At 68.2% G+C, this 56,343-nt stretch carries 50 protein-coding genes, 1 tRNA gene and 1 pseudogene; 29 read left to right on the forward strand and 23 right to left on the reverse strand.

Annotation, left to right across the window (positions count from 1 at the left end; translation table 11 throughout):
• Positions 1–66 precede the first annotated feature (66 nt).
• Together V5F48_RS07460 and V5F48_RS07465 are read left to right on the forward strand one after the other, a co-directional pair.
• A complete protein-coding gene (locus tag V5F48_RS07460) occupies positions 67–489 on the forward strand; it encodes a CidA/LrgA family protein (RefSeq protein WP_394258190.1) in 423 nt (140 codons plus the stop codon).
• Positions 479–1,174: an LrgB family protein gene (locus tag V5F48_RS07465; protein ID WP_394110720.1), complete on the forward strand. Its 696-nt coding sequence runs from the start codon at positions 479–481 to the stop codon at positions 1,172–1,174. The genes V5F48_RS07460 and V5F48_RS07465 overlap by 11 nt, the downstream gene beginning before the upstream one ends.
• 83 nt (positions 1,175–1,257) lie before the next feature.
• On the opposite strand, the gene V5F48_RS07470 is transcribed toward V5F48_RS07465, so the two are convergent.
• Positions 1,258–2,352 (reverse strand): COX15/CtaA family protein, encoded by a 1,095-nt coding sequence (locus V5F48_RS07470; RefSeq protein ID WP_394258191.1) that lies wholly within the window; start codon positions 2,350–2,352, stop codon positions 1,258–1,260.
• A 254-nt stretch (positions 2,353–2,606) separates the two neighbouring features.
• On the opposite strand from V5F48_RS07470, the gene V5F48_RS07475 reads away from it, so the two are divergent.
• Positions 2,607–2,819, forward strand: coding sequence for a DUF2842 domain-containing protein (locus tag V5F48_RS07475; protein WP_394258192.1), 213 nt, complete (start codon positions 2,607–2,609; stop codon positions 2,817–2,819).
• A gap of 168 nt (positions 2,820–2,987) precedes the next feature.
• On the opposite strand, the gene V5F48_RS07480 is transcribed toward V5F48_RS07475, so the two are convergent.
• The 3 genes from V5F48_RS07480 to V5F48_RS07490 all read right to left on the reverse strand — a co-directional run bounded on the left by V5F48_RS07480 (position 2,988) and on the right by V5F48_RS07490 (position 6,612).
• A complete protein-coding gene (locus V5F48_RS07480) occupies positions 2,988–4,460 on the reverse strand; it encodes a hypothetical protein (protein ID WP_394258193.1) in 1,473 nt (490 codons plus the stop codon).
• A 197-nt stretch (positions 4,461–4,657) separates the two neighbouring features.
• The gene (locus V5F48_RS07485; protein WP_394258194.1) at positions 4,658–5,734 is read right to left on the reverse strand and encodes a rhomboid family intramembrane serine protease; all 1,077 of its coding nucleotides are present in this window, start codon (positions 5,732–5,734) and stop codon (positions 4,658–4,660) included.
• 47 nt (positions 5,735–5,781) lie between these two features.
• Positions 5,782–6,612 carry an enoyl-CoA hydratase gene (locus tag V5F48_RS07490; protein ID WP_394258195.1) on the reverse strand — a complete coding sequence of 277 codons (831 nt, stop codon included), beginning with the start codon at positions 6,610–6,612 and terminating at the stop codon, positions 5,782–5,784.
• Positions 6,613–6,717: 105 nt separating this feature from the next.
• Between V5F48_RS07490 and V5F48_RS07495 the strand changes: the two genes are divergently transcribed.
• From V5F48_RS07495 to rpsI, 4 genes are all read left to right on the forward strand, one after another.
• Complete coding sequence (locus V5F48_RS07495) at positions 6,718–7,164, forward strand: PaaI family thioesterase (protein ID WP_394258196.1); 447 nt, start codon at positions 6,718–6,720, stop codon at positions 7,162–7,164.
• Between the two features lie 112 nt (positions 7,165–7,276).
• Positions 7,277–7,858, forward strand: coding sequence for an NAD(P)H-dependent oxidoreductase (locus V5F48_RS07500; protein WP_394258197.1), 582 nt, complete (start codon positions 7,277–7,279; stop codon positions 7,856–7,858).
• Between the two features lie 206 nt (positions 7,859–8,064).
• The gene (rplM, locus tag V5F48_RS07505; protein ID WP_012116314.1) at positions 8,065–8,526 is read left to right on the forward strand and encodes a 50S ribosomal protein L13; all 462 of its coding nucleotides are present in this window, start codon (positions 8,065–8,067) and stop codon (positions 8,524–8,526) included.
• A gap of 1 nt (position 8,527) precedes the next feature.
• On the forward strand, positions 8,528–9,010 hold the full coding sequence (gene rpsI / locus V5F48_RS07510; protein WP_394258198.1) for a 30S ribosomal protein S9: 483 nt from the start codon (positions 8,528–8,530) through the stop codon (positions 9,008–9,010).
• Between the two features lie 224 nt (positions 9,011–9,234).
• On the opposite strand, the gene V5F48_RS07515 is transcribed toward rpsI, so the two are convergent.
• Entirely contained in the window at positions 9,235–9,573 is a 339-nt protein-coding gene (locus V5F48_RS07515) for a hypothetical protein (protein WP_012116316.1), read from the reverse strand.
• 76 nt (positions 9,574–9,649) lie between these two features.
• On the opposite strand from V5F48_RS07515, the gene V5F48_RS07520 reads away from it, so the two are divergent.
• Positions 9,650–10,588 carry a histidine phosphatase family protein gene (locus V5F48_RS07520; RefSeq protein ID WP_394258199.1) on the forward strand — a complete coding sequence of 313 codons (939 nt, stop codon included), beginning with the start codon at positions 9,650–9,652 and terminating at the stop codon, positions 10,586–10,588.
• Positions 10,589–10,778: 190 nt separating this feature from the next.
• On the opposite strand, the gene V5F48_RS07525 is transcribed toward V5F48_RS07520, so the two are convergent.
• Complete coding sequence (locus V5F48_RS07525) at positions 10,779–10,970, reverse strand: hypothetical protein (protein WP_282639591.1); 192 nt, start codon at positions 10,968–10,970, stop codon at positions 10,779–10,781.
• A gap of 172 nt (positions 10,971–11,142) precedes the next feature.
• Between V5F48_RS07525 and V5F48_RS07530 the strand changes: the two genes are divergently transcribed.
• On the forward strand, positions 11,143–12,252 hold the full coding sequence (locus tag V5F48_RS07530) for an AI-2E family transporter (RefSeq protein WP_394258200.1): 1,110 nt from the start codon (positions 11,143–11,145) through the stop codon (positions 12,250–12,252).
• 188 nt (positions 12,253–12,440) lie between these two features.
• Here V5F48_RS07530 and V5F48_RS07535 read toward each other — a convergent pair whose 3' ends face one another.
• Entirely contained in the window at positions 12,441–14,126 is a 1,686-nt protein-coding gene (locus tag V5F48_RS07535; protein ID WP_394258201.1) for an L-lactate permease, read from the reverse strand.
• Between the two features lie 314 nt (positions 14,127–14,440).
• On the opposite strand from V5F48_RS07535, the gene V5F48_RS07540 reads away from it, so the two are divergent.
• The 3 genes from V5F48_RS07540 (at position 14,441) to V5F48_RS07550 (ending at position 19,866) form a co-directional block, all read left to right on the forward strand.
• Positions 14,441–15,238: an FCD domain-containing protein gene (locus V5F48_RS07540; RefSeq protein ID WP_394258202.1), complete on the forward strand. Its 798-nt coding sequence runs from the start codon at positions 14,441–14,443 to the stop codon at positions 15,236–15,238.
• A 341-nt stretch (positions 15,239–15,579) separates the two neighbouring features.
• The gene (locus V5F48_RS07545) at positions 15,580–16,689 is read left to right on the forward strand and encodes an efflux RND transporter periplasmic adaptor subunit (RefSeq protein WP_394258203.1); all 1,110 of its coding nucleotides are present in this window, start codon (positions 15,580–15,582) and stop codon (positions 16,687–16,689) included.
• 3 nt (positions 16,690–16,692) lie between these two features.
• Complete coding sequence (locus V5F48_RS07550) at positions 16,693–19,866, forward strand: efflux RND transporter permease subunit (RefSeq protein ID WP_394258204.1); 3,174 nt, start codon at positions 16,693–16,695, stop codon at positions 19,864–19,866.
• A 33-nt stretch (positions 19,867–19,899) separates the two neighbouring features.
• Here the strand turns inward: V5F48_RS07550 and V5F48_RS07555 are convergent, their stop codons facing one another.
• On the reverse strand, positions 19,900–22,038 hold the full coding sequence (locus tag V5F48_RS07555) for a TonB-dependent siderophore receptor (RefSeq protein ID WP_394258205.1): 2,139 nt from the start codon (positions 22,036–22,038) through the stop codon (positions 19,900–19,902).
• A gap of 628 nt (positions 22,039–22,666) precedes the next feature.
• Between V5F48_RS07555 and V5F48_RS07560 the strand changes: the two genes are divergently transcribed.
• The 5 genes from V5F48_RS07560 to V5F48_RS07580 are packed head-to-tail and all read left to right on the forward strand — an operon-like array spanning position 22,667 to position 27,598.
• Positions 22,667–23,512 carry an ABC transporter ATP-binding protein gene (locus V5F48_RS07560; RefSeq protein ID WP_394258278.1) on the forward strand — a complete coding sequence of 282 codons (846 nt, stop codon included), beginning with the start codon at positions 22,667–22,669 and terminating at the stop codon, positions 23,510–23,512.
• Entirely contained in the window at positions 23,509–24,582 is a 1,074-nt protein-coding gene (locus tag V5F48_RS07565; protein ID WP_394258206.1) for a FecCD family ABC transporter permease, read from the forward strand. The genes V5F48_RS07560 and V5F48_RS07565 overlap by 4 nt, the downstream gene beginning before the upstream one ends.
• Positions 24,579–25,628, forward strand: a complete 1,050-nt coding sequence (locus tag V5F48_RS07570; RefSeq protein ID WP_394258207.1) for a FecCD family ABC transporter permease — start codon at positions 24,579–24,581, stop codon at positions 25,626–25,628. Before V5F48_RS07565 ends, V5F48_RS07570 begins: the two co-directional genes overlap by 4 nt.
• Before the next feature lie 32 nt (positions 25,629–25,660).
• Positions 25,661–26,626: an ABC transporter substrate-binding protein gene (locus V5F48_RS07575; RefSeq protein WP_394258208.1), complete on the forward strand. Its 966-nt coding sequence runs from the start codon at positions 25,661–25,663 to the stop codon at positions 26,624–26,626.
• Positions 26,627–26,680: 54 nt separating this feature from the next.
• A complete protein-coding gene (locus tag V5F48_RS07580) occupies positions 26,681–27,598 on the forward strand; it encodes a MurR/RpiR family transcriptional regulator (RefSeq protein ID WP_394258209.1) in 918 nt (305 codons plus the stop codon).
• 84 nt (positions 27,599–27,682) lie between these two features.
• Here the strand turns inward: V5F48_RS07580 and V5F48_RS07585 are convergent, their stop codons facing one another.
• On the reverse strand, positions 27,683–29,110 hold the full coding sequence (locus V5F48_RS07585) for an aminotransferase-like domain-containing protein (RefSeq protein ID WP_394258210.1): 1,428 nt from the start codon (positions 29,108–29,110) through the stop codon (positions 27,683–27,685).
• A gap of 249 nt (positions 29,111–29,359) precedes the next feature.
• Here V5F48_RS07585 and V5F48_RS07590 point away from each other — a divergent pair, with 249 nt between their 5' ends.
• Positions 29,360–30,643 carry a hydroxymethylglutaryl-CoA reductase, degradative gene (locus V5F48_RS07590; protein ID WP_394258279.1) on the forward strand — a complete coding sequence of 428 codons (1,284 nt, stop codon included), beginning with the start codon at positions 29,360–29,362 and terminating at the stop codon, positions 30,641–30,643.
• A gap of 43 nt (positions 30,644–30,686) precedes the next feature.
• Positions 30,687–31,910 (forward strand): ABC transporter substrate-binding protein, encoded by a 1,224-nt coding sequence (locus V5F48_RS07595; RefSeq protein WP_394258211.1) that lies wholly within the window; start codon positions 30,687–30,689, stop codon positions 31,908–31,910.
• A gap of 193 nt (positions 31,911–32,103) precedes the next feature.
• On the opposite strand, the gene V5F48_RS07600 is transcribed toward V5F48_RS07595, so the two are convergent.
• Complete coding sequence (locus V5F48_RS07600) at positions 32,104–32,394, reverse strand: hypothetical protein (RefSeq protein ID WP_394110699.1); 291 nt, start codon at positions 32,392–32,394, stop codon at positions 32,104–32,106.
• A gap of 257 nt (positions 32,395–32,651) precedes the next feature.
• Between V5F48_RS07600 and V5F48_RS07605 the strand changes: the two genes are divergently transcribed.
• Positions 32,652–33,212, forward strand: coding sequence for a hypothetical protein (locus V5F48_RS07605; protein WP_394258212.1), 561 nt, complete (start codon positions 32,652–32,654; stop codon positions 33,210–33,212).
• Positions 33,213–33,343: 131 nt separating this feature from the next.
• Here the strand turns inward: V5F48_RS07605 and V5F48_RS07610 are convergent.
• Positions 33,344–33,419 (reverse strand) — tRNA-Lys (locus V5F48_RS07610).
• A 165-nt stretch (positions 33,420–33,584) separates the two neighbouring features.
• Here V5F48_RS07610 and V5F48_RS07615 point away from each other — a divergent pair.
• Complete coding sequence (locus V5F48_RS07615; protein ID WP_394258213.1) at positions 33,585–34,751, forward strand: M20 aminoacylase family protein; 1,167 nt, start codon at positions 33,585–33,587, stop codon at positions 34,749–34,751.
• A 72-nt stretch (positions 34,752–34,823) separates the two neighbouring features.
• On the opposite strand, the gene V5F48_RS07620 is transcribed toward V5F48_RS07615, so the two are convergent.
• A complete protein-coding gene (locus V5F48_RS07620) occupies positions 34,824–35,066 on the reverse strand; it encodes a sulfurtransferase TusA family protein (RefSeq protein ID WP_394258214.1) in 243 nt (80 codons plus the stop codon).
• Positions 35,063–36,478 (reverse strand): glutamate--tRNA ligase, encoded by a 1,416-nt coding sequence (gene gltX, locus V5F48_RS07625; protein WP_394258215.1) that lies wholly within the window; start codon positions 36,476–36,478, stop codon positions 35,063–35,065. The genes V5F48_RS07620 and gltX overlap by 4 nt, the downstream gene beginning before the upstream one ends.
• A 293-nt stretch (positions 36,479–36,771) precedes the next feature.
• Here gltX and V5F48_RS07630 point away from each other — a divergent pair, with 293 nt between their 5' ends.
• Complete coding sequence (locus tag V5F48_RS07630; RefSeq protein WP_394258216.1) at positions 36,772–39,015, forward strand: ComEC/Rec2 family competence protein; 2,244 nt, start codon at positions 36,772–36,774, stop codon at positions 39,013–39,015.
• Positions 39,016–39,183: 168 nt separating this feature from the next.
• On the opposite strand, the gene lexA is transcribed toward V5F48_RS07630, so the two are convergent.
• From lexA to V5F48_RS07675, 9 genes are all read right to left on the reverse strand, one after another.
• Positions 39,184–39,897 (reverse strand): transcriptional repressor LexA, encoded by a 714-nt coding sequence (lexA, locus tag V5F48_RS07635; protein ID WP_394258217.1) that lies wholly within the window; start codon positions 39,895–39,897, stop codon positions 39,184–39,186.
• A gap of 106 nt (positions 39,898–40,003) precedes the next feature.
• The gene (locus tag V5F48_RS07640; RefSeq protein WP_394258218.1) at positions 40,004–41,266 is read right to left on the reverse strand and encodes a molybdopterin molybdotransferase MoeA; all 1,263 of its coding nucleotides are present in this window, start codon (positions 41,264–41,266) and stop codon (positions 40,004–40,006) included.
• Between the two features lie 118 nt (positions 41,267–41,384).
• The gene (gene moaC, locus V5F48_RS07645; RefSeq protein ID WP_394258219.1) at positions 41,385–41,873 is read right to left on the reverse strand and encodes a cyclic pyranopterin monophosphate synthase MoaC; all 489 of its coding nucleotides are present in this window, start codon (positions 41,871–41,873) and stop codon (positions 41,385–41,387) included.
• A 126-nt stretch (positions 41,874–41,999) separates the two neighbouring features.
• The gene (locus V5F48_RS07650; protein ID WP_394258220.1) at positions 42,000–42,419 is read right to left on the reverse strand and encodes a DUF2147 domain-containing protein; all 420 of its coding nucleotides are present in this window, start codon (positions 42,417–42,419) and stop codon (positions 42,000–42,002) included.
• A gap of 78 nt (positions 42,420–42,497) precedes the next feature.
• On the reverse strand, positions 42,498–43,289 hold the full coding sequence (trpC, locus tag V5F48_RS07655; RefSeq protein ID WP_394258221.1) for an indole-3-glycerol phosphate synthase TrpC: 792 nt from the start codon (positions 43,287–43,289) through the stop codon (positions 42,498–42,500).
• Positions 43,286–44,320 (reverse strand): anthranilate phosphoribosyltransferase, encoded by a 1,035-nt coding sequence (gene trpD, locus V5F48_RS07660; protein ID WP_394258222.1) that lies wholly within the window; start codon positions 44,318–44,320, stop codon positions 43,286–43,288. The genes trpC and trpD overlap by 4 nt, the downstream gene beginning before the upstream one ends.
• Before the next feature lie 398 nt (positions 44,321–44,718).
• Positions 44,719–45,342, reverse strand: a complete 624-nt coding sequence (locus V5F48_RS07665) for an anthranilate synthase component II (RefSeq protein ID WP_394108750.1) — start codon at positions 45,340–45,342, stop codon at positions 44,719–44,721.
• 175 nt (positions 45,343–45,517) lie between these two features.
• Positions 45,518–47,029 (reverse strand): anthranilate synthase component I, encoded by a 1,512-nt coding sequence (trpE, locus tag V5F48_RS07670; protein WP_394258223.1) that lies wholly within the window; start codon positions 47,027–47,029, stop codon positions 45,518–45,520.
• Between the two features lie 14 nt (positions 47,030–47,043).
• Positions 47,044–48,936 (reverse strand): peptidylprolyl isomerase, encoded by a 1,893-nt coding sequence (locus V5F48_RS07675; protein ID WP_394258224.1) that lies wholly within the window; start codon positions 48,934–48,936, stop codon positions 47,044–47,046.
• Between the two features lie 153 nt (positions 48,937–49,089).
• Between V5F48_RS07675 and tpiA the strand changes: the two genes are divergently transcribed.
• Positions 49,090–49,854 (forward strand): triose-phosphate isomerase, encoded by a 765-nt coding sequence (tpiA, locus tag V5F48_RS07680; RefSeq protein WP_394258225.1) that lies wholly within the window; start codon positions 49,090–49,092, stop codon positions 49,852–49,854.
• A gap of 173 nt (positions 49,855–50,027) precedes the next feature.
• Here tpiA and V5F48_RS07685 read toward each other — a convergent pair whose 3' ends face one another.
• Positions 50,028–50,507: an outer membrane protein assembly factor BamE gene (locus V5F48_RS07685; protein WP_394108754.1), complete on the reverse strand. Its 480-nt coding sequence runs from the start codon at positions 50,505–50,507 to the stop codon at positions 50,028–50,030.
• 197 nt (positions 50,508–50,704) lie between these two features.
• Here V5F48_RS07685 and V5F48_RS07690 point away from each other — a divergent pair, with 197 nt between their 5' ends.
• The 6 genes and pseudogenes from V5F48_RS07690 to V5F48_RS07715 all read left to right on the forward strand — a co-directional run.
• On the forward strand, positions 50,705–51,268 hold the full coding sequence (locus V5F48_RS07690; RefSeq protein WP_394258226.1) for a ubiquinol-cytochrome C chaperone family protein: 564 nt from the start codon (positions 50,705–50,707) through the stop codon (positions 51,266–51,268).
• Complete coding sequence (locus V5F48_RS07695; protein WP_394258227.1) at positions 51,265–51,771, forward strand: YceD family protein; 507 nt, start codon at positions 51,265–51,267, stop codon at positions 51,769–51,771. Before V5F48_RS07690 ends, V5F48_RS07695 begins: the two co-directional genes overlap by 4 nt.
• A 167-nt stretch (positions 51,772–51,938) precedes the next feature.
• Positions 51,939–53,009 (forward strand): phosphate acyltransferase PlsX, encoded by a 1,071-nt coding sequence (gene plsX / locus V5F48_RS07700; protein WP_394258228.1) that lies wholly within the window; start codon positions 51,939–51,941, stop codon positions 53,007–53,009.
• Entirely contained in the window at positions 53,006–53,980 is a 975-nt protein-coding gene (locus V5F48_RS07705) for a beta-ketoacyl-ACP synthase III (RefSeq protein WP_394108758.1), read from the forward strand. Before plsX ends, V5F48_RS07705 begins: the two co-directional genes overlap by 4 nt.
• Positions 53,981–54,186: 206 nt before the next feature.
• Positions 54,187–54,504: an integration host factor subunit alpha gene (locus V5F48_RS07710; protein ID WP_394108759.1), complete on the forward strand. Its 318-nt coding sequence runs from the start codon at positions 54,187–54,189 to the stop codon at positions 54,502–54,504.
• Positions 54,505–54,668: 164 nt separating this feature from the next.
• Positions 54,669–54,944, forward strand: a pseudogene (locus V5F48_RS07715) (MerR family transcriptional regulator); the annotation flags it as partial.
• Between the last annotated feature and the right edge of the window lie 1,399 nt (positions 54,945–56,343).

Genomic DNA, 56,343 nt, shown 5'->3' on the forward strand with positions numbered 1-56,343 from the left:
CGGTGCCGAACGGTGTCTGCTCCCATGTTTGCCCCCATATCTTCACATTCCTTGTCCCGTTGGCCCATGTTGCGCAACATGCTGCGCAGCATGGGTGTTACGCTGCATCGCAGCATGATCCTTCAGATCGCGGTTCTCGCCGGCTTCTGGGCGGTCGGGGAAGCGACCGTGCGGCTCACCCACCTGCCTCTGCCTGGCGGCATCGTCGGCATGGTGGTGGTGTTGACCCTGCTCGGCACCGGCCACATCCGGCCCGCCGTGGTGCGGCGCGGCGCCGGCTGGTTGTTGGCCGAAATGCTGCTGTTCTTCGTGCCGGCGGTGATGGCAATCCTCGACCATGGCGAACTGATGGGCCTTGTGGGCCTCAAGATCGCCGCGGTGATCCTCGCCGGCACCGTCACGGTCATGGGCGGCACTGCCCTGGCGGTGGACCTGTGCTACCGCTGGCGTATGCGCTTGGCGGCGCCGGAGGCGGGCCATGCTGCGTGATCCGCTGTTCGCCGCGCTGTTCTGGTCGGCGGTTACCATCGGCTGCTATGCGGCGGCCCGGCTCGTCGCCCGGCGCTGGCGCTTCTGGTGGACCTCGCCGCTGCTGCTCACCCCGGTGGCGGTGGGCATCGTCGCCCTCAGCCTTCACACCGGCTATGCGGACTATATCCGCGGCACCCACTGGCTGGTGCTGATGATGGGGCCGGCGACGGTGGCCTTCGCCATTCCCATCTATGAGCAGCGCGCGCTTATTCGCCGCCAGTGGCCGGTGCTGCTGGTGGGCGTGCTGGTGGGCTCCACGCTGGCCATGTCCACGGCCTTCCTGCTGGCGGACCTGCTGGGCCTGTCGCACACTCTCCAGCTCAGCCTGATGCCGCGCTCCACCTCCACGCCCTTCGCCATGAGCGTGTCCAGCGACATCGGCGGATTGCCGGACCTCACGGCGGTGTTCGTCATCGTCACCGGCATCTGCGGCGCGGCGCTCGGGGAGCTGGTGATGAAGCTGATGCCGCTGCGCTCGTCGCTGGCGCGCGGCGCCCTGTTCGGCATGGGTGCCCACGGCGCCGGCGTTGCCCGCGCCCACCAGATCGGCGGGGAAGAGGGGTCCATAGCCGGCTTGGTGATGGTGCTGGCGGGGTTGTTCAACGTGCTCATGGCCCCGGTGGTCGCCGCCTTGATGGCCTGAGGCTTGGCGCCAAGTCCTCACAGGACGAATCAACTTGAATGGATTCGGCTAAAGCCCTGAAATAAATCAGAACCTTCCCGATCCTATCCCTTCACCAGCCGAAGCTTCGGCGCTGCGGCCTCGGTCCGCCCGGAGGACAGCCCGCCCAGATGCAGCGTGGCCACCACCAGCACCAGGGTGGCACCGAATTGGTGGGCCAGCGCGAGATCGATGGGCACCTGATGGATCAGCGTCAGGACACCCAGCATCGCCTGCGCGGTGACGAGGGCGAACAGCACCCACGCCCGTTGTGCCGCCGCACCTCCCGCTCGCCGTGCGTCGAGGGCATGGAGCAGTGCCAGCGTCCATAGGGCATAGGCGATCATGCGGTGGTTGAACTGCACCGTCAGCGCATTCTCGAACAGGTTGCGCCAGAACGGCTCCGCCGCCGCCAACTGGGCCGCGGGGGGAATGAGATGGCCATCCATGAGCGGCCAGGTATTGAAGGCCATGCCGGCATCGAGCCCGGCCACCAGCCCGCCAGCGAAGATCTGCACCAGCACCAGCACGACCAGCGCCCACGCGGTGGCCCGCATGCGCCCACTCACCACCTGACGCGGTTCGGGCGACAAAGAGCGCGCGACCGCGACGATGGCGGACAGGATGATGCAGGCCAACGTCAGGTGCACGGCGAGGCGGTATTGGCTCACCGAGACCCGCGCGGTCAGCCCCGACGCCACCATCCACCAGCCGACCGCGCCCTGAAGGCCACCCAGGACGAACAGGACGAGGCATTTGGCCAACAGCTTTCCGCGCAGCACGCCGCGCCAGGCGAACCAGAGGAAGGGCAGCAGGAAGGCGAAGCCGATGACGCGGCCGAGCAGGCGGTGGCCCCATTCCCACCAGTAGATCTGCTTGAAGGCTTCCAGCCCCATCCCCTTGTTGAGGATCTCGTATTGGGGAATGGTTTGGTACTTGTCGAACTCGGCCTGCCAGTCCGCCTGCGAGAGCGGGGGCAGGGCGCCGGTGACGGGCTTCCACTCGGTGATGGAGAGGCCCGATTCGGTGAGACGCGTCGCGCCGCCCACCACCACCATGGCGATGACGAGCGCGGCGACGGCATAAAGCCACAGGCGCACGCCGGCCAGACCGGGGCCGCGGCGGTCGCGGGGGAGCGTGATGGCCTCGACGTGCGGCATGTGTCCCTCAGCTTCTGTGCCATCGCGGGGGCTGGAGCAGGGCTCGGCCAGGCCGATCCGTCGGCGATCCCGCGATGCGCGCAAGACCAATGATCGCATATTCCGCCGGCAGGACAGGCGCCTTGGCGGGAACGTGCTCTGGCCCCTTGGGTCCGATCCGTTATAGAGGGCGCATATGGCGCGCAAGGGCGCGGGTGCCGCATGCCCATGGGCGCGCACCGCCCTGCGGCGGCGAGACGAGGGAGACGAGGTCCATGCCCCAACGCATCCGCAAGCTCATCGGCACGGTGCTCTTGCTCCTGCTGGTGGTGTTCTGGGCGCTGTCCGCCATGGCCCTCGCCCAGGGGCGGGTAACCCAGCTTGGCTGGTTCCTGCAGTTGATCTCCTACACCCTGCTGGGTGCGCTCTGGGTCATCCCCGCCGGCCTGTTGATCCGCTGGATGGAGCGACCGGACCGAAAGGTCTGAAATTAAAATAGCATTTTATCTCAATACATTATTGCACTTTGCTTAAGTGATCTGTGAATCTCATCCCGCCAATATGCTGCATAGCAGCATTAGGGGCGTGGGTGCTTGAGGTTAGATGATTAGCTGGCTTAATAAAATTATTCGCCGGCTATGGTTATGGTTGCAGCCTTACGCGGCGCCGGCATAGCGCAGCGGCGCGTCGCGGTGGCGCAGGGGCGCGGCCAGGGCGTCGAGGGTCGGCAACGGCGACGCGTCGCCTTCGGTCTCGTCGCCTCCATCCTGCGGCACGGCAAGGCACAGCATCACCACCCGGGCGAAGCGCTGCTGTGCCAGCGCGTCGAAGCTTTCCACCGCCGCGGTGGAGGGGGCGGTGTCCGCCGTCAGGCACACCACCAGCGGATCGAGGGCGGCCAGCCTGGCGCCGCCGTCAGCGCCGGACAGGCTCGGCGCAGCGACCACCACATAGTCATAGGTGCGCTTCAGCGCCCCCAGCACCAAAGCGAGGCGCTCGGCCCCCACCACGAACGATCCGGCGCGCGCATCGCGTCCGGGCGGGATCACATGGGCGCGGGAGCGGGCATCACGATGGATGGTCTCGCCGAAGCCGGCGACACCGAACAGCAATTCGGACATACCCGGAGCGAAGGAATCGGGAACCAGCGAGGCCAGGCACCTGGAGCCGCCGTCGAGTGCCACCAGCGCCACGCGCGCCTCCTCCGACAGTCGCCGGGCGAGGGCGATGGCGATGGCGGCCGAGGCCTCCGGCAGGTCGTCGGAGCTGAGAATGACGAGGGGCGATGCGCCGGACCGCGTCAGCTGGACGGCGAGGCGGGCCACCGCCGGCTCGATCTGAAGCCCGCCCTCCGGCCCGCCAAGCCAGGCGATGCGATGGCTGCCCTTGAGTTCCAGCGGCAGGTCGGTGCCGTTCAGCGGACCTTGGGCTTCGGGTGCGGCGGCGGCATTGCGCTGGGCGATCAGCAATGTCAGGGCGGCCGCCAGCAGCAGCCCGAGCGCCAGCGGCCGCGGCGGATCGGGCAGGAACGCGACGCGCGCCGGCTCCCCCCGCCGCACGGCGGGCAAGACAGTGGGCAAGACAGTAGGCAGGACCGCGAGATCGTCGGTGGCAACGCGCGTCGTCGCGTCCAGGGCGAGGAAGGCGGCCACGTAGGCCTCCGCCGCGCGCAGGGCCAGCCCCGGCGTCGGCGCCGACAGGGACAGGCTCAGGCCGCGCCCGCCGTTGATGGTGGTGACGGCAAGATCGTCGAGCAGCCGCCAGGCCGCGCGCACCTCTTCCGGACGCTCCTGCGCCTCCGCGCGGGCGCCGCCGAGCTGGCGCCAGAGGCCGACGGCCAGCCGCGCGCGGTCATCGGGGGCCAGGCGGCGGGCGGCGTCATAGGCAAGCTCGCGGGAGGCGAGCACCTGGGCCACGCCCCGCGCGGCGGCGGCGGGCGGCTGGGTGCCCACATCGAAGGCGATGGTGGTGGTGGCGGTGAACTGGAGCGGGAAGAAGCTTGCGACAACGGCCAGGAGAAACGCGAGCCACGCCACCTGCCAGAGGCCGGGGCGCCATGCGCGAGCGTCCGCCCACCCTGCGGCGCGGGCCTCAGCCACATCCGTGTGCGCCACGTCCGTGTGCACCATTGGGCCGCTCTCCCCGGAGCCGGACCCGTCGCAGCCCACAAGCCGCCCCGGACCGTCCCGAACCTTCGAGGCAGGGACCGTTTCTCCGGCCGGAGGTGTGAGCACCCCGGCCGGAACGGCCCCACGCTGGCGGCGCGAGTCGCACCAGCCTGCATCAAGTTGAGCGGATTATGGTTGATGGTTGGTAAACGAGACTGTCAAAGCCCCGCCTTGCGGCTTCGTTCGCCCCTCATGGCAGCGGCCTGAAAACCGAGGTCTCGAATCCCCCTCTCAATGGTCTTGCGGGAGAACGCGAGAGAGCCGAACAGGACGATGAGGGCCGCCACCACCGCTGCCAGACCACGATGGCCGCATACCGCATCCAGCGCGGACGGGCTGACAGAAAGTGCGGGGCAAATCGCATCGACCCGAAGGTCGACCAGAGCAAGCACGACGACAGCATTCAACAGGGCAAGACCGAATGGAGCGATGGCGAGGCCATGACGCATGCTGAGCAGCACGTCCACCCCCTTGATCACAAGGGCGAAGACGAGAACGCCGGCAACCACCTCCGCCACTCTCGGACCGGTCTCGGAAAGAGCTGGCAGAGCGGGGGCGAGCGCCACTGAGGCGAAAACCAGCACCAACAGATTGAGCTTCACCGGCTCGGGGAACTTGCAACGCAGCCATTGCCCATTGGCCCGCTCCACAAGATCGATAACGGCGCAGGCGACAAGGCCGGCGGTGAAGCCGCCCAGATGCGCGCCCCAGTCAATCTGCCGAGCACTCACGGCCAGCAGAATATTAAGGCCGATATTGGCGACGAAGAAGCTCGCGGACAGCTCGATCTTGCCGAGAATCCAGAGGCAGAACAATGCTCCGAGAATGCCCGAGGTCGCCCCCGAGGCCCCCACTGTGAGGACTTTCGCGCCCTGATGCGAAGCCCCGCTCACAAGGCCGCCGACCACGATGGATAGCGCATAGATGATCAGGAAATAGGTTGCCCCCATGCGCTTTTCGAGGTGGCCACCCCACAAGGCAAGGCACAGCATGTTGGCGGCAAGGTGCAAAACTCCGGCATGCAGGAAGCCGTAGGTCACAAGGCGCCAGTACTCTCCCCGAGCGACGACCAGGGGATCAAGCGCGCCCGCTTTCCAGAATTCGACAGGCGGTGGCACGACGCCGCCGTTGCGGGAGAGCATGAGGGCGAACACCAAAACGTTCGCCGCGATCAGAAGATAGGTGAAGGCATGAGGTTGCTCGAAAAACCCCTGCCCTTGCCAGCGCAGTTTCATGATCCGCCCCCTGCGGCGCCCGGTGGTGCTGAAGCACCGGGTTTTTCTTAGCAGTCCTCCCAGCTGGGTGCACGCTTTGCGAGTACCGCGGAGATGCCTTCGTCGGCGTCGCGGGCCAGCATGTTCTCGGCCATCACGCGGGAGGCATGGGCATAGGCGTCGTCGAGACCCATCTCCAACTGGGCGTAGAAGGCGGCCTTGCCGAGCTTCACCGGCACCTGGGACTTTTCGGCGATGCGGCGGGCGAGGGCCTGCGCCGCGGACAGCGCCTCGCCGGCCGGCACCACGCGGTTGACGAGGCCCATGCGGCGCGCCTCCTCCGCCTCCACCCATTCGCCCAGCAGCAGCATTTCCATGGCGTGCTTGCGCATCAGGTTGCGCGAGAGCGCCACCATGGGGGTGTGGCAGAACAGGCCGATGTTCACGCCCGGCGTGCAGAAGCGCGCCTTCTCCCCGGCCACGGCGAGGTCGCAGCTGGCCACCAGCTGGCAGCCGGCGGCGGTCGCCATGCCTTCCACGGCGGCGATGACCGGCTGGGGCAGGCGGACGATGGCCGTCATCAGCGTGGCGCAGCGCTTCAGCACATCCTCGAAATAGGCCCGGCCCCGATCGGCGTCGCCGCGATGGGCCTGGATCTCCTTCAAATCGTGGCCGGCGGAATAGACCGGACCTTCCGCGGCCAGCACCACGGCCCGCACGGAAGCATCAACCGCGACGGCGGCAAGGGCGGAGGTGAGCGCCGCCATCATCGCCTCGGAGAGGCTGTTGCGTGCGTCCGGCCGCGCCAGCGTCAGCGTCGCGACCCCGTTCTCACAGCTTGTCTTCACGACCGCAGACGCCGCGCCGGCGACGGGGTGGGCCGATGGTTCAGCCAACATGGGTTTGCGCTCTCTTCTGTTTGACCTTCAAGGTCCTATCCTATTCACAGGAACCGAGCGGCGCGAGCCGGTCACAAACGCATTCCCGGACAGGAGATGAATGGCATGGACGCGGCGCGCGGTGCGGTGATGTCGGTGAAGGAGTTGCAAGCCTTCCTCACGCTGGAGTTTCCCCAGGCATTCGGCCCGGGCAAGCCGCACCATGTGGAAAGCGTGGGCCGCAACGTCGCCACCGTCCGCCTTGATGCGGACGAGAGCCACCTGCGCCCCGGCGGCACGGTTTCCGGCCCGGCCATGATGGCGCTGGCGGACGTGGCCATCTATGTGGCCCTGCTGGGCCAGATCGGGCCGGTGGGACTTGCCGTGACCACCAACCTCTCCATCAATTTCCTGCGCAAGCCGGCGCCGGGGCCCATGTTCGCCGACGCGAAGCTGATCAAGCTCGGCAAGCGCCTTGCCGTCGGCGAGGTGGGGCTGAGGGGGCCGGGCAGCGACGACCTCGTCGCCCATTGCGTCGCCACCTATTCCATCCCCGATCGGCCGGAAGCCTGATCCCGGTCAAGGACGCCGCGGTCCCGACCCGCTAGAGACGGACGTTCCGATCGGATTGCGACGCAATCTCGCTGGAACCTGCTCCAGGGGTGGCTCAAAGGAAGAGGCGGCCATGGCGACCATCCTGATCATTCAGGGGCATCCCGACCCCGGCGGCGGCCATCTGTGCCACGCGCTGGCGGACGCCTACGCGGCCGGCGCTGAGGCGGCCGGCCACACGGTGCTGCGGGTGGAGGTGGGTGGGCTCGATGTGCCGCTGCTGCGCAGCCAGCACGATTTCCGCCATGCCCCGCCGCTCCATGCCCTGTCCCCCGCCCGCGCGGCGCTGGTGGAGGCCGAGCACGTGGCCGTCTTCTTCCCGCTCTGGCTCGGTGGCATGCCGGCGGTGCTCAAGGGTTTTCTGGAACAGCTGCTGCGGCCCGGCTTCGCCTTCGATTATCTGGAGGATGGCGGCACGCGCATGCTGCTGGAGGGCCGATCCGCCCGGGTGGTGGTGACCATGGGCATGCCGGGGCTCATCTTCCGGCTGTGGTATCTGGAAGCTGGCCTCGCGGCGCTGACACGCAACATCCTGGGCTTTGTGGGCTTTTCGCCGGTGCGGGCCACGGTGCTCGGCGGCGTCGAGGCGGCGGGGGAGGCAAAGCGCCGGCGCTGGCTCAGCCGAATGGATGCCCTGGGCCGCGCCGCGAGATAGGGGCGCAAGAGCGGGCAAGGCCATGGGATTATAGGTCGTTTTTTGATGGTGTTATCGCACCATTTTTATAACTTATTGTTTTTCATCATGTTTTAACGCCTCCGAAACATTGACGGATGCGCGGGGCTCCACTAGAAGCCGTTCATCGCCGGATCGCGATTGGCCGCAAGGCCGTCGCGACCGGCCTTCTTATTCGGAAGCATCCCATGAAGACGTATTCGGCCAAGCCTGCCGAAATCGAAAAAAAGTGGGTGGTGATTGACGCCAGTGGCCTCGTCGTAGGCCGGCTCGCGACCATCATTGCCATGCGCCTGAAGGGCAAGCATCTGCCCATCTACACCCCCCACGTGGATTGCGGCGACAACATCGTCGTAGTGAACGCGGAGAAGGCGGTGTTCACCGGCCGCAAGAAGGACCAGAAGGTCTATTACCATCATACCGGCTTCCCGGGCGGCATCAAGGAACGCACCGCGAAGTTCGTGCTCGAAGGCCGCTTCCCGGAGCGCGTCATCGAGAAGGCGGTGGAGCGCATGCTCGCCCGCGGCCCGCTGGGTCGCAAGATCATGGGCAACCTGCGTGTCTACAAGGGCCCGTCCCACCCGCACGAGGCCCAGCAGCCGGTCGCCCTCGACGTGGCGGCGCTCAACCGCAAGAACGTGAGGAACTGACATGGCCGAGGTTCTCCAGTCCCTCGACGCTCTCGGCGCGGCCAGCGTTGCCGCCGTCCAGCCCGAAGCCCCCGTGCATGTCCAGAAGCTGGACAAGTTCGGCCGCGCCTATGCCACCGGCAAGCGCAAGAACGCGGTGGCCCGCGTGTGGGTTCGCCCCGGCACCGGCAAGGTCACCGTCAACGACCGGGACATCGAGGTGTATTTCGCCCGTCCCGTGCTGCGCCTCATGATCAACCAGCCCTTCCAGGCGGCTGCGCGTGAAGGCCAGTACGACGTGGTGTGCACCGTCTCCGGCGGCGGCCTCTCCGGCCAGGCCGGCGCAGTGCGCCACGGCATCTCCAAGGCGCTCACCTATTACGAGCCCGAGCTGCGCACTCCCCTCAAGAAGGGTGGCTTCATCACCCGCGACAGCCGCGTGGTCGAGCGCAAGAAGTACGGCCGCGCCAAGGCCCGTCGTTCGTTCCAGTTCTCCAAGCGCTGATCGCGCGCGGAACGTTTCGATCTCGATGCGAACGGCGGGGCCAGGCCCCGCCGTTTTCTTTTGTGCGCCTTATGGTGTCGGGGTACGCCAGGCGACCGCTCCGGCCAAACGCAAATGGCCGGGACGAGCCCGGCCATGCGCACCCAACAGGAAATGGAGAGCGCGCCACCGGGAGGGATCGGCGCCCGTCAGAAGTCGGGACGACGTCAGAAGTCAGGATGGCTTCAGAAGCTTGGCGTGTCGCCGTCGAGCGGGCTCCACTGGCCGTTGACGGTCGGATCGCCGGGCGGGCCGGAGCCGTAGCCGCCCGAAAGATCCGGCGGGAACACGTAGTCGTTGTTGCGGTCGTTGCCGATCTTCACGTCGGGGCGGATCGCGGGGCCGGGACCGGGATCAAGATAATTGCCCTGCGGAATGACCGGCAGCTGGATGACGCGGGGCGACACCTGGATCCGCTGGCCGGACGAATAGGTCTGGGCCGAAGCCTGCACGGCCGCCGCCGCCATAATCGCCAGCAGCATCGCTCCCGCGGTGCCGTTCGCTCCCCAGCTCACATGCGCCATGATACCGTCCCGCATCCCGCCGAGCGAAACCCGCCGGCTGCCGCCTTGAAGCACGTTCCCGCCGGGGTGTGAAGGGGTGTGCTGGCGCCAGCGCCAAGGCATTGGAGGACGGCACCAAAGACAATTGCCTCCGGCGCGGCGGAACGGCATTTTCTCAGCCAGGCTCGAACGGCGGCCCGGTGCGGCGCGCCCGGTGCGGAGGTCAACACCGATGCGGTTCAAGCGCATGGCGGCCCGGCTCCTCGCCGGGATTATCCTTGCGGCCAGCACGCTGCCCGCCTTCGAGGCCCAGGCGGCGCCGGCGCGCATCATCCTGTTGCGGCATGGCGAAAAGGCCGGCCCCTGGCAACTCTGCGCCCTCGGTAACGAGCGAGCCCGCGCGCTGGCGGCCTATTATCTCGGGCGCAACGCGCAGAAGTCCCTGTTCCGGCCTGGAGAAACGCCGAAGGCGATTCTCGCCATCTCCATGCACACGCTGGATACCATCTCCCCCGTGGCCCAGAGCTGGGAGATGCCGGTCATCTTCTACAGCGCCATGCCGGAGCCGAGGGGCGACGGCTTTCACCTGAGCGACAAGCGGCTCGGCGCGCGCACGCGTGAAGCGGTGCGCGACATGCTCACCAAGCCCGAATGGGCCGGGCAGACGCTGGTGGTGAACTGGGAGCACGACCACATTGCCAAGGCCGACCTGGATCACGATCGCATGGCTGCGGCCCGCGATGCGGCCAAGGATTTGAGCGAGCCGGCGGAGCGGGTCACCCTCTATGACCTGCTGCGCCTCGATCGGCTCGCCGGGGTGCCGTCCACGTGGCCGAGCGACACCTACGACTATTTCTGGATCATCGATTTCGATGCGCAGACCGGCCAGCCGTCGGCCTTTACCATGATAAAGCAGGCGTTCGGGCCGCCGTTCGCCCATATCCCGCAAAACGACTGGGGCAAAAGCGACTCGGGCAAAAGCGACTCGAGCAAGCGAGAGGCCGGCGCGCCGGCCGCACGCGCCGGCTGCACCTGAGCATCTTCGCACCGTCTGCGCCCGCGAGCCGGGCTCCGGAGTGCGCCTCGATAAAGGGCCTGAAAAAACAAGCCAGAGGGCTTGCGGGCGGAGCCGGGAGCGACAGGGCGTGCGAAGACCGTCGGACACCGCCCATGTCGGCCTCCGCACCTGTCTGGTCCGCGACAGTCCAGGCTTGTTGATTGCCGGCTTATTTCTTGTACTTGCGGATCATCATATCGATAGCGGTGGTGGATTCCGACACGTTCAACCAGTTTTCCGCCTGCTCGTCGTTCTTGAATTCCCGGCCCAGATTGATGGGCTCATCATGTCCCGGCACGTGCAGGAAACAGGCCCACTTGCCATTGGGCAATTTATCCACGGTGACCTTATGGTCCGACATGCTGCGATCCTCGCCTACGCTGTATTTGCTTCACGGGGCACAGGCGCAATACGGCGCGCCCGCCGCCCGGCCACCCCGATGCAATAGCCCGGCCAGAGCCGGCGGATCGGTGGCTTGACCACCGCCTTCTGCAGGGCCACCACTGATACAGATCGGGGGAGGGGAGGGCGAGATGGACGAGATGCGCGCGCGGCTGGACAGCCCGGAGACCTTCGAACCCTTGCTCCGCCTTGCGCTCCGGTTCGGGACGCTGGCCCTTCTGTTCATCTGGTGCTTCACCATCATGAAGCCGTTCCTCACCCCCATCCTGTGGGGGCTCATCATCGCCATTGCGTCCCATCCGCTGTTCATTCGCCTCAGGGCCGCGGTCCACGGCCGCACCGCCGTGGCGGCCACGCTCTATGTGCTGCTGGCGCTCGCGCTGCTGGTGCTGCCGGCCTATCTCCTCGCCGATACGCTGATCGTCAGCCTCAAGCTGCTGGCCCACCATCTCGCCGACGGCACCCTGCGCGTGCCGCCGCCGCCGGAATCGGTGCGCAGCTGGATCCTGGTGGGGGATCCCATCCACCGGTTCTGGCTGCTGGCCTCCACCAATCTCGACCAGGCCTTCGCCTCCATCACCCCGGAGCTCACCTCCATGGGGCGCTCCATGGTCTCGGGCGTGTCGGACGTCCTCCTGGGCTTCCTTGAATTCATCATCGCCATCTTCGTGGCGGCGGCCCTCATGGCCAATGCGGCGAGCGGACAGAGGATCGCCGGCGACGTGGCCATCCGGCTCGCCGGCGAGGGCGGGCGCGGCTATGCCGACCTTGCGGTGCGCACCATCCGCAGCGTCACCAAGGGCATCATCGGCGTCGCCCTCATCCAGGCGCTGCTCGCGGGCCTGGGCTTCCTGGCGGCGGATATCCCGGCCGCGGGATTGCTGGCGCTATTGTGCCTGATCATCGCCATCGTGCAGCTGCCGCTGGTGCTGGTGCTGCTGCCGGTGGTCATCTACGCCTTCACCATCCTCGATCCTGTCCCCGCCGTGGTGTTCGCGGTGTGGTGCACCGGCGTGTCGCTGATCGAGCACGTGCTGCGGCCGCTGATGCTGGCGCGGGGGGTGGATGTGCCCATGCTGGTGGTGTTCATCGGCGCCATCGGCGGGCTGCTCACCTCCGGCGTGCTGGGCCTGTTCGTCGGGCCGGTGGTGCTTGCCCTCGGCTACACCCTGGTGCTCGCCTGGCTGCAGGCGGCGCCCCATGGCGGCGGTGTTGAGCCGGTTGAGGTGGAGCGTCTTTAGAGCGTTTTCGAGCGAAGTGGATACCACTTCGCGTAAAGAAAACGCGTAAACTCAATGACATATAGCACGCGCCGATCAGCCCGCGGGCTGATCGGACACCGCTTCCTCTGTCCCTGAGTTCAGGCCGGCGGCTTCGTCTGCGAACCGGTTCCGCCGGCGCGAGGGGCGCGCCGGCGGAAATGCGTGGGTCAGTGCGCCGCTCCCGGCAGGATCACGGTGGGGACCATGCTGGTGAAGGGCGGCAGATAGGCCTGGGCCATGATCAGCAAGCCCACCAGCACCGCCAGCGCGATGGAGTGGAAGAAGACGTAGCGCAGGATGGAGCCCTCGTGCCCGTACCACTTGGTGGCGGTGGAGGCGACGACGATGGACTGGGCGTCGATCATCTTGCCCATCACGCCGCCGGAGGAGTTGGCCGCGGCCATCAGCACCGGGTTGAGATGGAGCTGCTGGGCCGTGATCTTCTGCAGGCCGCCGAACAGCACGTTGGACGCGGTGTCCGAGCCGGTCACCGCCACGCCGACCCAGCCGAGCAGGGTGCCGAACAGCGGGTAGAACCAGCCGGTATGGGCAAAGGCGAGGCCCAGCGTGGCGTCGAGGCCCGAATAGCGGGTGACGAAGCCGAGCGCCAGCATGCAGGCGATGGTGAGCAGCGAGTAGCGGATCATGTACAGCGTCTTGCCGTACATCTTCACGAGGCCGGCCGGGCTGTAGCCGAGCACGAGCCCCGAGACGATGCCGGAGAGCAGGATGCCGGTGCCGGTGGCGGACACGAGGTTGAGGCTGAACACCGCCGCCTCGGTATGGGGCGCGGCCACCACCGGGGGCACCTTCTGCACCAGCTGGTGCAGGCCTTCCACCGGGAACTTGGCGACCCAGATGCTGTCGAAGAACGCCTTGGCCTCGGGCACGCCCCAGATGAACACGAAGACGGAAAGGATGATCCAGGGCAGCCAGGCCTTGAACACCGCGCCCGGCTTCTGGGCCTCGGCGGCGGGCATGTGGCCGGTCTCCTCGAGGTCCTTGGAGGACCAGTCGCGGGGCGCTTCCGTCATGGGGCGCTTGGGCTGCCATACGCGCAGGAACAGGGCGAGGGCGGCCATGGAGGAGATGGCGGCCACCACATCCACGAGCCACGGACCGTGGAAGTTGGAGACGAGATACTGCGGCACCGCGAACGATACGCCCGCCACCAGCAGCGCCGGCCACACTTCCAGCATCTTGCGGAAGCCGACGAAGGCCCAGATCAGCCAGAACGGCACGATCAGGGAGAAGAACGGCAGCTGCCGGCCGATCATGCCGGAGAGCTGGTGCAGGTCGAGCCCGGTGACGGCGGCGAGCGCGATCACCGGGGTCCCGAGGGCGCCGTAGGCCACCGGTGCGGTATTGGCGATAAGCGAGAGGCCGGATGCGGCCAGCGGCGAGAAGCCGAGGCCGATCAGCATGGCAGCGGTGACCGCCACCGGGGTGCCGAAGCCCGCCGCGCCCTCGAAGAAGGCGCCGAACGAGAAGGCGATAAACAGCAGCTGGAGGCGCCGGTCGTCCGAGATGCCCCGGATGGAGCGCTGGAGGACATCGAACTCACCCTTCTCGCTGGTGAGCTGGTAGAGGAAGATGACGTTGAGGATGATCCAGCCGATGGGCATGAGCCCGAAGCCGGCACCGTAGAGCGCGGACATCCCCGCCATCTGCACCGGCATGCCGAAGGCGAACACGGCCACCGCCAGCGCGCTGGCAAGGCCCAGCAGTGCCGCCAGATGGGCGCGCATCTCGAAGATGCCGATGGCGCCGAGCAGGACCACGACCGGTACGGCCGCGAGCAACGTGGACAGCAGCATGCTGCCCATGGGGTCATAGATTTGAGACCAGATCATCGGGTGCCCCTCCAGCCTCAGGGCAAGCGGGGGCATTCGGATCCGCGGTGCGGCCCGTGCCTTCTTTGCTGCCTCTGAGTGGTGTTTATAGGTATGTGAATATGCAAACGACCGCGGGCGAGCCTCGGTCAATCTTTTCCTCCGGATATGACAGTCTGGTCTTCTAATGAACCAGTTACGCAATTCCGGTAAAATACTTTGACCACATATGTCAACTGGAGAAATCTCTTTCACCGCCACAAGGCGCCGGCTAAAATCAGTTCAAATCGCAAGAAGGCCGCTAAACTCTTGATTCTCCATAAGCGGCAGAACAGATGGGCAGGATGATCAAGGACGGCATCAAGGGCGCCAGCGCCGCCGAGAGCACCGCGCGCCACATCGAGGAACTGATCGTGGAGGGGGCATTGCGCCCCGGCGAGCCGCTGCTTCCGGAACGGGAGATGGCGGTGCGCCTCAACGTCTCGCGTCCCACCTTGCGACAGGGCATGAAGATGCTCGAAGACAAGGGCCTGCTTGTCGCCGACACCAACGGCAGCCGGGTGGTGGCCCCCCTCGGGACCAGCTTCACCGACCCGCTGATCGATCTCCTGTCGTCCGGCGAGGCGGTGACGGGAGATTATCTTGAACTGCGCACGACCCTCGAACGCATGGCCGCGACCCTCGCCGCCACCCGCGCCAACGACGTGGACCGCGCCATCCTGCGGGAAGCCATGGAGCGCATCGACAGCGCCCACGGCGAGGCGGATGCGGGCGACGAGGCGGAAGCCGACGTGGACCTGCACCTCGCCGTGTACGAGGCCAGCCACAATCTGGTTCTGCTGCACATCATGCGCGCGTTGTCGGGCATGCTGCGCAAGGGCATCTTCCACAACCGGGAAAAGCTCTATGCCCGGCCGGAGGTGCGCGATGTGCTGCGCGATCAGCACCGCGCCATTTACGAGGCCATCATGGCGCGCGATCCGGACGCCGCCGGCCGCTGCGCCGAGGCGCACATGAGCTACACCCAGCGGGTCATCGCCGAGATCGCAGCCGCCGATGCGCGCCTCGAAATCTCCCTGCGCCGCATCGAGGGCGGCGGCATCGCGTCGCGCGCCGGCAAGCCCCGCGGCTGAGACCAAGCCCTGCGGCTGAGGCTAAGCCGTGTGGCGTGCACCTGGTTTTGCGAGCGATCGTGCCACCGATCTCGTAACCGCCGCCGCGCGCGGGGGCGGCATCATTCCTCCGGAGCACTCCCCAAGATGGCGAATCGGGGATAAGGTCCGTCCATCTACCTCACTTGCCGTAATTAAATACCGCCAATAAGTAGATGAGGGACTTGCCGCCCGGTACCGATTGTTTTCGCGGTCGATAACGCTTCGCAGCGCCTGCCTCTCCACAGATGGCAGATGCGTGACGGGATGGTATCACTGAAAGATCGGACTGGAGCGCCAGCAGGTATTTGAGGAGGACCGAAATGTCGCGCGCCCGTGCCGTCCGCATCGCATCACTGCTTTTGCTCGGCCTCCTCTCCCCCTCCGTTGCGCAGGCGCAGGAAGGCGGCATTCCGGTGGGCGTGGTTCCCGCGGAGCTCAAGCCCATCTCCGACGCCATGGAATTCGTCGGCCGGGTCGAGGCACCGGAGCGGGTGGAGATCCGTGCCCGGGTGAAGGGCATGCTGGAAGCCGTCCTGTTCAAGGAAGGCGAGACGGTGAAGGAGGGCGCGCCGCTCTATCGCATCGAAAAGCCCCTGTTCCAGGCCGACGTGCAGCAGGCGGAAGGCGATGTGGAGCGGGCCAAGGCCGCCGTCACCCTCGCCAAGATCCAGCGTGAGCGGGCAGAAGAACTGCTCGCCAAGAATGCCGGCACGGCGGTGGCCCGCGATCAGGCCGTCGCCAATCAGGAATCCTCCATCGGAGCCCTGCTGACGGCCGAGGCGGCGCTGAACACCACCAAGATCAATCTGGGCTACACCGACATCGTCTCGCCCATCACCGGCCGCATCGGCCGCTCGGCGGTCACCCGCGGCCACATCGTGGGTCCGGAGAGCGGCGTGCTCGCCACCGTGGTGAGCCAGGACCCCATGTATGTCACCTTCCCGGTCAGCCAGCGCGACTATCTGGAAGCGCAGAAGGACGAGGGGAAGGTGGACCTCGCCAACGTGGAGGTGCGCATCAAGTTCGCCGACGGCGGGGTCTACGGCGAAGTGGGGCGGGTGAATTTCGTCGACGTCTCGGTCAACCGCACCACCGACACCATGATCCTGCGCGCCGACGTGCCGAATGCGAGCGGCAAGCTGGTGGACGGCCAGCTGGTCCGGGTGGAGCTGAAAGCCGGGACGCCGGAGGAACGGGTGGTGATCCCGCAGGCGGCGCTGATCGCCGACCAGGCCGGCGTCTATGTGTTCGTGGTGGAGAACGGCAAGGCGGTGGTACGCCGGGTGAAGACCGGCGGCATCCAGGGGCCGAACATCATCGTCACCGATGGCGTGAAAGCCGGCGAGCCGGTGATCGTGGAGGGCTTCGAGAGCCTGAAGCCCGGCATCGCTGTACGCGCGACCCCGACAGCCATCGGCCTGAAAGGCTGAGCCATGCTCTCCTCCGTCTTCGTTGACCGCCCGCGGCTCGCCATCGTCATCGCCATCGTCACGGTGATCGCGGGCCTGCTCTCGCTGCTGGCCATTCCGGTGGCGCAGTATCCCGATATCATCCCGCCGCAGGTATCGGTGACCACCGCCTATCCCGGCGCCTCCGCCGAGGTGGTGGATTCCACCATCGCCCAGCCCATCGAGGCGCAGGTGGTGGGCGTGGACAAGCTCATCTACATGAAGAGCGTGTCCGGCGACGACGGAAGCTATTCGCTTACCGGCTCTTTTGAACTCGGCACCGATCCGGACATCAACACCGTCAATATGAACAACCGCGTCCAGGTGGCGCTGTCCAAGCTGCCGGATGACGTGAAGCGCCAGGGCGTGGTGGTGAAGAAGAAGTCGTCGGCGCTGCTCGGTGTGCTGGCCATTTCTTCGCCGAAGAAGACCTGGGACCCGCTCTATATCTCCAACTACGTCACCATCAACATCCTCGACGAGCTGAAAAGCATTCCGGGCGTGGGCGATGCCTCCCTCTGGGGGCCGCAGGACTATGCCGTCCGCGCCTGGGTGAAGACCGATCGGCTCACCGGCCTCGGCCTCACCACCGAGGACATCGTCTCCGCCATCCGGGCGCAGAACATCCAGGCGGCGGTGGGCCGCATCGGCGCGCGGCCCGTCTCCGACGACCAGCAGCTGCAGCTGAACCTGCGCACCAAGGGCCGGCTGTCCAGCATCGAGGACTTCGAGAAGATCGTCCTGCGCACCAACACGGACGGCTCGGTGCTGCGTCTCGGCGACGTGGCACGGCTGGAGCTGGGCGCGGCTAACCTCGACCGCGAAACCCTGTTCAACGGCGGCCCGGCGGCGGTGCTGGCGCTCTACCAGTCGCCCGGCGCCAACGCCATCACCACCATCAACGCCATCCGCACGCGCATGGATGAGCTGTCCAAGTCCTTTCCCGAAGATTTGGCCTGGAAGGTCACCTACGACCCCACCTCCTTCGTGATCGAGACCATTCACGAGGTGCAGAAGACGCTGATCGAGGCGTTCATCCTCGTGGTGCTCGTGGTCTATCTGTTCCTCGGCAGCTTCCGCGCCACCTTGATCCCGACGCTGGCGGTGCCGGTGAGCCTGATCGGCACCTTCATCGTGCTCAACGCCATCGGCTATTCGGCGAACTCGGTGTCGCTGCTGGCCATCGTGCTCGCCATCGGCATCGTGGTGGATGACGCCATCGTGGTGGTGGAGAACGTCGAGCGCATGATGGAGGAGCATCCAGAGCTTTCCCCCGCCGACGCCACCAAGCGGGCCATGGCGGAAATCACCGCGCCCATCATCGCCATCACTTTGGTGCTGCTCTCCGTGTTCGTGCCGGTGGCCTTCATTCCCGGCATCTCCGGCGAGTTGTTCCGCCAGTTCGCGGTGACCGTGGCGGTGGCCATGTTCCTGTCGGCCATCAACGCGCTCACCTTGTCGCCGGCGCTCTGCGCCATCCTGCTGAAGCCCGCCCACGGGCCGAAGAAGGGACCCATCGGCTATGTGATGCGCGGCATCGACAAGGTCCGCGATGCCTATGGCGCGGCGGTGGCGCGCATCGTGCGCTTCTCGCTCATCGGGCTGGTGTGCGTGTTCGTGGCCTCCGGCGGCATCTTTGCCCTGTCGAAGATGACCCCCACCGGCTTCCTGCCTGAAGACGACCAGGGCGCCTTCTTCGTGGTGGTGCAACTGCCCGGCGGCGCTTCCGTGGGCCGCACCACGGAGGTGATCCGCAAGGCCGAGGCGCTGTTGAAGGAAGAGCACACGGTGGAGGATTTCACCTCCGTCATCGGCCTCAACTTCATCGACAATTATTCCCAGCCCAACGCCGCCTTCATCGTCGTCACGCTCAAGCCGTTCGAGGAACGGCACGGCGCGGAGAATGGCACGGCGGCCATCCTCTCCCGGCTCGGACCGAAGATGCGCACCATCTCCGGCGGCACGGTGGTGCCGCTGGCGCCGCCACCCATCGTCGGCCTCGGCACCGGCGGCGGCTTCAGCTTCGTGCTGCAGGACCTGCGGGCAGGAGACCCCAAGGCGCTGGCGCAGGTGCTGCGCGGTCTCCTGGTGGCTGCCAACCAGGACCCGCGCCTGACCCGCGTCTTCTCCACCTATTCCGCCTCCAATCCCTCGATCCAGCTCGACATCGACCGGGACAAGGCCCAGGTGCTGGGGGTGCCGCTGGACAGCGTGTTCCAGGCGCTCCAGACTTCGCTGGGCGGGCTCTATGTGAACGACATGAACCTCTACGGCCGCACCTGGCAGGTCCAGGTGCAGGCCGAGGCGGAGGATCGCAAGAGCATCGACGACATCTACCGCATCCATGTGCGCAACAACAAAGGCGAGATGATCCCGCTGCGCTCCATCGTGGAGGTGCGGGTGGAGGTCGGCCCGCCGGCGCTGATCCGCTACAACAACAAGCGGGCGGTGACCGTGCAGGGCGCGCCGGCGGAGGGCGTCTCCTCCGGCCAGGCGCTCGCCGCCATGGACGAGGTGGCGGCGAAAACCCTGCCGCAGGGTTTCTCCGGCGCGTGGACGGACACCTCGTTCCAGGAGAAGCGGGCGGAGGGCAAGACCGGGACGATCCTCGCCTTCGCCGTGCTGTTCGCCTTCCTGTTCTTGGTGGCGCTGTATGAGAGTTGGTCGATCCCGGTGCCGGTGCTGCTCTCCGTCACCGTGGGCATGCTGGGGGCGTTCGCGGCCATCGTCATCGGCCAGCTCACCCTCGACCTCTACGGCCAGATCGGCATGATCGTGCTCATCGGCCTCGCGGCCAAGAACGGCATCCTCATCGTCGAGTTCGCCAAGGAGCGGCGCGAGCGCGGCGAGGATCTGCTGCAGGCCGCCACCGAGGGCTCGCGCCTGCGGTTCCGCCCGGTGATGATGACCTCGCTGGCCTTCATCCTCGGCCTCTATCCGCTGGTGGTGGCGACCGGGGCGGCGCAGATGGCGCGGCAGAACGTGGGCACGCCGGTGTTCGGCGGCATGATCGCCGCGTCGTTCCTCGGCATTTTCGTCATCCCGCCGCTCTACGTGCTGTTCCAGGGCATCCGCGAGAAACTGCGCCCCAGCACGCGGCCCAAGGCGGAACCGGCGGCGCAACCGGGGGCACAGGCGCCCGCGGCCCACGGCGACTGATGGCGGGCGGGCCGGCTTCGGCCGCGCCCGCGCTCAGAACGTCATGCGCGCGGAGAGCGTGGCTTCCAGCGGGTCGCCGATGGTGTTGCCGAGATTGTTGTTGGCCTGGGACGACGTGTAATACGTGGTGTCGAACAGGTTCTTCACGTTGAGCTGCACCGTGACCGGGCGCTCGGCGGCGATGGTGTAGGCCACCATGGCGTCGAACACCATATAGGCCGGCAGCCAGTAGGTGTTGGCCGGCACCCCGGGCGCCGCGCTGCGGCCATGGAAACCGCCGCCCACCTTCAGCGTATTGTCGCCCCACACCTTGCCGAAATCATAGGTGGTGAACAGGGAATAGGTGTGGCGCGCCACGTTGGCGGGGGTCTTGCCAGCATATTGCACGTCTTCAACGATCACCGCATCGGTATAGCCGTAGCTGGCGATGATGTTGATCTTGTCCGTCACCGCGCCGGCGATGTCGAACTCCAGGCCCCGTGAACGCACCTTGCCGGCGGTCTTGGCATAGCTCTCGCCATTGATAACCTCGGTGTAGAGCACATTCTCCTTCTCGATGTTGAACAGCGCCGCCGTACCGGTGAGGCCCTTGAATAGCTCGAACTTCACACCGGCCTCGTAGGACACGCCGGTCTCGGGATCCAGCGCGCCGATATAGTCGGCGATGGAACTCTGCGGCATGAAGGAGGTGGAATAATTGGCGTACAGGGACAGCTTGTCCGTCGCCTTGTAGACGATGCCCGCCCGGGGCATGAAGGCGCCGCCCTCCTCATCGGTGTTGAGGTTGAAGGGCCGGCCCTTGCCCGCCAGCTGCGTGTAATACTGATAGCTGGCGCCGGCCACCAGGATCCACTGGTCGGTCAGGTAGAAGGCGTCCTGGGCGTAGCCGTTATAGAGCGTCTGCTGGATGGTCTGGTCGCTGTCCGCCGCCGACACGGTGGTGCACAGGGGCAGCGTGCCGTAGACCGGGGCGTAGATGTCGAAGCCCTTCTGGTTCTTGCAGCGCAGCATGTCCGTGCGCAGCAGGTCGTAATCGTTGTAGGCGACGCCGAACAGCAGCTCGTTCTTGAAGCCGGCAATGTCCGCCCGGCCGCTGAGATCGGCGCGCACATTGTTGCCGGTCTGGGTGGAGCCCTGGGTCGCGTCCGCCCGGCGGGTCAGGATGCCGGTGGCGGAATCATAGGCGATCACCCGGGCCTGATTGTCGGAATAGGTGTCCTGGCTCCAGGCGTAGTTCACCTTGAGCTTCCAGGCGTCGTTGAATTCGTGCTCGACGCTGGCGAGGAAGAGGTCGGAATCGCCCTGCGTGATGTTGTATTTCTCGTCGAAGCGCGTGCGCCGGTCCACCGGCACCGCCTTGCCGGTGCCAAGATCAAAGATGGTGCCCCGATCGAACGGCACGCTGTAATCGCGGTGGGTGTAGGAGACGTTCACCGCCGTGCTGTCGCCATACCAGGCGAGGGCAGGGGAGATCAGCGTCTGCTCGGTCTCGCCGAAATTGCGCCAGTAGTTGGTGTCCTGCATCTCGCCGATGAGCCGGTAGGCGAAATTCGTCCCGGCGATGGGGCCGGTGATGTCGAAGTCGCCCCAGCTGCCGCCGAAGCTGGTGAGCGAGCCTGCGATGCTGCCGCCGAACGTCTCCTGCGGCCGCTTGGTGATGACATTGATGATGCCGCCCGGCTCCTGGATGCCGTAGAGGGTGGAGGCGGGACCCTTCAGCACCTCCACCCGGTCCGTGGTGGCATTGAAGCTGCGCGGCAGCACCGTGCGCAGGCCGTTGGTGAGCACGCCGCCGTCGCGGTTGTCGCCGAAGCCGCGGCGGATGAAGGCGTCCTGCGTGCCGCCCAGCGTGTTGGCCTGGGTGATGTTGCTGATATTGGCCAGCACCTGGTCGAGGGTGCGGGCGTTCTGGTCGAGGATGACCTCCTGGGTCACCACGTTCACCGACGCCGGAATGTCGAGGATCGGCATCTGGGTGAGCGTGGAAGTGGAGGTGGCGACGGGCTGATAGCCCACCACCACCCCTTCGCCGTGCTCGGCCTGCACCTGGACGGTGGGCAGCTCGGTATTGTCGGCTTGGGTGTTCTGCACCGGCTCCACGGCCTGCGCCGCCCGCGGCGCGTTCTGGGCGGAAGCGAATCCGGACGCGGCGGTGAGCTGCAGGAGGCCCATGGCCGAAGCCAGAAGATGCCGGCGAAGACGGTGCCGGGGAAACCTCGGCGCTGCATGTGAAAACATCTGACCTACCCTAAACCTGATCCCGCCATCGCCCGGCCGCTGCCTAGGGCGATGGCCTGAAGCCGTGATCCCGCCGTGGCGGACGCCGGCCCTGAGTTTTGGGCAATCGCTGTAGTAGTAAAATCTGGAAGCAATCTAATAATCCCGAAAACAATGATTTATCATTGCTCAAAACAGATACAAACTGAAGGTGCGAATTGGCATTTAGGCTACATTCGCATTCAGGAATGGTGTTGGCGCGGGGGTTGTCTGGTTGCAAACAATGGTATTTCAGAAATAGAATAATTTAAAAGTAGCTCGTATTGTTCGCTCTGCGGATTTGGAATGACGACAATCGCGATGATTTACCGCATTTTTCTGTCTGTCGCCGTTTGACTGCTACACGGTGGTGATCGACTGATGCCAACGGCCCCGGTTTTTGACCGCTGCCGAGAGCGTCTTGCCCACCACCCACGGGGCGAGCAAGGCCCGTCCCCGTCCCAGACCTGTCCCAGACCCGTCAAGGAAGACCTGAGTGTTCGAGACTTGCCTCCGTGAACCCGCCACCCCGGGCCGTGACCCGGTGGAGGCCGCACCAGCCGAAGCGGCGCCGCAACCGGCGCCCCAACTGGCGGTGGAACTCGCGGTTACGGCGCTGAAGGCCGGCTGGGGCCACAAGGTCGTGGTGGATGACGTGTCGTTCGCGGTGGAAGCCGGCCGGATGACGGCGCTCATCGGACCCAACGGCTCGGGCAAGTCCACCCTGCTGTCGGCCATGGCGCGGCTTTTGAAGCCGCTCGGCGGCGCGGTGCATCTCGACGGGCGCTCCATCCACCACCTGCCCACGCGCGCCCTTGCCCGCGATCTCGGCATCCTGCCGCAGAGCCCGCTGGTGCCGGAGGGTCTGACCGTCTTCGATCTCGTCTCCCGCGGCCGCTATCCCCACCAGGGCTTCCTGAGCCAGTGGAGCGAACGGGATGACGCGGCGGTGGAGACCGCCATGCGCCTCACCGGCACGCTGGATTTCGCCCGCACGCCGGTGGAGGCGCTGTCCGGCGGCCAGCGCCAGCGCTGCTGGATCGCCATGGCCATGGCGCAGGAAACCCGGGTGATCCTGCTGGACGAGCCCACCACCTTCCTCGACCTGCGCTACCAGGTGGAGGTGCTGGACCTGCTGCACCGCCTCACCCGCGAGCACGGGCGCACCGTGGTGGCGGTGCTCCACGACCTGAACATGGCCCTCGCCTATGCCGACACCGTGCTGTGCCTGAAGGACGGGCGCATTCGCGCCAAGGTCGAGGACGGTGCCGGCCTCACACCCACGCAGATCGCCGATTTGTTCGGCGTGGAGGTGGTGGCGGTGGAGAACCCACGCACCGGCAAACCGGTCTTCATCCCGCTCGCCGCCGTGCCGGAGGGACGGCGGTGAGCCTCGCGCCGACTGCGCGGGGGGCGCAGGCCGCCATGCCGGCCCGCAGCTTTGCCCGGCGCACCCGTCCTGTCGCGGCCACAGTGGTTCTTCTGGCGCTCCTCGGAACGCTCGCGGTGGCCCATCTGGGCGCCGGCGCCCGGCCGATCCCGCCGGGCACAGTGATCGAGGCGCTGGTGGCGTTCGATCCCGACAGCTTCGACCACAAGGTGGTGGTGGAGCTGCGGCTGTTGCGCCTGTTGTGCGGCCTGCTGGTGGGCGCCGGCCTCGGCCTCACCGGGGCGCTGCTCCAGAGCATCACCCGCAATCCCCTGGGCGAGCCCCACATTCTGGGGCTGAACGCGGGGGCGGCGCTGGCCGTGGTTTCCACGCTCACCTTCGCGCCCTGGCTGCGGACATGGCTGCCCGCCGAGGCGCTGCTCGCCGCCCGGCCGCTGGTTGCCGCGCTGGGGGCGGCGGCCCTGTCGGGCCTCGTCATCGCCACCGCATCGGCGGGGCGCACCGGGCTCACGCCCATGAAGGTGACTTTGTGCGGCGTCGCCCTGTCGGCCTTCGCCGCGTCGCTCACCTCGGCGCAACTGATCCTGGACGACCAGACGCTGGCCACCGTGCGGCTGTGGCTGGCCGGGGACCTCTCCGGCCTGTCCTATGGCGCGCTTCAGGCTGCCCTGGTGCCGGCGCTTGTGGGCATGGGCCTCGCCTTCGCCCTGTCCGGCCGGCTCGATGCGCTGGCGCTGGGCGATGGCGCGGCGCGCGGCCTCGGCGTCCATGTGGCACGCACGCGGCTGGCGGGGCTCGCGGCGGCTGGCCTTCTGAGCGGGGCGGCGGTTTCCCTCGCCGGGCCCATCGGCTTCGTCGGCCTGGTGGTGCCCCATGCGGTGCGCGGCCTCGGTGCCCGCGACATGCGCCTCGCCCTGCCCCTGTGCGCCATTGCCGGAGCGGTACTGCTGATCGCGGCCGACCTTGCCGCCCGCAGCCTGTTCGCCCCGCGCGAGCTGGCCACCGGGGCGGTGACGGCGCTGGTGGGCGTGCCGGTCTTCATCGCTCTTGCCGCACGGAGGGGACGATGACCTCGCCCGCCCGTGCCGCCGGCTATCGGCGCCTTGCCGTCGGCCCGCTCGCCCTGCGGTTTCGCCCGCGCGCGGCAGGGATCTCCGTGGCTCTGTTCCTGGCCCTGATGGCCGCCGGCCTGTTCGCCCTCGCCTCGGGCAGCCTGTCCATGACCCTGTCCGAGGTGCTGACGGCCCTCGCCCGCAGCGGGGCGCGGGCGGAAGTGGAGCAGGTGGTGGGCGAAATCCGCCTGCCGCGCGTCCTCTTGGCCATCCTGGCCGGCGCGGCGCTGGGCCTGTCCGGCGCCGCCATGCAGGCATTGACGCGCAACGGCCTTGCCGATCCCGGCCTCGTGGGGGTGAAGGAAGGCGCCAGCGTCGCCGTGCTGGCCCTCATCCTCGCCTTTCCCACGGTGGATGCGGTGTGGCGGCTGCCGGTGGGCATGGCGGGCGGGCTCGCCGTGGCGCTCGTGGTCACCGCGCTCGCCCGCGACCTGTCGGGGGTGCGCTTCGTGCTGGTGGGCATCGGCGTGTCGTGGTTGCTGGCGGCGGGGCTGCTGGTGTTCATCACCACGGCGGACATCAATGATGTGGAGACCGCCCTGGTCTGGCTCGCCGGCAGCCTGCATGCGGCCGACTGGAGCCTCATCCCGGCGCTGGCGTTCTGGAGCGGCCTCGGCACGCTAGTGCTGATCGCCACCGCGCGCGGCGCCGACGCGTCTGCGCTGGGCGATGGCGTCGCGACCGGCCTCGGCGTGCGGCTCAAGACCATGAAGGCGCTGGGCCTCGCCGCGCCGGTGCTGATGACGGCGGCGGCGGTGTCCTGCGTGGGCAGCCTGGGCTTCGTCGGGCTGATGGCGCCGCATATGGCGCGCTTTCTCGTGGGCGGCGGGCAGGCGGCGGTGCTCACCGCCAGCGCGCTGCTGGGCGCGGTGCTGGTGCTGGCGGCCGACACGGTGGGCCGCCTCCTGTTCGCGCCGCTCCAGATTCCCGCCGGGGTGGTGATGACGCTCGCCGGCGTGCCCCTCTTTCTCCTGCTGCTGTGGCAGCGCCGCGACCGGCTGTGACCCCAAAAGAGACCTCCGACGAGACCCCGCGCATGACCCGCCCCTTCCGCTTCGCCCTGCTCGTCGTCCTGCTGTTTGCCGGCGCCACGCCGGCCGTGGCGCAGACGCGCCCCTTCACCGACGATCTCGGGCGCACGGTGGAGGTGCCCGATCGCCCGCAGCGCATCGTCTCCCTGCACGACCTCGACCTCACGCTGCCGCTCATCGAGCTTGGCGTGGTGCCGGTGGCGAGCCACGGGCGGGTGCGGCCGGATGGCACCCGCTTCCTGAGGGCCGGCAAGCTTTTGACCGGGGTGGATTTCGACACCGCCCCCATCGCCTTCATCGGCGCCAATGCCATCGATCTGGAGGCGGTGGTGGCGGCGCGGCCCGACCTCATCATCACCTCGCCCACCCGCGACACGCCCATTTCCCAGCTGGAGCGCATCGCGCCCACGGTCAGCATCGAACACCTGAGGGGGGGCCCGGCCGCCATCTATGGCAAGCTCGCCGCCCTCACGGGGACGCAGGCGCGCCTTGCCGTGCTGGAGGCGCGCTATGGGGCGCAGATCGCCCAATTGCGGACGCTGGTGGATACGTCGCGCATCAGCGTCGCGAGCTTTCAGGCCAACCAGGGCAAGATCACGGTGTTCCACACCGACCGGGCCTTGGGGCGGGTGCTGCGCGATGCCGGCTTCCGCTTCCCCAGGCTGGTGGAAGCCATCCCCGAAGGCGGGCGCATGGACGTGAGTGCCGAGCGCCTGCCGGACCTTGAGGCCGACTTCCTCTTCGGCACCTTCCGCTCGGACCTCGGCGACGGCCCGGCGGTGGAGATCGCGGCCATGGAGAAGGTGATGCCCGGCTGGTGCCGCCTGATGAAGGCGTGTCGCGAAGGCCGCTACCTGCTGCTGCCGCGCGACGAGACCATCTCCAACACCTATGCCGCCCTCAACCTGCTGGTCGCCGCGGTGGAGGCGCAGGTGCTGCGGCAGGAGTTGAAGCAGCCGGTGCCGCGCTGAGGCTCGATTGGAAATGCCTGGCGCCCTGTGCCAGCATGGAGCGATCGTGTTTTCATGGAGAAAGCAAAGGGTGCGATGACGACGCCGGCGCAAGGTCGCAGGAGCAAGGTGGACCGGTTCGGCGAACGCCTGCGCCAGCGCGGCGCGACCTTGTCGCCGCGCCTCAAGGTGGTGGCCGACTATATCAACGAGAACCGCCGCACCATTCTGGGCCAGTCGGCGCTGGAAATCGCGGCCGAGACCGCGACCTCCGACGCCACCGTCATCCGCGCCGTGCAGGCCCTCGGCTTTGATGGGCTGAAAGACCTCAAGCGCACGCTCGCCGGTCATCTTGGTGCGGTGATCTCGTCCGTGGACAAGATGACCTCCACCACGCAGGAACTGGAGCGCGATATCGACGCCTCCATCGACTTCGTGCGCGACGGCCACATGATCGGCATCGCGGAGGTGACCAAGCCGGAGAACCGGCGGGCCATTTCCGCCGCCATCGAGCTGATGCGCGGGGCGAGCGGCATCGGCCTGTTCGGCATCGGTGCCTCCGGCATCCTCGCCGACTATGCGGCCCGCCTGCTCATACGCAACGGGCGGCACGCCTATGCCCTCAACCGCACCGGCATCGGCCTCGGCGAGCAACTGCTCGCCATGCGGCGTGGCGACGTGCTGGTGATGATGGGCCAGGCCAGCGCCCACCGCGAGGGCGTCGCCACGCTGGAGGAGGCTCGCCGGCTCGACATACCCATGGTCCTGCTGTCCGGGTCGGCCTCGCCCGCCTTCGGCCGGCAGGCGCAGGTGGTGATTCAGGTGCCGCGCGGCAAGTCGGAGACGGTGCCGCTCCACGGCCTGGTGCTCATGTGCCTGGAAATGCTGGTCATCGGCCTTGCCGCCACCGAGCCGGACCGCTCCCTGAAATCGCTGGAGCGCCTGCACACGCTCTACGAGGACATCCGCCGGCCGCCGCGCGGCGGCACTTGATACCGACGGCCCCGGTCTTCAACCGGTGCCGAGTGGGTTACGCTCAAACGCCGCGCGGGCTTGACCAAGGGCCGGAAAGGGGAGTCAGCCACCGCCCAGGCGATCCGCCAACAGACGCTCGGCCATGAAGCGCTCGAAGCGCGGATCGTCGGCATAGGCGACATTGATGCGCATGGCCGGCGGATGCGCCCCCGCCGTGGGATGGAACACCGCGCCGGGCGCCAGCAGGATGCCCCGCTCCGCCGCCTGCCGCGACAGGGCGCTGTCGTCCATGCCATCGGGCAGCGCGCACCACAGGTAGAAGCCGCCGCCCGGCGGCCCGAAGATGGGCAGCCCCAGCCGTCCCAGCGTCGCCTGGGCGCTGGCGGTGGCGGCATCCACCCGGCCGCGCAGGCGCTTGAGGTGCCGCCGGTACTGGCCCGACGTGATCAGATCGTTGACGATGCGTTCCACATAGCCGGAGCTGTTCACGCTGGTGACCATCTTGAGCGCCCCCAGCCGCTCGATGAGCCCGGCGGATGCCACCACATAGCCGCAGCGCAGGCTGGCGGAGAGGGTCTTGGCCAGCGTGCCCACGTAAATCACCCGCTCCAGCTGGTCGAGGGCGGCAAGGCGGGGCTGGGCGGCGGGCAGGATATCGGCGAAGGGGTCGCTCTCCACGATCAGCAGGTCGTGCCGCGCAGCCACCTGCAGCACCCGATAGGCCACCGCCGGGGTCAGCGAGCAGCCGGTGGGATTGTGCGCCAGCGACTGGGTGAAGAAGACCTTCGCGCCGCTCACCGCGGCCTTCTCTTCAAGGTCGGCCACGTCCGGCCCCTCGGGCGTGCGGCCCACGCCGATGGTGCGGGCCTTGGCGAGGCGCAGCTTGCCGAACAGCGGATAATAGCCGGGGCTATCCACCAGCACCGCATCGCCCGGCTCCACCAGCGTCCGCACGATGAGGTCGAGGGCGTGGTTGGCGCCCTGCGTCATCAGCACAAGCGCCGGATCGACGCCGATGGCCCGCTCGGCCAGCAGGGTGGCGATGGTCTCGCGCAGCAGGGGGAAGCCGAGCGGGCTGCCATAGCTGGCGGGAAACGGCCGGCTTCCCGGCCGGTTGATGGGCTTGAGATAGCGCCCCACCTCCGAGCCCTCCATCCAGGAGGGCGGGGGACGGCCGTCGCCGACACGCACGTCATAATGCTGCTCCAGCTGCTCGCGCAGCAGCCACACGCTGTCCACCGCCTCCACCACGGCGGGAGCGGCGGGGGGAGGGGCCGGGGCGCGGGGGCGCTGCACGTAGAAGCCGGAGCCGGCCCGCGCCTCCACGCGGCCGGACGCGGCGAGGCGCTCATAGGCCTCCACCAGCGTATTGCGCGAGACGCCGAAGGCCGCGAAGGCCGCACGGATGGACGGCAGCTTCTCCCCCGGCCGCAGCTGGCCGCGATCGATGCGTTCGCTCAGCGCGCGCACGATGGCGGCGACGCGCGACAGCGCTTCCTCCCGAGGTGGCTCGTCGTCAACTGTACCCATGGATGGAAGGGTACGGCCTTCCCATTTCCGGCGCAAAGTGTTCCTTGCTGTCCCAGGGGCCGCGCCCGAAAGTCACGGCAACGGACCGCCATAGAGCGGCCGGACAAGAGACCGGGACGAAACGCCAACTGCATCCGCCTTCCGCAACCGCCCCTCGGGCGGAGCGCGTCCGGTTGCCTGCGCGCCTTCCCTTTTCGTCGTCCGACTGCCCGTGCCGGCCCGCCCGTGAATGCACAGGAAGGCTCGATGATGACGTCCGCCGCAGGCCAGAACCGTAGCTCCCGCATCGCCGGTTTCCACAAGAAGACCCCGCGCGAGCGGCTCGACCTTGTTGCCGCCTTCGCGGGCCTCGACGACGCGGCCGTCTCCCACCTGGCCAACATGGGCAATCTCGACCCGGCGCTGGCCGACAAGCTGATCGAGAATGTCATCGGCACCATGAACGTGCCGGTGGGCGTGGCCACCAACATGAAGATCGACGGGGAAGACGTGCTCGTCCCCATGGCGACGGAGGAATCCTCGGTGGTGGCCGCCGTGTGCAACGCCGCCCGGCAGGTTTACGAGACCGGCTTTTCCACCTCGGTGTCCGGCAACCTCATGATCGCCCAGGTTCAGGCGGTGGAGGTGCGCGACCCCGCCGCCGCCCGGCTGCGCATCCTGGAACGGCGGGACGAGATCAGGGCCGCGTGCGATGCCTGCGATCCCGTGCTCGTCAGCCTCGGCGGCGGCTTCCGCGACCTGGAGGTGCGGCTGCTCGATACGCCGTCGGGCACCATGGTCATCACCCACCTCATCGTGGACACCCGCGACGCCATGGGCGCCAACGCCGTGAACACCATGGCGGAGAAGCTCGCGCCCGCCATCGCCGGCTGGGTGCAGGGCCGGGTCTACCTGCGCATCCTCTCCAATCTCGCCGACCGGCGGCTCGCCCGCGCCCATGCGGTGTGGCGCACCGTGGACATCGGCGGCGAGGCGGTACGCGACGGCATCGTCAGCGCCTATCAGTTCGCCGCCGCCGATCCCTATCGCGCCGCGACCCATAACAAGGGTATCATGAACGGCATCAGCGCCGTGGTGCTCGCCACCGGCAACGATACCCGCGCCGTGGAAGCCGGCGCCCATGCCTATGCCGCGCGTTCCGGCCGCTACACCTCGCTGACCACCTATGAGGTGAACGCGGACGGCGACCTCTCCGCCGCCATCGAGCTGCCGCTGGCGGTGGGGCTCATCGGCGGGGCCACCAAGGTGCATCCCACGGCGCGGGCGAGCCTCGCCATCCTCGGCGTTTCCACCGCCGAGCGGCTGGCGCGCATCATCGCCGCGGTGGGGCTGGCGCAGAACTTCTCGGCGCTGAAGGCCCTTGCCACCACCGGCATCCAGAAGGGCCACATGGCGCTTCACGCCCAGAACATCGCCATGATGGCCGGGGCCGTAGGCGAGGAAGTCGACAAGGTGGCCCGCATCCTCGTGGAACGCGCCAGCGTGCGCATGGATGTGGCCGCAAAAGTCCTCGAAGAGGTGCGCGGCGGCTGACGCTGCGCCAGCCTACCAACAAGAACACACAAGGGAGAAGACCATGCTCAGGAAGACCTCGCTCGCGCTGCTCGCGGGCGCCGCCATCCTCGCTTCGGCGCTCGGGTCCGCGCGGGCGGAGATCCCCGGCAACAGCATCCGCATCGGCGTGCTCACCGACCTGTCCGGCTTCGCCTCCGATTCCACCGGCATCGGATCGGTGACGGCGGCCAGGCTGGCGGTGGAGGATTTCAAGAAGGAGAAGCCCGGCATCGCGGTGGAGGTGATCAACCTCGACCACCAGAACAAGCCGGACATCGGCTCCGCCACCGCCCGCAAGTGGATCGCGGACGGCACCGTGGATGCCATCCTCGACGTGCCGTTCTCCTCGGTGGCGCTGGCGGTGCAGGAGGCGGTGCGCGGCTCCAGGGTCGCCTTCATCGCCTCCGGCCCCGGCACGGCGCTGCTCACCGGCGAGAAATGCTCGCCCAACACGGTGCACTGGACCTACGACACCTGGGCGCTGGCCCATGGCACCGCGCTCGCCCTGCTCAAGCAGAAGAAGGACAGCTGGTTCTTCATCACCGCCGACTATGCCTTCGGCCATGCGCTGGAGGCTGATGCCATGGCGGTGGTGAAGGCGGAGGACGGCAAGATCCTCGGCGCGGTCCGTCACCCCACCAATGCGTCGGACTTCTCCTCCTTCATCCTGCAGGCGCAGGGGAGCGGGGCCAAGGTGGTGGCCCTTGCCAATGCGGTGGGCGACACCATCAATTCGGTCAAGGCCGCCTCCGAGTTCGGCCTCACCGCCGGCGGGCAGAGCCTCGCCGCGCTGCTGATGCAGCTCACCGACGTGCACTCGCTGGGGCTTGCCACCGCCAAGGGCCTGTTCCTCACCGAGGGCTTCTACTGGAACATGAACGACGGCAGCCGCGCCTTCGCCGACCGCTTCGCCGCGCAATTGAACGGGCGCCGGCCCACCGCCAACCAGGCCGGCGTCTATGCCGGCACGCTGCACTATCTGCGCGCCGCGGCGGCCGCCGACAGCACGGACGGCGTGCAGGTGGTGGCGAAAATGAAGGCGATGCCCTCGAACGATCCGCTGTTCGGCAAGGGCGAGGTGCGGGCCGACGGCCGGCACATCCACAACATGTACCTGTTCCAGGTGAAGACGCCGGACCAGTCCAAGGGGCCGTGGGACTATTACAACCTGATCGAGACCATCCCGGCACAAAATGCCTTCCGGCCCATGGCCGAAGGCCGCTGCCCGCTGGTCGCCAAGCCGTAGGGCGAGGGCAGGGGCAGGGGCAGGTTCCGCCCCCAACCACGAGGACCACCACGCAACGGGCGGCGATGACCGCCCGTTGTCATTTCTAACCGATCAAGCTGGACCTCGGCCGGATGCCCGCGTGAGGCGATCCGGGCGAAATGATGCCGCCCTGTTGGCAACGGCGCGCCTGGACGGCCTGCAGGCTGAACCTTCAGCGCGTCCTGGCGGCCCGAGCGACCGGCTTTGGGGCCGCTTCGGTCTCGCCGCCCTTCCGGAACATGTCCGACGCGGTCAGGATGATGAGCGACACCAAGGCCACGGCAGTCGCGGTCAGGGCATAGATGATCAGGAACGGATAACCGAAGAAATAAACCAGCGCCGCGAAGCACACCACAAGATTTGCGATGAAATAATATTTGGCATCCGGCGCTCCGTAGATGGCATCCTTGAGGAACCACCCGAAGACGGGGACACGAAGGGCGACGCGCGCGGCTGTTTCCATGATCGGACCTGAATAAGCGTTGAATTGATCTCAATCCGGACACGGAATTTGATCTAGCGCAAAAATGGCTGATCCGGCTGCCCGCATCAAGCGGCCTTACTGACGCAGCAGCGGTTCAGGGGTTCAGTTCGCGGGGGCTTGAGGCGCGGCAAAAGGTCGTGTGGGGCCTACTGGCCGGCAGCCGGATTATGATGGATTTTTCATGCCCACCCACGACGGCACGCTCCGGTCCTAGTGACGCAACCCATCCGCCGCGCATGACAGACGCCGCCATCGTCAAGCTGTGGGCAGGGATGAAAGAGATTGGAGATGGGGGTTTGAGCGCCATGATCTTCTTCCACGATTTACCAATCTATCGACTGTCGCCCGATGCATTTGAGGCGGAAAACCAGCGATCTATCGATCAGTGCATTGCCAACTCGTTCGGGTCGTGGGATGTCCCCCAGGAACATATTGATCGTTCGAGACGGATTCTGACAGTAAGTGCCATCCAACGCGGTGGAGCATGGGAGTTTAATGAAGTCGTTGGGTTCCTTCGACTTCATTTTGTCGGTTCTCAAATCCGTGGAGAATACGTAGGAACCGATCGAAAACGCATATATCGGACGAGACGCAAGGTTTTCCATTTCAAAACCTGGAAGCTGGCACCTGAGGTGGAAATAGCCGACACCAATGACGACCAGTCAATTTATCGCTCGGTGACGGCCTACGTTGATCGTTGTCGCCGCGAACTGCCCCTCAGGTACTTTGATGACCGTTGGCTCCGAGAGGTAGGGCCGTTCCTGAACTGGAAGGCTCTGAGGCAAGCCGGCCGCTAAAAACATGCAATCCGTCGCACAAAAAATATGGGGGCGATGAACAAAAGTCGCATGTGCGACCGCGCGCCCCCGGTACAGGGGCGCATTTTCGTCCTGTTTTCAGGTGTCCGATTTTAAGCCATTAATTTCATTGGTGAGCCCGTCGGGATTCGAACCCGAGACCCCATGATTAAAAGTCACGTGCTCTACCGGCTGAGCTACGGGCTCACTCGCCGCTGTGGTTAGGATGCCAAGGCGGCAGGGTCAAGGCCGGTGGCGGCAAGGCCTTGGGAAAGATGCGCCGGGCCGCCGCAGGGCCTGTGCATATCCCAAGCCCATTGACCGGCTGGCCCCCCATGCCCACCATGGCTCTTCATTGCTGCTGGAATTGCCATGCCCGTCCATAATCACATCGCCTGCGGCGCCGACGAGATCGCGGCCTGGCGCCAGGATTTCCATCGCCATCCCGAGCTCATGTACGAGCTGCCCCGCACCAGCGCCGCGGTGGCCGAGAAGCTGCGCGCCTTCGGCTGCGACGAGGTGATCACCGGGCTGGGACGCACCGGCGTGGTCGGCATTATCCGCGGACGCGGGGACGGGCCGATGATCGGGCTGCGGGCCGACATGGATGGCCTGCCCATCACCGAGCAGACCGGCGCCGCCTATGCCTCCCAGGCACCGGGCGTCATGCATGCCTGCGGGCACGATGGCCATACCGCCATGCTGCTGGGCGCGGCGCGCCATCTGGCGGAAACCCGCGCCTTCTCCGGCACCGCCGTGCTCATCTTCCAGCCGGCGGAGGAGGGCGGCGCCGGCGCCAGGGCCATGATCGACGATGGCCTGTTCGCTCGCTTTCCGGTGAGCGAGGTCTACGGCATGCACAATCTGCCGGGGCTGCCCGTGGGCCGCTTCGCCATGCGGCAGGGCGGCATCATGGCCTCGTCCGACCGCATCGAGATCCTGGTGGACGGCCGCGGCGCCCATGCGGCCCGGCCCAACCAGGGGGTGGACGTGGTGCTCACCGGCGCCGCCATCGTCACCGCCCTGCAGCAGGTGGTGTCGCGCAATCTCGATCCGCTGGCCGCCGCGGTCATCTCCATTCCCATGTTCCATGCGGGGGAGGCGGACAATGTGCTGCCGCCCCGCGCGCGGCTCGCCGGCACCATGCGCGCCCTCGATCCCCATGTGCGCGAGATCCTGCGCGTCCGCATCGCCGCGGTGGCGGAAGGGGTGGCGGCGGCCCACGGCGCCACGGCGACGGTGAGCTTTTCCCAGGGCTATCCCGTCACCCGCAACCACGCGGCGCAGACCGCGTTCGCAGCCGAGGTGGCGGCGGACGTGGCCGGCCTGTCGGAGGTGGACGCCGCCGCCCCGCCGCTGATGGCGGCGGAGGATTTCGCCTTCATGCTGGAGGCCAAGCCGGGCGCCTATATCTTCATCGGCAACGGCCCGTCCGCCGACCTGCACCATCCGCAGTACGACTTCGCGGATGCCGCCATTCCCTTCGGCGCGTCCTATTGGGTGCGGCTGGTGGAACGGGCGCTGCCGCTTTCGGTCTGAACCGAAGGCGCCCGGGCTTCAGCCCGGGCCTCTGAGTATTTTGCCGGGCTTTCAGCCCGGCTTGCGCAACCTTCAGCCCGCCTTGCGCAAAATGAAGGTGAGGAGGCCTTCCGCCACCGTGCGCTCTTCCAGCATGGCGCCGGTCTCTTGCGCCAGGTGGGGAATGTCGATCACCGCCATGGGATCGGTGCAGGTGACCACCAGGCGCGTGCCGGCGGCCGCGTCCTTCAGCGCCTTGCGCGTGCGCAGGGCGGGCAGGGGGCATTTCAGCCCTCTGAGATCCAGCTCCACGGTCCCGGGCGCGGGCGCCTTCAAGCCGCCTGGTCCTTCAGCCGCGCCAGGCTCTCCTCCCGGCCGAGCACGGTGAGCACGTCGAAGATGGGCGGGGAGGTGGGCTTGCCGGTCAGCGCGGCCCGCAGCGGCTGGGCCACGGCGCCGAGCTTCACGCCCTGGGCCTCCGCATAGGCGCGCACGGCGGCCTCGGTGGCGGCGGCGGTCCACTCCACCTGTTCCAGCGCGGGCACGAGGCGGCCGAGATGGGCGCGGGCCTCGGGCGAGAGCAGGGCGGCGGCCTTTTCATCCAGCGGCAGCGGGCGCTCCGCGAAGATGAACTCGGCGTTGTCCACCAGCTCCACCAGGGTCTTGGCCCGTTCCTTCAACCCCGGCATGGCGGCGGCGAGCTGGGCGCGGCGCTCCGGCGTCATGCGGGCGAGGCGGTGCTCGGCATCGGGCAGATGGGGCACCAGCGCATCGATGGCCGACAACAGCTCGGCATCGCTGGAGGCGCGCATGTAATGGCCGTTGAGGCTTTCCAGCTTCTGGAAATCGAACCGGGCGGCGGAGCGGCCCACCTTGTCGAGGTCGAAGAAGGAGATCATCTCGTCGGTCGAGAACACTTCCTGGTCGCCATGGCTCCAGCCGAGCCGCACCAGATAGTTGCGCAGCGCCGTCGGCAGGTAGCCCATGTCGCGATAGGCATCCACCCCGAGCGCGCCATGGCGCTTGGAGAGCTTGGCGCCGTCGGGCCCATGGATGAGCGGGATATGGGCCATGCGCGGCACCTCCCACCCCAGCGCGCGGTAGATCTGGGTCTGGCGTGCCGCATTGGTCAGGTGGTCATCGCCGCGGATGACGTTGGTGACGCCCATGTCATGGTCGTCCACCACCACGGCCAGCATATAGGTGGGATTGCCGTCCGAGCGCAGCAGGACGAGGTCGTCCAGGTCCTTGTTGGGGAAGGTCACGGTGCCCTGCACCATGTCGTCGATCACGGTCTCCCCCTCCTGCGGCGCGCGCAGGCGGATGACGGGATCGCGGTCCTTGGGCGCCTCGGACGGGTCGCGGTCACGCCAGCGGCCGTCATAGCGCGGCGGGCGGCCTTCCTTGCGGGCCAGCTCGCGCATCTCGTCCAGTTCCTGCGGCGTGGCGTAGCACCGATAGGCATTGCCCTGCGCCAGCATCTCGTCGACCGCGGCGCGGTGCCGCTCGGCCCGGGCGAACTGATAGATGGGATCGCCGTCCCAGGTGATGCCGAGCCACTCCAGCCCCTCGATGATGGCCTCGATGGCCGCCTTGGTGGAGCGCTGGCGGTCCGTATCCTCGATGCGCAGCAGCATCTTGCCGCCGGTGTGGCGGGCATAGAGCCAGTTGAACAGGGCCGTGCGCGCCCCGCCGATGTGCAGGAAGCCGGTGGGAGAGGGAGCGAAGCGGGTGACGATCTGCGACATGGGGGGAACTCGGCGAGGCTCGGTCCGTGGGGGCGGACAGGCGAGCGGACGGGGCAGGGCAGCGCGCGGGCGATGCACGGGCCGGCAGGGGCAAGAGCTTCGGCAGGAGCGTCAGCACGAGCTTCAGCCCCGGCAATCCCTTGCCGACCGCGCGGGAATGCACGCACCATGGCACGCGGGAGGCGCCCGTGTAGCATAGGCGCCGGGCACAAGGAACACGGCCGCCCTTTCCGGCGGACGAGGGGGCGGATGCCCTTGATCGGAACGGGCTGTAGCGGGGCATCTGGGGCGACATGACGCAGCAGGACCAGCACCCTGCGCGAACCCGTGGACGGACCGCCGTTCTCGGCGGCGCGCGTGTATCTGCGCGCCCGGCGCCGCCGGGCCTGGCCCATGTCCTCGATGCGCTCAGGGCCCGCCTTGCCGCCGATCTCGCCGCCGAAGCCGCCTCCGGCCGGCTCATCCTCTGGCTTCCGGCGGCCTTCGCCCTTGGCATCCTGTTGTATTTCGGCGCGGCGCAGGAGCCGTCCCTGGTCGTCGCCGTTGGCCTTTGTTCCCTCCTCGTCGGGAGCGCGATCGTGCTGCGGGCGCGGCCGGTGGCGTTCGGGGCGGTGGTGACCCTTGCCGCGGTGGCGGCGGGCTTCGCCACGGGCAGCGTGCGCACCGCGCGGGTGGCGCACGAGATCGCCGTACCGGGCAAAACGCCGGTTCGGCTGTCCGGCTTCGTGGAGCGGGTGGAGCATCGCGCCAAGGGGGATCGCATCCTGCTGCGGCTCGACGCCGGCCCGGTGAAAGGTCTCGATCCGGTGCCGCGCCTGGTTCGCCTCACCCTGCGCAAGGGGTGGGCGCCGCCGGTGGGCACCCGCATCACCCAATTGACCCAGGTGCTGCCGCCACTGGGGCCGGCCATGCCCGGCGCCCATGATTTCGGGCGGACGCCCTGGTTTGCCGGCATCGGCGGCGTGGGCTACGGCCTGGGGCGACCCAAGCTTGCCGGGCCGGCCGAGCCGCCCCTGTCGGTGCGCATCGCCATGGCGGTGGACGCGGCGCGCGACAGCCTGACCCGTCGCATCCGCGCCTCGCTCACGGGCACGCCGGCGGAAATCGCCGTGGCCCTGGTGGCGGGCGACCGCTCCGCCATCGCACCGGAGGTGGAGGAGAGCATGCGCGTGTCCGGGCTCACGCATATCCTGTCCATCTCCGGCCTGCACATGGCGCTGGTGGCGGGCACGCTGTTCGCGTTCGTGCGCGGCGGCCTGGCCCTGGTGCCGGCGCTGGCGCTGGGCTTTCCCATCAAGTCGCTGGCGGCGATCATCGCGCTCACGGGTAGCGCGGCCTATCTCGTGCTCTCCGGCAACGATGTGCCGGCGCAGCGGTCGTTCGTGATGACGGCGCTGGTGCTCAGCGGCGTGCTGGCGGGGCGGCCGGCGCTGACGCTGCGCACCGTGGGCGTGGCCGCAGTCTGCGTGCTCGCCTTCACGCCCGAGGCAGCGCTCGATCCCGGAACGCAGATGTCGTTCGCCGCCACCCTGGCCCTCGTCGCCGCCTATGAGCGCCTGCAGCCCCTGCGCGCCCTGCCGCGCCCGGACGGATGGATGGGACAGGCCGCCGTCTGGCTCGCGGTGCTGGTGGGCGGAACCATGCTGACGTCCCTGGTGGCGGGACTGGCGACGGCGCCCTACGGCATTTTCCACTTCCAGCGCGTGGCGCCCTACGGCCTCCTCGCCAATCTCGCCGCCATGCCGGCGGTCTCGTTCCTGGTGATGCCGTTCGGCCTGCTGGGCGTGCTGCTGATGCCGCTGGGCTTTGATCATCTGGCCTGGCCGGTGATGGGCAAGGGCATCGAGATCATGGTGGCGGTCTCCGATGCCATTGCAGTGCTGCCGGGCGCCGACGTGCGGGTGGATGCGGTCGGCGCACCGACGCTCGCGCTGTTCAGCCTGGGGCTTGCCGCTTTGTGCCTGCTGCGCGGGCTGCTCACCGCCCTCGCCCTCGTGCCGTTCTCCCTCGCCCTGCTGTTGGCCGGCGCGCCGGCGCGGCCGGACCTCCTCATCGCACCCGATGCCCAGACAGTGGCGGTGCGCGGGCCGGACGGGCGACTTTCGGTCCTCGGCGCACGCAGCCAGCGGCTGGTGGTGGAACAATGGATGACCCGGGAGGGCGACATGCGGAGGGCGGAGGCGGAGGGACTTGCCACGCTGTTCACCTGTGATCCGCTCGGCTGCACCGCGCCCCTGCCGGGGGGTGGCACCATCGCCGTATCGCGGCGGGCGGAAAGCCTGGAGGCCGATTGCCTTGAATCGCGCATCGTCGTCACCCGGGATGTGCCGCCCCGGCGCTGTCCGGCCCAGGTGGTGACACCTGAAGCGCTCCAGCGCACCGGCACCTTGGCCTATCACTTCCGCAACGGCACCTGGCACGTCGAGCCGACACGCAGGCCCGAGGTCCAGCGCCCCTGGATGCCGCCCCTGCCGCCGGAACCCGCGCCATCGCGCCCGCCGACGGACGATCCGGAAGCCGACGCCGCGTCGGAGTAATCCGCAGCATGGACCCCCGATGTGTTCCGGAGAGTGGACGCATCGCAAGGTGTAAAAAGCAGGGGTGAGAAGCGTCGCTCCAGAAGAGCCGGCCCCGTTGAGCATGGCGACCGCCACGCCCCTCACCCCGTTCTGGTCTTCCCCCTCGATTGGGGGAGGAAACGGAAATCAATACCGCCGCATAAGGCCGATCAGGCGGCCCTGGATGCGCACCCGGTCCGGCCCGAAGATGCGGGTCTCATAGGCCGGGTTGGCGGCTTCGAGGGCGATGGAGGCGCCCTTCTTGCGCAGGCGCTTCAGCGTCGCCTCCTCGTCGTCCACCAGGGCGACGATGATGTCGCCGGTGTCCGCCGTATCGCATTTACGGATCAGCACGGTGTCGCCGTCGAGGATGCCGGCCTCGATCATGCTGTCGCCGCGCACCTCCAGGGCGAAATGCTCGCCGCTGCCCAGCATCTCGGGCGGGATGTTGAGGGTGTGGCTGCGGGTCTGGATGGCGGAGATGGGTGAGCCCGCTGCGATCCGCCCCATGACCGGGACTGTGACCACCTGACCGGCGCCGTCATCATCGTCCGAGGCCGGCCGCACCTTGCCGAGGCTGCCCTCGATGACGGAGGGGGAGAAGCCGCGGCTGGCGGCCCGCGGGATGGCGAGGCCCGGAGCGACACTGTCCGGCAGGCGAACCACCTCCAGCGCCCGGGCGCGGTTGGGCAGGCGGCGGATGAAGCCGCGTTCCTCCAGGGCGGTGATCAGGCGATGGATGCCGGACTTGGACCGCAGGTCCAGCGCCTCCTTCATCTCGTCGAAGGAGGGGGGAACGCCGGTCTCCTTCAGCCGCTCATGAATGAAGCGAAGCAGGTCATATTGCTTGCGCGTCAGCATCTCTCGCCCCCTGCTGGCGCTCGCCCGGCGCCGCGAAACAAATCATGAACAGCTTCTATCTGTTCCTTTTGTGTTCCGCAAGTGGTGAAGGCAGGGTTAAGGCCGCTCAATCGTCAAAGGGGATGATCTCGCACGGGTCTCCGGCCTTGGCGGCAGGGGCGAAGGGCGGGCGGATCAGGAGGCAATCGGCGGCCGCCAGCACGCTCAGCATGGCGCTGTCCTGGGACGCGCAGGGCGTCACATGCACCGTTCCGTCGGCGTGCCGGTCCATCCGGGCGCGCATGAAATCGCGGCGCACATCGTTGGCCGGCACGTCCACGGCGAGGCGCGCCGGTGCGGTTACCGGGCCGGGCGCCGAGTCGCCCTGAAGCGCGCGCAGAAGCGGCACCAGGAACACCATGGCGCAGACGTGGGAGGAGACCGGATTGCCCGGCAGGCCCAGCACCCGCACACCGCTTTTGCTGCCGAACATCAGCGGCTTGCCGGGCCGCAGCGCGATCTTGTGCACGAAGAGTTCAACGCCTTCGGCGCGCAGGGCCGGCCCCATGAGGTCATGGTCGCCCACGGAGGCGCCCCCGGAGGAGACGACCAGGTCGAACGCGCCCGAAAGCGCCTGCGCCACCACCGCGCGAATGGCGGCCAGATCGTCCCGCACCAGGCCGAGATCGGTCACGTCCGCACCGGCGCGGCGGGCGAGGGCGGCAAGGCCGAAGGCGTTGGAGACGACGATTTCGCTGTCGAGGCCCGTGCCCTGGCCGGGCAGCACCAGTTCGTCGCCGGTCTGCAGCAGCGCCACGCGCGGACGCCGCGCCACCGGCAGTGTGGCATGGTCCATGGCGGCGGCGAGCATGATGTCGCGGCCGGTCAGCCGCCGCCCGGCCATGAGCCCCGGCGTGCCGGCGGTAAAGTCGCAGCCCTTCTTGCGCACGTTACGCAGGGCGGCCGTCGGGGCCGTGGTGGTGATGATCTCGCCGTCGCGGCTGGTGTTCTCCTGGATCACCACCGTATCGGCACCCTCCGGCACCACCGCGCCGGTGAAGATGCGCACCGCCTCGTTCGGCCCCACAGCACCGGCGAAGGGCCGGCCCGCCGCCGATTCGCCGATCACGGCGAGGCGCGCCGGGGTCTGGGCGATATCGGCGCCGCGCACGGCATAGCCGTCCATGGCGGACATGTCGGCGGGTGGCTGGGTGCGGCGGGCGGGCAGGTCCTGCGCCAGCACCCGTCCATCGGCCAGCGCCACCGCCACCTGCTCGACGCCGAGGGCCGACGCGTCGGCCGTCACAAGGGCGATGGCCTCCTCGACGCCCATGAGCGGCGCCTTCTTCCCTGCCGGCTTGTCCATGCCCGTTGTCGCGCTCGGTTCCATCCGTGGCTCCGCCTTCTAGAGCGTTTTCCGCTCGCCTTGGCTCACGGAAATCGCTCTAGAATCTTGTGTTGACGCGTTTTCTTCACGCGAACCGGTACCCACTTCGCTCGAAAACGCTCTAGTCCGTGGGCAGTTCCGCGCGGAAATGCCCGCTGGCGCCGCCGGATTTCTCCAGCAGCCGGATGCCTTCAATTCGCATGCCACGGTCGGCGGCTTTCGCCATGTCGTAGATGGTGAGGCAGGCCACCGAGACCGCGGTCAGCGCTTCCATTTCCACGCCAGTCTGGCCCGTGGTCTTGGCCCGCGCCGTCACGTAAAGGCCGGGCAGGGCGGCATCCGGGACGACCTCCACCTCCACCTTGGTGAGCATGAGCGGGTGGCACAGGGGGATCAGTTCATGGGTGCGCTTGGCTGCCATGATGCCGGCAAGGCGCGCGACGCCCATGACATCGCCCTTCTTGGCATTGCCGGAGAGGATCAGGTCGAGGGTCGCGGGCGCCATGGCCACGCGGCCCTCGGCCAGCGCCTCGCGGGCGGTCGCGGCCTTGTCGGACACGTCCACCATGCGGGCTTTGCCCTCGGCGTCGAGATGGGTCAGGCGCGCCATTTCCGTGGGTGGTCCCGGAATCGTTTCATGCGGGACGGAAGATGGCGCCCGCGGCGGGTCCTGTCCACCTCGGGACGGGAGGCAGAAGGCCGCCGGGGGCGTTCGTGCGGCAAAAGGGCGTCCGCCTCAGCGCAGGCGGGTCCAGACCTGCGTCTTGCAGAGCGGCGCCACCACGCAGCCGCGCAGCTTCAGGGAGTTGTCACCGTCGAGGGTGAGGGAGCCGGAATAGGTCTTGCCGTCTTCGGCATTGTAGATGCTGCCGCCGCCCCATTCATTGGGCCCGCCCGAGAAGCCGGAGAGGATGGTGACGCCCTTCACCGGCCGGCTGCGCAGGGAGGCGTTGGCATTGTTCACGTCCTTGAGGTTGGGATCGGCGCTGATCCCCTCGGAGGACACCAGCCGGCCGCACAGGCTGGCGCCGCACTTGGAAATCTCCACCTGGCCGCCCCGCGACGGAGTCTGCCACAGGCCGACAGGGTCGGCGGCCAGCGCCGGGGCACAGAACAGACCGGCAATGGCAAGGCCGGCGAACAGGCGCAGTCTCATGAAATTCCTCCCGAGGGGTGCGGCTCGCTTGCGGAGCCGTCACGCCCATTAAGGCGGAACTTTACGTATACGGCAAGCCTAGCCCGCAAGAAGCTGTGACGTGGCGGATGCGACATCATCCTGCCGCATCAGGCTTTCGCCCACCAGGATGGTGCCGATGCCCACCCGGGCCAGCCGCGCCACGTCCTGCGGCGTGAAGATGCCGCTCTCGCCGATGGCGATGCGGTCCTTCGGCACGCGGGGGGCAAGGCGCTCGGAGGTCTCCAGCGCGGTCTCGAAGGTGCGCAGGTTGCGATTGTTGATACCGATGAGACGGCACGGCAGGTCCAGCGCGCGCTCCAGCTCGGCGTCGTCGTGCACCTCCACGATGGCGTCCATGCCATAGGCGGCGGCGGCATCGGCAAGGTCGCGGGCGAGCAGGTCGTCCACTCCCGCCATGATGATGAGGATGCAGTCCGCCCCCCAGGCGCGGGCCTCCACCACCTGGTAGGTGTCGTACATGAAGTCCTTGCGCAGCACCGGCAGGCTCACCGCCGCACGGGCCGAGCCGAGGAATTCCGGCGCGCCCTGGAAGGACGGGGTATCGGTGAGCACCGACAGGCAGGTGGCGCCGCCGCGCTGGTAGGCGCGGGCCAGCGCCGGCGGATCGAAATCCTCCCGGATCAGGCCCTTGGAGGGGCTCGCCTTCTTGATCTCGGCGATGAGTGCGGTGCGCCCCTCGGCGAGGCTGGTGGCGATGGCCTCGGCGAACGGGCGCACGCGCGGCGCGGCCCGGGCGGCGGCCTCGATCTCCGCCAGCGGGCGGGTGTGCTTGGCGACGGCGATCTCGTCGCGCTTGTAGGCTTCGATCTTCTTCAGGATATCAATCATTGGGCCGCCTCCGGCGCCAGCTTCTCGGATATGGCGACGAGGTGCTCCAGCCGCGCGCGGGCGGAGCCGGTATCAAGGCTCACCCGCGCCATCTCGACCCCCTCTTTCAGGTCCTTGGCCCGGCCCGCCACCACCAGGGCGGCGGCGGCATTGAACAGGGACACGTCGCGATAGGCGCCCTCGGCGCCGTCCAGCACGGTCCGGAGCGCCTTGGCATTGTGCACGGCATCGCCGCCCTTCAGGTCCTGCGCCGGATGGCGCTTGAGGCCCACGTCCTCCGGCGCCACGGTGAAGGTGTGGATGCGCCCCTCGTCCAGCACGGCGATATCGGTGTCGCCGGAGATGGTGATCTCATCCAGACCGTCGGACCCGTGCACCACGAAGGCCTTTTGCGATCCCAGCGTGCGCAGCACCTCGGCCAGGGGCACGATCCATGACTTGGCGAACACGCCCACCATCTGGCGCGTCACGCCGGCCGGATTGGAGAGCGGGCCCAAGAGGTTGAAGATTGTGCGCGTGCCCATCTCCACCCGCGTCGGCCCCACATGCTTCATGGCGGGATGATGGGAGGGCGCGAACATGAAGCCGATGCCGGCCTCCGCGATGCAACGGGAGATGCCGGCCGGATCAAGGTCGATGCGCACGCCCAGCGCCGCCAGCACGTCCGCCGCCCCCGACTTGGAGGACAGCGCCCGGTTGCCGTGCTTGGCCACCGGCACGCCGGCCCCCGCCACGATGAAGGAGGCGCAGGTGGAGATGTTGTAGGAACCGGAGGCATCGCCACCGGTGCCCACCACGTCCACCGCCTCGATGGGCGCCTCCACGGGCAGCATCTTGGCGCGCATGACGGAGACCGCGCCGGCGATCTCCTCCACCGTCTCGCCGCGCACGCGCAGGCCCATGAGCAGCGCGCCCATCTGGGAGGGGGTGGCCTCGCCCGACATCATCTTGTCGAACACGTAGGCCGCCTCGTCGCGGGAAAGGCTCGCGCCGGTGGCCACCTTGCCGAGCAGGGGTTTGAACTCGTTCATGTCTCGTCCTCAGCCCTTGATCGCGGGGCGTTCAGTGATCTTCCTCTCCCGCTTGCGGGGGAGGGCCGGGGAGGGGGCTCCATCCCGGTGACCACGTCAGCCAGACTGGCGTCGATGCCCCTTTTCCCCCTCCCACCCCTCCCCCGCAAGCGCGACCTCTGCAAAAGGTCCTTGAGCGGCCGTCCTCCCCTCTCCCCTTGCGGGAGAGGGGCTGGGGGTGAGGGGTCCCCATCACGAGAAAAACGCCTGTCTGTTTAGTACAGTCGCACACCCCTCACCCCGACCCTCTCCCGCAAGGGGAGAGGGAGAACCGGCTTCCGACACCGACCAGCGGTGCCTTTCCAAGAGCTCTCGCAAGCGGGAGAGGGCTTTTTCGGGTCGGCCGCCTCAGCCCTTCGTCAGCCCTTGGCCTTTTGCGCATTGAAGGCAGCGGCGATCTCGAGAAAATTGCGGATGAGCGCGTGGCCGTTCTCCGAGGCGATGCTCTCTGGGTGGAACTGCACGCCGTGGATGGGCAGGCTCTTGTGGGCGAGGCCCATGATCAGGCCGTCCGCCGTGTGCGCGGTCACCTCCAGCGCGTCGGGCAGGGTGTCGCGCTCGACGATGAGGGAGTGGTAGCGCGTCGCCTGGAAGGAATGGTTGAGCCCGCGGAAGACGCTTTTGCCCTCGTGCAGGATCTCGCTCAACTTGCCGTGCATGGGGGTGGGCGCGCGCACCACGTCGCCGCCGAACACCTGCCCGATGGCCTGGTGGCCGAGGCACACGCCGAAGATCGGCACGCTCTCGCCCGCCTTTGCAATGAGGTCGAGGCAGATGCCCGCCTCGTTGGGGGTGCAGGGGCCGGGGGAGAGCACGATGGCGTCGGGCTTCTCGGCCAGCACCTCCTCGATGGTCACCTTGTCGTTGCGATGGACGGTGACGGTCGCGCCCAACTCGCCCAGGTAATGCACGAGGTTGTAGGTGAAGCTGTCGTAATTATCGATCAGCGTGACGCGCGGCGCGGTTTGACTGGCGACGGACATTTGCGGCTCCGGGTCCCGCGTGCTGCGGGTGCGGGATGGCGGTGTTAAAGCGAGGGTCGGCGCGGGGTCAATCGGGCAACCGCCGCAGCTCCCTCTCCCGCTTGCGGGGGAGGGGTGGGGAGGGGGCTGCTCCGGGAGCTTCACCATCGCTCGTGCCGGATCGCGCCCATCGCCCTCACTGCCCCTTGCCGGCGCGGGCGGCGAAGCGCACCGCCTCTTCCCCGGCGCGGAACAGGGCCTTGGCCTTGTTCACGCATTCCTGCTGCTCGCTCTCGGGCACGCTGTCGTAGACGATGCCGGCGCCGGCCTGCACATACATGCGGCCGTCCTTCACCACGGCGGTGCGCAGGACGATGCAGGTGTCCATCTCGCCATTGGCGCCGAAATAGCCGATGGCGCCGGCATAGATGCCGCGCTTGTCCTTCTCCAGCTCGTCGATGATCTCCATGGCCCGCACCTTGGGCGAGCCGGAGACGGTGCCGGCGGGAAAGCCGGCGGCTAGTGCGTCCACCGCGTCGAAACGCGGGTCCAGCGTGCCTTCCACGTTGGAGACGATGTGCATCACCTGGCTGTAGCGCTCGATGAAGAAGCTGTCGGTCACCTTCACCGTGCCGATCTGCGAGACCCGCCCGGCATCGTTGCGGCCGAGGTCCAGCAGCATGAGGTGCTCGGCGCGCTCCTTGGGATCGGCGAGAAGCTCGGCGGCCAGCGCGTCGTCCTCCACATGGGTCAAGCCGCGCTTGCGGGTGCCGGCGATGGGACGGATGGTCACCTGCCCGCCGCGCAGCCGCACCAGGATCTCCGGGGAGGAGCACACCACCGAGAAGCCGTCGAAGTTGAGATAGACCAGGAACGGCGCCGGGTTCACGCGCCGCAGCGCCCGGTAGAGGGCGAAGGGCGGCAGGGTGAAGGGGCTCTCGAAGCGCTGGGACAGCACCACCTGAAAGATGTCGCCGGCGCGGATATAGTCCTTGGCCTTCTCCACCATGGCGCAGAATTCGTCCGCGCCGGTGTTGGAGACCGGCACCACCTCGCCGTGGAACGGCTCCGGCGCCGGATGGGCGATGGCGCGGTCAAGGCCGGCCACCACCTGGTCGAGCCGCTCCAGCGCCGCCTCATAGGCCGCGCGGGGGGAGACGCCCTCCTTCGGGCGCACCGGGGTGACGGCGGTCAGCTCGTCCTTCACCGCATCGAACACCACCATGAGGGTGGGGCGGATGAGCAGCGCCTCGGGCACGCCGATGGGATCGGGCTTGGCGGGCGCCAGCTTCTCCATCTGCCGCACCATGTCGTAGCCGAGATAGCCGAACACGCCGGCCGCCATGGGCGGGGCGCCGGCCGGCAGGTCGATGGCCGATTCGGCGAGCAGGGTGCGCAGCGCCACGAGCGGCGGCTCGGGGCAGGGGACGAAGGCATCCTTGTCGGTGGCCGGGGTGCGGTTGATCTCGGCCTTGTCGCCGCTGGCGCGGAAGATGAGGTCGGGCGCAAGCCCGATCATGGAATAGCGCCCGCGCGCCTGCCCGCCCTCCACCGATTCGAGGAGGAAGGCGTTGGGCGTGTCGCCGGCGAGCTTCAGGAAGGCCGAGACCGGGGTTTCCAGGTCGGCGACGAGGGTGGTGGAGACCACCTGCGCCTCGCCCTTCAGGTAGCGCGAGGCGAAGAGATCGAAATCGGTGGGTGCGTTCACGGGTCGGCCCACCTTCAGTTGGTCGCGCCCGCGCCCGTGGCCTGGGCGATGAGCTTGTCGTTCACCTTCACGCCGATCTCCTTCTGGATGGCGGAAAGATACTGCAGCAGCACGTCATTCTCGATCTGCCGCGACAGCTCGGCCGAGGCGCGCGAGGTGTCCATGTCCGGCGGCGGCACCATGATCTTGGTCACCTCGAACACGACGCGATCCGGCTCGGTGGTGCCGAGCGCGACGCCGAAGCCGCCCTCCTTCACGTCGAACACGCTGGCGATGCTCTCGGCGCTGAACGGCCCGGCGGCGCGGCCCCGGCGCAGGCTGTCGGCGATCTGGAGCGGCAGGTCCACCTCGGCCGCCACCTGGGCCAGCGGGGTGCCGGCCCTGGCCTTGTCGAGGAGCGCCGTGGCCTTGGCCTCCACCGCCTTCTCCGTCTCCGCCTCGGTCCAGCGGACGGTGACGGCGGCCCTGGCCTCGTCGAAGGTGCGGTCGCGGGCCGGGGTGATGGAATTGGTCTCGTACCAGACGAAGCCGCCGTTCTGCGGCAGCTGGACGGTGTCGGTCTCCACCCCCGGCTGGGCGGCGAAGGCGCCGGACAGCACGTCCGAGCCGCCGGGTACGTCCGCCGGCTCCCCCGCCGGCGTGCGGCCGGAACGGTCCACCGCGTCGAACACCTGGAGCGTCAGGCCCAGCTTCTGCGCCACCTCGACGAGGGTGGAGCCGGAGGCGCGCTCGTCCTCCACCTGGTCGTGCTTGTCGAGCAGCGCGCGGCGGGCGCGATCAAGGCGCAGGTCGGCGATGATCTGGTCCTTCACCGCCTCGAACGGCAGGCGGGCGCCGGGCACAATCTTCGTGACGTGCACCAGCACGGTGCCGAAGCGGCCCTCCACGGCGCTCACCGCGCCCTCGGGCAGGGTGAAGGCGGCGTCTGCGATCTTCGGATCGAGGATGGCGGACTTCGCCACAAGGCCGAGGTCGGTGTCCTTGGCGGTCAGGCCGCGCGCGGCGGCGATGTCGGCGAAGCTGGCGCCGGCCTTGATCTTCTCGTCGGCGGCCTTCGCATCGGCGGCGGAGGTGAAGACGATCTGCTGCACCTCCCGCTGCTCCGGCGTGCCGAAGCGGGAGAGATTGCGCTCGTAATCGGCCTTCGCGTCGGCCTCGGTCACGGTCTCGGCGGCGGCCAGCGTCGCGGGGGTCAGCGCCAGGACGCTGATCTTGCGATACTCGGGAGCGCGGAAGGTGACCTTGTGGGCATCGAAATAGGCGCGCAACGCCTCGTCCGTGGGGGCTTCGAGCGGACCGGCGGCGGCCGGGGTGACGCGCACGTAGGACGCAGTGCGCGTCTCGTTCTCGAAACGGCCCACCGCATCGATGAGCACCTGCGGCACCGCGACACCGGCGCCCAGCGACTTCAGCATCTGGTCGCGCACGGCGCGCTGGCGCTCGGAGGCCACGAAACGCTGTTCGGTCAGGTTGTTCGAGCGCAGGATCTGCTGGAAATAGGCCGGATCGAAGCTGGTCGCGCCGGGGCGGCGGTAATTGGGGTTCTCCGCGATCTCGCGCGCGATCTGCTCGTCCGACACCGCGAGGGCGAGGCGGGAGGCCTGTTCATCCAGCGTGGCGTCGGCGATCATCTGGTTGAGGATCTGCCGGTCGAGGCCGAAGGCGCGCGCCTGGTCCGGCGTGATCGGGCGGCCGGCACGGCGGCTGATCTGCTGGAGCTGGTCGAGATACTGCCGGCGGAACGCGTCGGCAGAAATCTCGGTTGCGCCGACGCTCGCCACCGCGGTCGCGCCCATGCCGCGGAAGACATCCGCGATGCCCCACACCAGGAAGCTGAGCGTGAGCACCACGAGGAAAATCTTGGCGATCCAGCCGGACGCGCCCTTACGAAGGGTCTGAAGTACCATCGACGGTTCGTTCTCGTTTTGGCCGGGTCCGGCGCGAAGCGGCGCATGATAGTGAGGCCGCCATGCTCCCGCAACGGCGCATCTTGATGCCTTTTGGCCGGGAAAGGGCTCTGATAGAGCGAGCCCTGATCAACACTAGAGGAGAGCCGAACCATGCCCGCTTCCCGCCGCGTCCTGATCGCCGGCAATTGGAAAATGAACGGGCTCAAGAGCTCCCTCGCCGAGATCGAGGCCCTGGCCGCGGGCTATGATGGCGACCTCAAGGCCAAGCTGGACCTCCTCGTCTGCCCGCCGGCGACACTTCTCATCTCCGCCGCCGAGCGCCTCGCCGGCTCCGGGGTGCTGTTGGGCGGCCAGAATTGCCATCCCGCCCCCGCCGGGGCCCACACCGGCGGCATTTCCGCCGAGATGCTGAAGGATGCCGGCGTCACCTCGGTCATCGTCGGCCATTCGGAGCGCCGCACCAACCTGTCGGAAAGCGATGCGGTGGTGATGGCCAAAGTGAAGGCCGCGTGGTGCTTCGGGCTGCTGCCCATCGTCTGCGTGGGCGAGACCGCCGAGGAGCGCGACGCCGGAGAGGCCGTGGGGGTGGTGACGCGGCAGGTGCGCCAGTCGCTGCCGGAAGGCTGCACGGCAGCCAACCTGGTCCTCGCCTACGAGCCGGTCTGGGCCATCGGCACCGGCCGCACCCCGACCCCCGAGGACGTGGCCAACATCCACGGCACCATCCGTTCCGTGCTCAGGTCGCAGTTCGGCGTCGAGGCGGACGGCATCCGAATCCTGTACGGCGGCTCGGTGAAGCCGGACAATGCCGCCACCCTCATGGCGGTTGCCGATGTGGACGGCGCCCTGGTGGGCGGCGCCAGCCTGAAGGCAGCGGATTTCCTCGCCATCGCCCGGGCGACCCCGGCGCGGTGAGACGCGACGCCGGTGACGGCGGATGGCGTGCGGCGCCAGGTCTCCCGCCGCACCGTGTGCCTCGTCTTTGATGACCGGTCCCTGGTGAGCGATCCTTGGTGAGCGGTCCTTGGAAATCCTTCCCTGCGGAACCCGGACCTCCGGGTTCCGGCCCATCTGCCCTGTGCCCGCACTCAGAACGTGATGAGGCCGATCATCTGCTTGATGAGGCTCAGTTCCTCGCCGCTGGTGGGCGTGGTCTGGGACACGAAGTCGAACACCTTGCCATCCTTCAGCCCGTACTGGGCGACACGGCTGACGCGCTTGTTCTTGTCGAAATAGATGGCCAGCACCTTCTGCTCGGTGATCTCCGGCTTCAGGAACGCCACCTTCTGCGCGGTCTGCGAGATATAGAAGAAGGCCTCGCCGTTCACCGTCGCGACGGTGGAGGGGGTGCCGAGCACCAGCAGCACCTGCTCCTGGCTCGATCCCACAGGCACCTGATCCAGCGCGCCCTCGGCCAGCACGTAGCCGCGCTGGTAGGTGCGGGTGATGCCTGAAATGGTGGTGCCGCTGCCGCCCACCATGTCGCCGCAGCCGGCGAGCCCGAGCGCCGCGAGAAGCAGCGCTGTAGTGGCGGTCCGGTATCCGGAACCCGCGTTTTCGGAGTTCATGCCGCCCCGCATGTCCTTCATCTCATGTGACGCCACACGCTTCCCCATATGTTCGCTCGCCCGGCCCTGACGGGCCGGCGCCTGCCGCCGCCGCATCGCCTCCGCATCGCCGCCCCTTGCCACAAGGGCGGAGGCGCGTTACGCCGCTTGGCCGAATGCCAGTCCCACCGCCTGGACCGTCTCGCCCCGGATTTGCGATGTTCAACCTGTTCCGCTCGTCCAAGACCCGCGCGATGTCGCGCGCGACCATCGAGCGCCTGTATGGCGCGATCGTGGCACAGTCGCGGCGGCCGGACTTCTACACCGACTTCGGCGTGCCCGATACGCTGGAAGGGCGGTTCGAGATGGTGGTTCTCCACACCGTCCTCGTCTGCCACCGCCTGAAGGGCGGCGACACGGCGGAACGCTCCATGTCGCAGGACATCTTCGATGCCTTCGCCGCCGACATGGATGCCGCCATGCGCGAGGTGGGGATCGGCGACCTGACCGTGCCTAAGAAGATGAAGAAGATCGGCGAGGCCTTTTATGGCCGCGCCGCCGCCTATGACGCGGCCCTGGCCGCGGCGGACGACGCCGCGCTGGTCCAGGCCCTGTCCCGCAACCTCCTTTCCGCCGGCGAAGCTGAACCTTCGCCTGAAGCCGCTGCGCTCGCCGCCTATGTGCGCGCTGCCGCGGCGAAGCTCGATGCAACGCCGTTCGAGGTCCTGGCCCGCGGCGTGCTGGAGCTGCCCGACCCCGCCGTGCGGGAGAACGAGACATGACCGATCTGCCCTATTCCTATCCCTTCACCGTGCTCGATCTGCCTGCCGGCGGCTTCGATCTGGCCCTCGCCCTTGATGCCGCCACCTGCGCCGCCATCGCCCGCCTCGCCGGCGTGATTGCGGTGGAAGACGTGAAGGCCAACCTTCACCTGGCGCCCGAGGGCGGGGCAGGGGCCCATGTGACCGGCCTTGTCACCGCCACCATCCGGCAGGCCTGCGGCGTCACGCTGGAGCCGTTCGATGCCCCGCTCTCCGAGGAGATCGACGTGCATTTCGTGCCGCCCGGCACCTACAAGCCCACGGTGACCGACGAAGAATCCGAGATCGACCCGCCTGACGAGATCGAGGACGGGCGGATCGATGCCGGCGCGCTGGTATGCGAATTCCTCATTCTTGGCATCGATCCCTATCCCCGCAAGCCCGGCGCCGTGTTCGAGCCGCCAGCCGAGGACGCCGCCGCCTTGCCCTTCGCCGCCCTGGCCCGGCTGAAGGACGCCGAGTGACGCCAATTTCGCTGGGGCGCATATGAACGCCGCACGCCAGTTGCGATGCGGGCGCGAGACGCTATTGTCCGCCCGCCGAAGCGTCAGCCGTCATGCGGGGAGGACTTTCACTCCCGGGCGCCGGCACCGTTAAACCCGCAAGAAAGCCCAAGGGACACCCGCCTGAGATGACCGCACCCGTCCGCATCGCCCTCGACGCCATGGGCGGCGACCATGGACCCGAGACGGTCCTTGCCGGGGCGGAAATCTCCCTCTGGCGCCATCCGGACACCTCTTTCGTCCTCTATGGCGACGAGACGCGCGTCGCCGAGGTGCTGAAAAGCCACCCCAAGCTCGCCGCCGTCTCCCGCATCGTCCACACCGACGTGGTGGTGGGCATGGACGACAAGCCGAGCCAGGCCCTGCGCCGCGGCCGCTACAAATCGTCCATGTGGCGCGCCATCGATGCGGTGAAGCTGAAGGAAGCGGACGTGGCCGTCTCCGCCGGCAACACCGGCGCGCTCATGGCCATGGCCAATTTCAACCTGCGCACCATGCCGGGAATCAGCCGGCCGGCCATCGCCGCCATCTGGCCGACCCTGCGCGGGGAAAGCGTGGTGCTGGACGTGGGCGCTTCCATCGGCGCCACCGCCAAGAGCCTGGTGGAAATGGCCATCATGGGTTCGGCCATGGCCCGCGTCCTGTTCGACCTCGAAGCCCCCACGGTGGGGCTGCTCAATGTGGGCGTCGAGGAGATCAAGGGCGTCGAGGAGGTCAAGGAGGCCGCCCGCATTCTCCGCGAGGAGGTGGTGGGCGTGAACTATCGCGGCTTCGTCGAGGGCAACGACATCGGCGCCGGCACCGTGGATGTGGTGGTCACCGAGGGCTTTTCCGGCAATATCGCGCTGAAGACGGCGGAAGGCACCGCCAAGCAGCTCGGCTCCTACCTGCGCGCGGCCATGGGACGCACGCTGAGGGCGCGACTAGGCTACCTCCTCGCCCGCGACGCCTTCCGCGTCCTGCGGGAGAAGATGGACCCGCGCCGGGCCAACGGCGGGGTGTTTCTCGGCCTGAACGGCATCGTCATCAAGAGCCACGGCGGGACCGACGCGGAGGGATTCGCCGCCGCCGTGGATCTCGCCTACGACATGGTGCGCAACGAGCTTCTCGCGCGCATCGAAAAGAGCCTCGTCGGCCGCCAGCCGCCCGACGTCGCAATATCCCGGCCGCAGGCCGCAGGGGTGGAAGGCCAATCGTGAGCGGAATCAGGTCCGTCGCCCGGGGGTCCGGGTCCTATCTGCCCGAGAGGGTGCTCTCCAACGACGATCTCGCGCGGCGCATCGACACGTCCGACGACTGGATCGTGCAGCGCACCGGCATCCGCCAGCGCTATATCGCTGCCGAGGGCGAGTTCACCTCGCATCTGGCGCTGAAGGCCGCCGAGCGCGCGCTCGCCGATGCGGGATTCGCCGCGCGCGACATCGACCTCATCATCCTCGCCACCGCCACCCCGGACCAGACCTTTCCCGCCACCTCCGTGACGGTGCAGGCGGAATTGGGCATCACCCGCGGCGCGGCCTTCGACATCCAGGCGGTGTGCTCGGGCTTCGTGTTCGGCCTTGCCACCGCCGACGCCTATCTGAAGACCGGCGCCTTCGAGCGGGCGCTGGTGATCGGGGCGGAGACCTTTTCCCGCATCCTGGACTGGGAGGACCGCGGCACCTGCGTGCTGTTCGGCGACGGGGCAGGGGCCATGGTGCTGGAAGCGGTGCGGGAGGATGACGCCCACGGCGCCGGCATCCTCACCACACACCTGCGTTCGGACGGGCGGCATCGCGCCAAGCTGTTCGTGGACGGCGGGCCGTCCTCCACCGGGACGGTGGGCCATCTGCGCATGGAAGGCCGCGAGGTGTTCAAGCATGCCGTGGGCATGATCACCGACGTGATCGAGGACGCTTTCGCCGCCACCGGCGAAAGTGCCGCGAGCATCGACTGGTTCGTGCCCCACCAGGCCAATCGGCGCATCATCGACGCCAGCGCATTGAAGCTCGGCATCGCCCCCGAAAAAGTGGTGACCACGGTGGACCAGCACGGAAATACTTCTGCCGCCTCCATTCCCCTGGCGTTCGACCTTGCGGTCAAGGACGGGCGCATCAAGAGGGGCGATCTGGTGCTGCTGGAGGCCATGGGCGGAGGCTTCACCTGGGGATCGGCGCTCCTGCGTTGGTAATTGATTTAAGTCGTTGACCGACCTTGGCAAGCGCGGCTAGTTTGCGTTGCACATCCTTCGCCAGTACTGGGTCGCTTTCGAGCGTGCGGCGATGTTTCCGTCACATTCCTGAAGCGTGCTCTGTTAAAATTGCCGAAGTTCTGCGATCCGCATCCGTCGAACGGGGCTTCGAGCGGATCGCTTTCTTTCTGGGGCCGGGGTGACAAATGGCTGGTCGGACCGTAACGCGGGCGGATCTGTGTGAGGCCGTCTATCAGCAGGTGGGGCTGTCTCGCACCGAATCCGCCCAATTGGTGGAAATGGTTCTGAAGGAGATCGCCGACTGCCTGGCCCGCGGCGAGACGGTGAAGCTCTCTTCCTTCGGCTCCTTCGTCGTGCGCGAGAAGGGCGAGCGGGTCGGCCGCAATCCCAAGACCGGCGAGGAAGTGCCGATCGAGCCGCGCCGCGTCATGGTGTTCAAGCCCTCCAGCATCCTCAAGCACCGCATCAACGGCACCGTGGGTGACGAGGTGGACGACGACTGACCCGCCCAAAGGGCAGGGGACGGCGACTGACCCGCCCAAAGGGCGGGGACAAGGCGCGACGCGCCGCCGCGCAGGGACCCACTACAACTTCCCGCCCGCCGCGATCACCCGTATGATTCCATCCGGACTTCAGGGCGATTCGGTCGATTGAGGCGGGAGACACGGTGGACGCGCGCGACACGGAGAAAGCTCCGGACGCCTTCCGGACCATCAGCGAGGTCGCCGAAGACCTGGCCCTTCCGCAGCACGTCCTGCGGTTCTGGGAGACGCGCTTCCCCCAGATCAAGCCCATCAAGCGGGCCGGCGGCCGGCGCTTCTACCGGCCGGAGGACGTGGACCTCCTGCGCGGCATTCGCCACCTGCTCTATACGGACGGCTTCACCATCAAGGGCGCCCAGCGCATCCTGAAGGACCAGGGCGTGCGCTATGTCCAGGACCTCGGCATGGAGCGCGAGGTGGCGGTCATGCGCGCGGCGAAGCCGGCGCGCGGCGAGGCCGGGGACGGCATCACCTTCGGCGGCCTGCTGGGCCTGTTGCCGCGCCGCCGGCCCAAGGCGGGGCCGGGTGGCAGGGCAGGGGAGGACGACCTGCTCCCCGAGTTGCCCGACGTGGCCGAGCTGCCCCTGCCGTTTCCGGATGCCGAGGCCGACCGCGAGCTTGCGGATGAGCCGCCGGAGCCCCCCATCGCCTTCAGGCCGGCGGCCCGGCCCCGCGACCGCGCGCCCCTGCAGCGCGACGAGCGCCACGCCTCCGCCTTCGAGGCACCGGGCCAGCGGCGCGAGCCGACCCTGGGCGCGGAGGTCGCGCCCACCGTCGCGCCGCACACCACACCGCACACCACACCCCGGACGCGGGAGCGGCTGGAGCCCATCCTCGCCCCGCAGCGGCCAAGCCGAGGCCCCGCCGCCCGCGTGTCCCAGCGGGATGGCGCCGAGGGCATGGCGGCTTCGCCCCATTCGCCCGCTTTCGACGATCCGCTGCTGCCGTTCCTTGACGACATCCCGGTGTCGGTCTCCGCCGTATCCGAGCCCATCGAGGCGCGCATCCAGCGCCTGCGCGCGCAGGAGCGGCGGCCCATGCGCCCGCACGAGACCGCCGAAGACGCGGAGCTGCCCGAGGACGACGCTCCGCCGCGCGCCCGCCGCGCCGCATCTCTGCTGGACCCGCCGGAGGACGAGGATATGCGGCCCGCTCCGCGGCGTCCCTCCGCCCCTGCCGAGGCCCGGCGCCCGGCTTGGGAAGAGGATGACCGTCTGCAAAGCGAAGGGTTCGCGGACCCGTTCGCTCCCCGTGCCCGGCGCAGCCCTCCAGCCGAGGCCTATGACCACGAGGCCGACCCGCCGGCACCGGCCCCGCACCGGGGCGCCGGCCCGGTCACACGGCCCGCGCCGCCGCGCTCCCGCGACGCGTTTACCCGCGACGACTTTGCCCGCGACGACTTTACCCCTGAGCGGCCTGCCCGCGATTTGCCCGGCGCGCCGCGACGGGATCAAGGCCGCGATCCGCGTCGGGGCCCCATCGTGCAGGATGGGGAGTGGCGGCAGACCGACTGGGTGGAGGCGACGTGGCACGGCGCAGCCGGGGATCGCGCCGGCAGGTTGGCCTCCGACGCGGCCGACGATGCGCTCCCTGAAGACGATGAGCTGCCTTATCGCCCCATCGAACGGCCGTCGCGCGCCCCGCGCCATGGCGCCATGGCCGCCGATCCGGAGACCGAGATGATGAACGAGGAGCGGCGACGGCCCCCCCTCTCGCCGCCCCGTGGGGAACGGCGCGAGCCGCCCATGAGCGCGGCGGCGCCCACCGGTGCCGCGGCCATGCATCTGTCTTCCGCCAACT

This window comes from Xanthobacter autotrophicus ATCC 700552 (assembly GCF_043194565.1).
Lineage (GTDB): Bacteria > Pseudomonadota > Alphaproteobacteria > Rhizobiales > Xanthobacteraceae > Xanthobacter > Xanthobacter autotrophicus_F.

Bases quoted from the DNA above. Each gene is read 5' to 3' on its own strand.
- V5F48_RS07460 (WP_394258190.1), top strand. From the start codon at position 67: ATGTTGCGCAACATGCTGCGCAGCATGGGTGTTACGCTGCATCGCAGC.
- V5F48_RS07465 (WP_394110720.1), top strand. From the start codon at position 479: ATGCTGCGTGATCCGCTGTTCGCCGCGCTGTTCTGGTCGGCGGTTACC.
- V5F48_RS07470 (WP_394258191.1), bottom strand. From the start codon at position 2,352: ATGCCGCACGTCGAGGCCATCACGCTCCCCCGCGACCGCCGCGGCCCC.
- V5F48_RS07475 (WP_394258192.1), top strand. From the start codon at position 2,607: ATGCCCCAACGCATCCGCAAGCTCATCGGCACGGTGCTCTTGCTCCTG.
- V5F48_RS07480 (WP_394258193.1), bottom strand. From the start codon at position 4,460: ATGGTGCACACGGACGTGGCGCACACGGATGTGGCTGAGGCCCGCGCC.
- V5F48_RS07485 (WP_394258194.1), bottom strand. From the start codon at position 5,734: ATGAAACTGCGCTGGCAAGGGCAGGGGTTTTTCGAGCAACCTCATGCC.
- V5F48_RS07490 (WP_394258195.1), bottom strand. From the start codon at position 6,612: ATGTTGGCTGAACCATCGGCCCACCCCGTCGCCGGCGCGGCGTCTGCG.
- V5F48_RS07495 (WP_394258196.1), top strand. From the start codon at position 6,718: ATGGACGCGGCGCGCGGTGCGGTGATGTCGGTGAAGGAGTTGCAAGCC.
- V5F48_RS07500 (WP_394258197.1), top strand. From the start codon at position 7,277: ATGGCGACCATCCTGATCATTCAGGGGCATCCCGACCCCGGCGGCGGC.
- rplM (WP_012116314.1), top strand. From the start codon at position 8,065: ATGAAGACGTATTCGGCCAAGCCTGCCGAAATCGAAAAAAAGTGGGTG.
- rpsI (WP_394258198.1), top strand. From the start codon at position 8,528: ATGGCCGAGGTTCTCCAGTCCCTCGACGCTCTCGGCGCGGCCAGCGTT.
- V5F48_RS07515 (WP_012116316.1), bottom strand. From the start codon at position 9,573: ATGGCGCATGTGAGCTGGGGAGCGAACGGCACCGCGGGAGCGATGCTG.
- V5F48_RS07525 (WP_282639591.1), bottom strand. From the start codon at position 10,970: ATGTCGGACCATAAGGTCACCGTGGATAAATTGCCCAATGGCAAGTGG.
- V5F48_RS07530 (WP_394258200.1), top strand. From the start codon at position 11,143: ATGGACGAGATGCGCGCGCGGCTGGACAGCCCGGAGACCTTCGAACCC.
- V5F48_RS07535 (WP_394258201.1), bottom strand. From the start codon at position 14,126: ATGATCTGGTCTCAAATCTATGACCCCATGGGCAGCATGCTGCTGTCC.
- V5F48_RS07540 (WP_394258202.1), top strand. From the start codon at position 14,441: ATGGGCAGGATGATCAAGGACGGCATCAAGGGCGCCAGCGCCGCCGAG.
- V5F48_RS07545 (WP_394258203.1), top strand. From the start codon at position 15,580: ATGTCGCGCGCCCGTGCCGTCCGCATCGCATCACTGCTTTTGCTCGGC.
- V5F48_RS07550 (WP_394258204.1), top strand. From the start codon at position 16,693: ATGCTCTCCTCCGTCTTCGTTGACCGCCCGCGGCTCGCCATCGTCATC.
- V5F48_RS07555 (WP_394258205.1), bottom strand. From the start codon at position 22,038: ATGGGCCTCCTGCAGCTCACCGCCGCGTCCGGATTCGCTTCCGCCCAG.
- V5F48_RS07570 (WP_394258207.1), top strand. From the start codon at position 24,579: ATGACCTCGCCCGCCCGTGCCGCCGGCTATCGGCGCCTTGCCGTCGGC.
- V5F48_RS07575 (WP_394258208.1), top strand. From the start codon at position 25,661: ATGACCCGCCCCTTCCGCTTCGCCCTGCTCGTCGTCCTGCTGTTTGCC.
- V5F48_RS07580 (WP_394258209.1), top strand. From the start codon at position 26,681: ATGGAGAAAGCAAAGGGTGCGATGACGACGCCGGCGCAAGGTCGCAGG.
- V5F48_RS07585 (WP_394258210.1), bottom strand. From the start codon at position 29,110: ATGGGTACAGTTGACGACGAGCCACCTCGGGAGGAAGCGCTGTCGCGC.
- V5F48_RS07590 (WP_394258279.1), top strand. From the start codon at position 29,360: ATGACGTCCGCCGCAGGCCAGAACCGTAGCTCCCGCATCGCCGGTTTC.
- V5F48_RS07595 (WP_394258211.1), top strand. From the start codon at position 30,687: ATGCTCAGGAAGACCTCGCTCGCGCTGCTCGCGGGCGCCGCCATCCTC.
- V5F48_RS07600 (WP_394110699.1), bottom strand. From the start codon at position 32,394: ATGGAAACAGCCGCGCGCGTCGCCCTTCGTGTCCCCGTCTTCGGGTGG.
- V5F48_RS07605 (WP_394258212.1), top strand. From the start codon at position 32,652: ATGACAGACGCCGCCATCGTCAAGCTGTGGGCAGGGATGAAAGAGATT.
- V5F48_RS07615 (WP_394258213.1), top strand. From the start codon at position 33,585: ATGCCCGTCCATAATCACATCGCCTGCGGCGCCGACGAGATCGCGGCC.
- gltX (WP_394258215.1), bottom strand. From the start codon at position 36,478: ATGTCGCAGATCGTCACCCGCTTCGCTCCCTCTCCCACCGGCTTCCTG.
- V5F48_RS07630 (WP_394258216.1), top strand. From the start codon at position 36,772: ATGACGCAGCAGGACCAGCACCCTGCGCGAACCCGTGGACGGACCGCC.
- lexA (WP_394258217.1), bottom strand. From the start codon at position 39,897: ATGCTGACGCGCAAGCAATATGACCTGCTTCGCTTCATTCATGAGCGG.
- V5F48_RS07640 (WP_394258218.1), bottom strand. From the start codon at position 41,266: ATGGAACCGAGCGCGACAACGGGCATGGACAAGCCGGCAGGGAAGAAG.
- moaC (WP_394258219.1), bottom strand. From the start codon at position 41,873: ATGGCGCGCCTGACCCATCTCGACGCCGAGGGCAAAGCCCGCATGGTG.
- V5F48_RS07650 (WP_394258220.1), bottom strand. From the start codon at position 42,419: ATGAGACTGCGCCTGTTCGCCGGCCTTGCCATTGCCGGTCTGTTCTGT.
- trpC (WP_394258221.1), bottom strand. From the start codon at position 43,289: ATGATTGATATCCTGAAGAAGATCGAAGCCTACAAGCGCGACGAGATC.
- trpD (WP_394258222.1), bottom strand. From the start codon at position 44,320: ATGAACGAGTTCAAACCCCTGCTCGGCAAGGTGGCCACCGGCGCGAGC.
- V5F48_RS07665 (WP_394108750.1), bottom strand. From the start codon at position 45,342: ATGTCCGTCGCCAGTCAAACCGCGCCGCGCGTCACGCTGATCGATAAT.
- V5F48_RS07675 (WP_394258224.1), bottom strand. From the start codon at position 48,936: ATGGTACTTCAGACCCTTCGTAAGGGCGCGTCCGGCTGGATCGCCAAG.
- tpiA (WP_394258225.1), top strand. From the start codon at position 49,090: ATGCCCGCTTCCCGCCGCGTCCTGATCGCCGGCAATTGGAAAATGAAC.
- V5F48_RS07685 (WP_394108754.1), bottom strand. From the start codon at position 50,507: ATGAACTCCGAAAACGCGGGTTCCGGATACCGGACCGCCACTACAGCG.
- V5F48_RS07690 (WP_394258226.1), top strand. From the start codon at position 50,705: ATGTTCAACCTGTTCCGCTCGTCCAAGACCCGCGCGATGTCGCGCGCG.
- V5F48_RS07695 (WP_394258227.1), top strand. From the start codon at position 51,265: ATGACCGATCTGCCCTATTCCTATCCCTTCACCGTGCTCGATCTGCCT.
- plsX (WP_394258228.1), top strand. From the start codon at position 51,939: ATGACCGCACCCGTCCGCATCGCCCTCGACGCCATGGGCGGCGACCAT.
- V5F48_RS07710 (WP_394108759.1), top strand. From the start codon at position 54,187: ATGGCTGGTCGGACCGTAACGCGGGCGGATCTGTGTGAGGCCGTCTAT.